The sequence below is a fragment of the Aeribacillus sp. FSL K6-8394 genome (assembly GCF_038008865.1).
GTDB classification, from domain to species: domain Bacteria; phylum Bacillota; class Bacilli; order Bacillales; family Aeribacillaceae; genus Aeribacillus; species Aeribacillus composti.
In genome coordinates this window covers 2,539,043-2,596,713 of record NZ_JBBPAA010000001.1, presented here as the reverse complement: position 1 = coordinate 2,596,713, position 57,671 = coordinate 2,539,043, and the positions used below count along the sequence as shown (strand labels likewise).

Annotated in this window: 58 protein-coding genes (1 of these 58 cut by a window edge); 37 read left to right on the top strand and 21 right to left on the bottom strand. The window is 40.7% G+C overall.

The window, feature by feature from the left end; genetic code table 11:
- Positions 1–432: the 3' portion of a TrmH family RNA methyltransferase gene (locus NSR00_RS12280; RefSeq protein WP_340789065.1), read on the top strand. It extends 270 nt beyond the left edge of the window; only the last 432 of its 702 coding nucleotides appear in the window; its start codon lies beyond the left edge, outside the window; it ends in the stop codon at positions 430–432.
- A 41-nt stretch (positions 433–473) separates the two neighbouring features.
- On the opposite strand, the gene NSR00_RS12275 is transcribed toward NSR00_RS12280, so the two are convergent.
- The gene (locus tag NSR00_RS12275; protein WP_339193624.1) at positions 474–755 is read right to left on the bottom strand and encodes a biotin/lipoyl-binding protein; all 282 of its coding nucleotides are present in this window, start codon (positions 753–755) and stop codon (positions 474–476) included.
- 295 nt (positions 756–1,050) lie between these two features.
- Between NSR00_RS12275 and NSR00_RS12270 the strand changes: the two genes are divergently transcribed.
- Complete coding sequence (locus NSR00_RS12270) at positions 1,051–1,881, top strand: glycerophosphodiester phosphodiesterase (RefSeq protein WP_339198053.1); 831 nt, start codon at positions 1,051–1,053, stop codon at positions 1,879–1,881.
- 310 nt (positions 1,882–2,191) lie between these two features.
- Positions 2,192–3,658: a nicotinate phosphoribosyltransferase gene (locus NSR00_RS12265; RefSeq protein ID WP_340789063.1), complete on the top strand. Its 1,467-nt coding sequence runs from the start codon at positions 2,192–2,194 to the stop codon at positions 3,656–3,658.
- Between the two features lie 61 nt (positions 3,659–3,719).
- On the opposite strand, the gene NSR00_RS12260 is transcribed toward NSR00_RS12265, so the two are convergent.
- Entirely contained in the window at positions 3,720–4,529 is an 810-nt protein-coding gene (locus tag NSR00_RS12260; protein ID WP_066251370.1) for a bifunctional hydroxymethylpyrimidine kinase/phosphomethylpyrimidine kinase, read from the bottom strand.
- A gap of 200 nt (positions 4,530–4,729) precedes the next feature.
- Between NSR00_RS12260 and NSR00_RS12255 the strand changes: the two genes are divergently transcribed.
- Entirely contained in the window at positions 4,730–5,302 is a 573-nt protein-coding gene (locus NSR00_RS12255) for a TetR/AcrR family transcriptional regulator (RefSeq protein ID WP_157727879.1), read from the top strand.
- Positions 5,303–5,384: 82 nt separating this feature from the next.
- Positions 5,385–6,332: an SDR family NAD(P)-dependent oxidoreductase gene (locus NSR00_RS12250; RefSeq protein ID WP_340789061.1), complete on the top strand. Its 948-nt coding sequence runs from the start codon at positions 5,385–5,387 to the stop codon at positions 6,330–6,332.
- Positions 6,333–6,469: 137 nt separating this feature from the next.
- Here the strand turns inward: NSR00_RS12250 and NSR00_RS12245 are convergent, their stop codons facing one another.
- Positions 6,470–7,105, bottom strand: a complete 636-nt coding sequence (locus NSR00_RS12245; RefSeq protein ID WP_340789060.1) for a L,D-transpeptidase — start codon at positions 7,103–7,105, stop codon at positions 6,470–6,472.
- Positions 7,106–7,855: 750 nt separating this feature from the next.
- On the opposite strand from NSR00_RS12245, the gene NSR00_RS12235 reads away from it, so the two are divergent.
- The 6 genes from NSR00_RS12235 (at position 7,856) to NSR00_RS12210 (ending at position 12,108) form a co-directional block, all read left to right on the top strand.
- The gene (locus NSR00_RS12235; RefSeq protein ID WP_340789057.1) at positions 7,856–8,539 is read left to right on the top strand and encodes a uracil-DNA glycosylase; all 684 of its coding nucleotides are present in this window, start codon (positions 7,856–7,858) and stop codon (positions 8,537–8,539) included.
- 523 nt (positions 8,540–9,062) lie between these two features.
- On the top strand, positions 9,063–9,326 hold the full coding sequence (locus NSR00_RS12230) for a hypothetical protein (protein WP_340789054.1): 264 nt from the start codon (positions 9,063–9,065) through the stop codon (positions 9,324–9,326).
- A 182-nt stretch (positions 9,327–9,508) separates the two neighbouring features.
- Positions 9,509–10,735: an IS110 family transposase gene (locus NSR00_RS12225; protein ID WP_044897903.1), complete on the top strand. Its 1,227-nt coding sequence runs from the start codon at positions 9,509–9,511 to the stop codon at positions 10,733–10,735.
- A 301-nt stretch (positions 10,736–11,036) separates the two neighbouring features.
- A complete protein-coding gene (locus NSR00_RS12220) occupies positions 11,037–11,210 on the top strand; it encodes a hypothetical protein (RefSeq protein ID WP_161939832.1) in 174 nt (57 codons plus the stop codon).
- A gap of 28 nt (positions 11,211–11,238) precedes the next feature.
- Positions 11,239–11,667 (top strand): hypothetical protein, encoded by a 429-nt coding sequence (locus tag NSR00_RS12215; RefSeq protein ID WP_340789051.1) that lies wholly within the window; start codon positions 11,239–11,241, stop codon positions 11,665–11,667.
- Positions 11,668–11,904: 237 nt separating this feature from the next.
- On the top strand, positions 11,905–12,108 hold the full coding sequence (locus NSR00_RS12210) for an IS3 family transposase (protein ID WP_340789047.1): 204 nt from the start codon (positions 11,905–11,907) through the stop codon (positions 12,106–12,108).
- A 149-nt stretch (positions 12,109–12,257) separates the two neighbouring features.
- Here the strand turns inward: NSR00_RS12210 and NSR00_RS12205 are convergent, their stop codons facing one another.
- From NSR00_RS12205 to speE (NSR00_RS12195), 3 genes are all read right to left on the bottom strand, one after another.
- The gene (locus NSR00_RS12205) at positions 12,258–13,721 is read right to left on the bottom strand and encodes a 6-phospho-beta-glucosidase (protein ID WP_340789045.1); all 1,464 of its coding nucleotides are present in this window, start codon (positions 13,719–13,721) and stop codon (positions 12,258–12,260) included.
- A gap of 64 nt (positions 13,722–13,785) precedes the next feature.
- Positions 13,786–15,618: a PTS beta-glucoside transporter subunit IIBCA gene (locus NSR00_RS12200; protein ID WP_340789042.1), complete on the bottom strand. Its 1,833-nt coding sequence runs from the start codon at positions 15,616–15,618 to the stop codon at positions 13,786–13,788.
- Between the two features lie 503 nt (positions 15,619–16,121).
- The gene (speE, locus tag NSR00_RS12195; protein WP_340789040.1) at positions 16,122–16,970 is read right to left on the bottom strand and encodes a polyamine aminopropyltransferase; all 849 of its coding nucleotides are present in this window, start codon (positions 16,968–16,970) and stop codon (positions 16,122–16,124) included.
- 151 nt (positions 16,971–17,121) lie between these two features.
- Between speE (NSR00_RS12195) and NSR00_RS12190 the strand changes: the two genes are divergently transcribed.
- The 5 genes from NSR00_RS12190 to NSR00_RS12170 all read left to right on the top strand — a co-directional run bounded on the left by NSR00_RS12190 (position 17,122) and on the right by NSR00_RS12170 (position 20,447).
- Entirely contained in the window at positions 17,122–17,427 is a 306-nt protein-coding gene (locus NSR00_RS12190) for a YwdI family protein (RefSeq protein WP_063389064.1), read from the top strand.
- An 80-nt stretch (positions 17,428–17,507) separates the two neighbouring features.
- Positions 17,508–17,879, top strand: coding sequence for a DUF423 domain-containing protein (locus NSR00_RS12185; protein ID WP_063389063.1), 372 nt, complete (start codon positions 17,508–17,510; stop codon positions 17,877–17,879).
- A 286-nt stretch (positions 17,880–18,165) separates the two neighbouring features.
- Positions 18,166–18,321: a cytochrome c oxidase subunit 2A gene (locus NSR00_RS12180; protein ID WP_117016867.1), complete on the top strand. Its 156-nt coding sequence runs from the start codon at positions 18,166–18,168 to the stop codon at positions 18,319–18,321.
- Between the two features lie 15 nt (positions 18,322–18,336).
- Positions 18,337–18,810, top strand: a complete 474-nt coding sequence (locus NSR00_RS12175) for a cytochrome c oxidase subunit II (protein WP_094244737.1) — start codon at positions 18,337–18,339, stop codon at positions 18,808–18,810.
- Positions 18,807–20,447, top strand: coding sequence for a b(o/a)3-type cytochrome-c oxidase subunit 1 (locus tag NSR00_RS12170; RefSeq protein ID WP_063389061.1), 1,641 nt, complete (start codon positions 18,807–18,809; stop codon positions 20,445–20,447). Before NSR00_RS12175 ends, NSR00_RS12170 begins: the two co-directional genes overlap by 4 nt.
- Positions 20,448–21,442: 995 nt before the next feature.
- Here the strand turns inward: NSR00_RS12170 and gerQ are convergent.
- The 4 genes from gerQ to hemQ all read right to left on the bottom strand — a co-directional run bounded on the left by gerQ (position 21,443) and on the right by hemQ (position 23,652).
- Positions 21,443–21,886, bottom strand: a complete 444-nt coding sequence (gerQ, locus tag NSR00_RS12165) for a spore coat protein GerQ (RefSeq protein ID WP_340789036.1) — start codon at positions 21,884–21,886, stop codon at positions 21,443–21,445.
- 10 nt (positions 21,887–21,896) lie between these two features.
- Positions 21,897–22,274: a cell wall hydrolase gene (locus tag NSR00_RS12160; protein WP_340789251.1), complete on the bottom strand. Its 378-nt coding sequence runs from the start codon at positions 22,272–22,274 to the stop codon at positions 21,897–21,899.
- 273 nt (positions 22,275–22,547) lie between these two features.
- Positions 22,548–22,892 (bottom strand): hypothetical protein, encoded by a 345-nt coding sequence (locus NSR00_RS12155; RefSeq protein ID WP_340789033.1) that lies wholly within the window; start codon positions 22,890–22,892, stop codon positions 22,548–22,550.
- Positions 22,885–23,652, bottom strand: a complete 768-nt coding sequence (gene hemQ / locus NSR00_RS12150) for a hydrogen peroxide-dependent heme synthase (RefSeq protein WP_063389059.1) — start codon at positions 23,650–23,652, stop codon at positions 22,885–22,887. The genes NSR00_RS12155 and hemQ overlap by 8 nt, the downstream gene beginning before the upstream one ends.
- A 232-nt stretch (positions 23,653–23,884) precedes the next feature.
- On the opposite strand from hemQ, the gene pta reads away from it, so the two are divergent.
- A complete protein-coding gene (pta, locus tag NSR00_RS12145; protein ID WP_340789028.1) occupies positions 23,885–24,859 on the top strand; it encodes a phosphate acetyltransferase in 975 nt (324 codons plus the stop codon).
- Positions 24,860–24,935: 76 nt separating this feature from the next.
- Here pta and NSR00_RS12140 read toward each other — a convergent pair whose 3' ends face one another.
- The 5 genes from NSR00_RS12140 to NSR00_RS12120 form a co-directional block, all read right to left on the bottom strand.
- Positions 24,936–25,442, bottom strand: a complete 507-nt coding sequence (locus NSR00_RS12140; RefSeq protein ID WP_063389058.1) for a YwhD family protein — start codon at positions 25,440–25,442, stop codon at positions 24,936–24,938.
- Between the two features lie 16 nt (positions 25,443–25,458).
- The gene (locus tag NSR00_RS12135) at positions 25,459–26,121 is read right to left on the bottom strand and encodes a site-2 protease family protein (RefSeq protein ID WP_144597598.1); all 663 of its coding nucleotides are present in this window, start codon (positions 26,119–26,121) and stop codon (positions 25,459–25,461) included.
- 100 nt (positions 26,122–26,221) lie between these two features.
- Positions 26,222–26,740, bottom strand: coding sequence for a YwgA family protein (locus NSR00_RS12130; protein WP_339210662.1), 519 nt, complete (start codon positions 26,738–26,740; stop codon positions 26,222–26,224).
- A 17-nt stretch (positions 26,741–26,757) separates the two neighbouring features.
- Positions 26,758–28,083, bottom strand: a complete 1,326-nt coding sequence (locus NSR00_RS12125) for an HD domain-containing protein (RefSeq protein WP_063389055.1) — start codon at positions 28,081–28,083, stop codon at positions 26,758–26,760.
- Between the two features lie 166 nt (positions 28,084–28,249).
- On the bottom strand, positions 28,250–28,474 hold the full coding sequence (locus NSR00_RS12120) for a DUF1450 domain-containing protein (protein WP_094244732.1): 225 nt from the start codon (positions 28,472–28,474) through the stop codon (positions 28,250–28,252).
- Positions 28,475–28,656: 182 nt separating this feature from the next.
- On the opposite strand from NSR00_RS12120, the gene NSR00_RS12115 reads away from it, so the two are divergent.
- The gene (locus NSR00_RS12115) at positions 28,657–29,334 is read left to right on the top strand and encodes an RsfA family transcriptional regulator (protein ID WP_066251351.1); all 678 of its coding nucleotides are present in this window, start codon (positions 28,657–28,659) and stop codon (positions 29,332–29,334) included.
- 231 nt (positions 29,335–29,565) lie between these two features.
- On the opposite strand, the gene NSR00_RS12110 is transcribed toward NSR00_RS12115, so the two are convergent.
- The 3 genes from NSR00_RS12110 to NSR00_RS12100 form a co-directional block, all read right to left on the bottom strand.
- The gene (locus NSR00_RS12110) at positions 29,566–30,180 is read right to left on the bottom strand and encodes a PH domain-containing protein (protein WP_340789026.1); all 615 of its coding nucleotides are present in this window, start codon (positions 30,178–30,180) and stop codon (positions 29,566–29,568) included.
- A 19-nt stretch (positions 30,181–30,199) separates the two neighbouring features.
- Positions 30,200–31,033, bottom strand: coding sequence for a lipoate--protein ligase family protein (locus tag NSR00_RS12105; protein ID WP_340789024.1), 834 nt, complete (start codon positions 31,031–31,033; stop codon positions 30,200–30,202).
- A gap of 285 nt (positions 31,034–31,318) precedes the next feature.
- Positions 31,319–33,379, bottom strand: a complete 2,061-nt coding sequence (locus NSR00_RS12100) for a transglycosylase domain-containing protein (protein WP_340789022.1) — start codon at positions 33,377–33,379, stop codon at positions 31,319–31,321.
- 197 nt (positions 33,380–33,576) lie between these two features.
- Here NSR00_RS12100 and speE (NSR00_RS12095) point away from each other — a divergent pair, with 197 nt between their 5' ends.
- The 4 genes from speE (NSR00_RS12095) (at position 33,577) to argS (ending at position 37,748) form a co-directional block, all read left to right on the top strand.
- The gene (gene speE, locus NSR00_RS12095) at positions 33,577–34,407 is read left to right on the top strand and encodes a polyamine aminopropyltransferase (protein ID WP_340789019.1); all 831 of its coding nucleotides are present in this window, start codon (positions 33,577–33,579) and stop codon (positions 34,405–34,407) included.
- A gap of 192 nt (positions 34,408–34,599) precedes the next feature.
- Positions 34,600–35,481, top strand: coding sequence for an agmatinase (speB, locus tag NSR00_RS12090; protein ID WP_063389049.1), 882 nt, complete (start codon positions 34,600–34,602; stop codon positions 35,479–35,481).
- 164 nt (positions 35,482–35,645) lie between these two features.
- Positions 35,646–36,071: a DUF1934 domain-containing protein gene (locus NSR00_RS12085; RefSeq protein WP_063389048.1), complete on the top strand. Its 426-nt coding sequence runs from the start codon at positions 35,646–35,648 to the stop codon at positions 36,069–36,071.
- Positions 36,072–37,748, top strand: coding sequence for an arginine--tRNA ligase (gene argS / locus NSR00_RS12080; protein WP_340789017.1), 1,677 nt, complete (start codon positions 36,072–36,074; stop codon positions 37,746–37,748). It begins immediately after the preceding gene.
- A gap of 517 nt (positions 37,749–38,265) precedes the next feature.
- Here the strand turns inward: argS and NSR00_RS12075 are convergent.
- The gene (locus NSR00_RS12075) at positions 38,266–38,790 is read right to left on the bottom strand and encodes an RNA polymerase sigma factor (protein ID WP_340789015.1); all 525 of its coding nucleotides are present in this window, start codon (positions 38,788–38,790) and stop codon (positions 38,266–38,268) included.
- A 222-nt stretch (positions 38,791–39,012) separates the two neighbouring features.
- Here NSR00_RS12075 and NSR00_RS12070 point away from each other — a divergent pair, with 222 nt between their 5' ends.
- The 3 genes from NSR00_RS12070 to NSR00_RS12060 all read left to right on the top strand — a co-directional run bounded on the left by NSR00_RS12070 (position 39,013) and on the right by NSR00_RS12060 (position 43,787).
- Positions 39,013–41,130: a (Fe-S)-binding protein gene (locus NSR00_RS12070; protein ID WP_340789012.1), complete on the top strand. Its 2,118-nt coding sequence runs from the start codon at positions 39,013–39,015 to the stop codon at positions 41,128–41,130.
- 294 nt (positions 41,131–41,424) lie between these two features.
- A complete protein-coding gene (gene rpoE / locus NSR00_RS12065) occupies positions 41,425–41,979 on the top strand; it encodes a DNA-directed RNA polymerase subunit delta (protein ID WP_117016863.1) in 555 nt (184 codons plus the stop codon).
- Between the two features lie 203 nt (positions 41,980–42,182).
- Positions 42,183–43,787, top strand: a complete 1,605-nt coding sequence (locus NSR00_RS12060) for a CTP synthase (RefSeq protein WP_063389043.1) — start codon at positions 42,183–42,185, stop codon at positions 43,785–43,787.
- A 531-nt stretch (positions 43,788–44,318) separates the two neighbouring features.
- On the opposite strand, the gene NSR00_RS12055 is transcribed toward NSR00_RS12060, so the two are convergent.
- On the bottom strand, positions 44,319–44,837 hold the full coding sequence (locus tag NSR00_RS12055) for a DUF2529 domain-containing protein (RefSeq protein ID WP_063389042.1): 519 nt from the start codon (positions 44,835–44,837) through the stop codon (positions 44,319–44,321).
- 255 nt (positions 44,838–45,092) lie between these two features.
- Here NSR00_RS12055 and NSR00_RS12050 point away from each other — a divergent pair, with 255 nt between their 5' ends.
- From NSR00_RS12050 to NSR00_RS12005, 10 genes are all read left to right on the top strand, one after another.
- A complete protein-coding gene (locus NSR00_RS12050; protein WP_340787309.1) occupies positions 45,093–46,274 on the top strand; it encodes an IS701 family transposase in 1,182 nt (393 codons plus the stop codon).
- Between the two features lie 354 nt (positions 46,275–46,628).
- Entirely contained in the window at positions 46,629–47,000 is a 372-nt protein-coding gene (locus NSR00_RS12045; RefSeq protein ID WP_063389041.1) for a response regulator, read from the top strand.
- Positions 47,001–47,177: 177 nt separating this feature from the next.
- Entirely contained in the window at positions 47,178–48,038 is an 861-nt protein-coding gene (locus tag NSR00_RS12040) for a class II fructose-bisphosphate aldolase (protein WP_063389040.1), read from the top strand.
- A 113-nt stretch (positions 48,039–48,151) separates the two neighbouring features.
- On the top strand, positions 48,152–48,793 hold the full coding sequence (fsa, locus tag NSR00_RS12035; RefSeq protein WP_066251329.1) for a fructose-6-phosphate aldolase: 642 nt from the start codon (positions 48,152–48,154) through the stop codon (positions 48,791–48,793).
- A gap of 285 nt (positions 48,794–49,078) precedes the next feature.
- Positions 49,079–50,368 carry a UDP-N-acetylglucosamine 1-carboxyvinyltransferase gene (locus NSR00_RS12030; RefSeq protein WP_063389038.1) on the top strand — a complete coding sequence of 430 codons (1,290 nt, stop codon included), beginning with the start codon at positions 49,079–49,081 and terminating at the stop codon, positions 50,366–50,368.
- A 48-nt stretch (positions 50,369–50,416) separates the two neighbouring features.
- Positions 50,417–51,382 carry a class II fructose-bisphosphatase gene (gene glpX / locus NSR00_RS12025; RefSeq protein WP_063389037.1) on the top strand — a complete coding sequence of 322 codons (966 nt, stop codon included), beginning with the start codon at positions 50,417–50,419 and terminating at the stop codon, positions 51,380–51,382.
- A 272-nt stretch (positions 51,383–51,654) separates the two neighbouring features.
- Complete coding sequence (gene rho / locus NSR00_RS12020) at positions 51,655–52,932, top strand: transcription termination factor Rho (protein WP_063389036.1); 1,278 nt, start codon at positions 51,655–51,657, stop codon at positions 52,930–52,932.
- A gap of 138 nt (positions 52,933–53,070) precedes the next feature.
- Positions 53,071–53,271 (top strand): 50S ribosomal protein L31, encoded by a 201-nt coding sequence (gene rpmE, locus NSR00_RS12015; protein ID WP_063389035.1) that lies wholly within the window; start codon positions 53,071–53,073, stop codon positions 53,269–53,271.
- A gap of 85 nt (positions 53,272–53,356) precedes the next feature.
- Complete coding sequence (locus tag NSR00_RS12010) at positions 53,357–53,929, top strand: thymidine kinase (RefSeq protein WP_063389034.1); 573 nt, start codon at positions 53,357–53,359, stop codon at positions 53,927–53,929.
- Positions 53,930–54,063: 134 nt separating this feature from the next.
- Entirely contained in the window at positions 54,064–54,495 is a 432-nt protein-coding gene (locus NSR00_RS12005; protein WP_340789005.1) for a hypothetical protein, read from the top strand.
- 88 nt (positions 54,496–54,583) lie between these two features.
- Here NSR00_RS12005 and NSR00_RS12000 read toward each other — a convergent pair whose 3' ends face one another.
- Positions 54,584–55,078, bottom strand: a complete 495-nt coding sequence (locus NSR00_RS12000; protein WP_340789002.1) for a MerR family transcriptional regulator — start codon at positions 55,076–55,078, stop codon at positions 54,584–54,586.
- A 562-nt stretch (positions 55,079–55,640) separates the two neighbouring features.
- Between NSR00_RS12000 and prfA the strand changes: the two genes are divergently transcribed.
- The gene (gene prfA, locus NSR00_RS11995; protein WP_340788999.1) at positions 55,641–56,711 is read left to right on the top strand and encodes a peptide chain release factor 1; all 1,071 of its coding nucleotides are present in this window, start codon (positions 55,641–55,643) and stop codon (positions 56,709–56,711) included.
- 3 nt (positions 56,712–56,714) lie between these two features.
- Positions 56,715–57,575 (top strand): peptide chain release factor N(5)-glutamine methyltransferase, encoded by an 861-nt coding sequence (gene prmC, locus NSR00_RS11990; RefSeq protein ID WP_130156429.1) that lies wholly within the window; start codon positions 56,715–56,717, stop codon positions 57,573–57,575.
- The last annotated feature ends 96 nt before the right edge of the window (positions 57,576–57,671 follow it).

Here is a 57,671-nt window from a genome sequence, read left to right as displayed (position 1 = left end):
TTGGTGACGAAAAGTGCAGACAAATGGCTGACAATTGATTATCAATCAGATATTAGTGTAGCCATCAGTCAATTAAAAAAGAAAGGATATCAAATATATGTTAGCCATTTGAGTGAACAGGCTGTTCCTCTTGAAAAGCTTGATGTAAGCAGACCGACTGTCCTTGTTTTTGGAAATGAACATAGCGGTGTTTCAAAAGAGGCGGTTGACATGGCTGACAGAACGTTTGTAATTCCTATGAAAGGATTTGTGCAAAGCTTAAACATTTCCGTTGCTGCTGCCTTGTCAATTAAACATATAACGGATCTTGCAAAGGGGAGAGCTGGCGCCGAGTATTATTTAACATTGGAAGAAAAACAGGAGATCTTTCGGGATTGGATGCTTAAGTCGTTAAATAACCGATTGAGAAAAATTGTTGCTCAATACAAGTAGCTATTACTGGACCCCTTTTTTCTTCTTAGGGGTCCTAATTCTTAATCGCTGCCAGTGACTATTAAATCTCCATCAATGTATGCTAAGACTGCTCCAGGAATAACCCGATCTCCCTCTTTGACGAACAGCTTGTCAATGATTCCTCCAATACCGACGCTGATTTGGACAAGAGTACCCTCATCCGTTTGAATGGTAAACAACGGTTCCCATTCATAAATCCGGTTTTTTGCTTCGGTCATAATTTTTTTTATGACACCATAAAACGGACTTGTCACAATTTCTTTATTTCCCCATGTTTTTGTCATCACGTCTTTTCTAATCATTCCATCACTCTCCTTGAACTTAAGATTTTTTGCATAGGACATAATCCGGGACAAAAGCGAAATGGGTGTTATGAAGAGGAGATTTGGCCAAAACTTCTCATCATGAGGTGCAGGCTGGAAACAATGGTGTGTTGTAAGATGCGCTAATTAAAAATTTTTTTATATTCTAAATACTATTCTATTCCAAAACGAAATATCCTGCAAAAGAAAAATAAAATTGTAAAAAAAAATGTTATAAATTAATGTAAGTGATTATTATTTAGTATAAATCCAAAAAAAACGGGGATGGTTATGCATGCTTGATTATGTTCGTTATTATGTTCACCGCTTTTTTTATAAAATATTTCATTTTCAAAAAGAGCCCAACAAAACAATTGCCGTCGCACATCGGGGAGCATCTGGATATGCTCCGGAAAACACATTTGCAGCTTTTGATCTCGCTATTGACATGAAGGCGGATTATTTAGAATTGGATGTACGGATGACGAAAGACGGGTTGCTCGCCGTTATTCATGATGAAACGATTGATCGTACAACAAACGGGTCAGGTTTAGTTAAAAATTTCACATATGAAGAACTAAAACAATTTGATGCTGGAGCCTGGTTTCATCGAAAATTTTCCGGAGAAAAAATACCGCTTTTATGCGATGTCCTTAAGAAATACAGGGGGAAGATCAATTTTTTAATAGAAGTTAAAGAACCGAAAAAGCAGTTCGGCATTGTAGAGAGGTTGGCAAAAGAACTGATCGAAAAAGGGGATCAGCAACTGAATGTGGTCGTTCAATCCTTTGATACCGCTTTTTTACAGGAATTCCACAGTGTCTTGCCGTCGATTTCTCTTGGAGTGCTCATCGGATATAGACATGGCGCTATTACGGAGGAGCATTTACAGCAATATGCAGCTTTTGCGACATATATCAATCCGAATAAAGCGCTTGTAACCCCTAAATTAGTTTATATGATTCATCAGAGCGGCATGAAAATTATGCCTTATACAGCTAGAGATATACACGATATTCAACATTTGATGGCCATGAATGTCGATGGAATTATTACGGATTATCCCGATTATTTGACAAATTTGCCAAAATCACCCTCTCATAGTAAAAGAAGCAGGATTAGGTAATTTCGGCTTTTAAAATGGACACTAATTTTGGCAAATATTGAATGACGGTATAGAAAGGAGTACAATACGGTTAGTGCTTTCATAATATAATGGAGATTCGTCCTTGAGATTTGTTTCAACGATTAAGCCCGTTAGAAAGATCTGATAGATTGCAAGGAAGCTTGAAGGGGATGCCCGCTCTGAAAGGTTTCAAATGTTTGCTGAACAGGCTTCATCCATCTATCATCGCCGCTAGACACAAATGGGCCTCTTGGACATTTCAACATTCCGTATGGAACAGACAGCGATTAAATATTATGGGGGTTTCATGATGATGAAAATGTATGATGATGATAGTTTGATGCTCCATACCGATTTATACCAAATCAACATGGTCGAATCGTATTGGAGGGATGACATCCACCAAAAAAAGGCAGTTTTTGAGTTGTTTTTTAGAAGACTTCCTTTTGGGAGCGGTTACGCTGTTTTTGCCGGCCTGGAACGAATTATTGATTATATACAAAATTTCCGCTTCACAGAAGAGGACCTTGCTTATTTAAGGGAAGAGCTGAATTACAAAGAAGATTTTATCCGTTACTTGGAGAACCTTCGTTTTACCGGCACGATTCGGTCCATGAAAGAAGGAGAGCTTGTATTTGGAAATGAACCGATTTTGCGTGTGGAAGCCCCTCTAGGGGAAGCGCAGCTTATTGAAACAGCTCTTTTAAATATTGTGAACTATCAAACGCTTATCGCAACAAAGGCTTCAAGAATTAAACAAATTATTGGAAATGAATCAGCGCTTGAATTTGGAACAAGAAGAGCCCATGAGATGGATGCAGCTATTTGGGGAACCCGTGCAGCTTATATTGCCGGCTTCGATGGGACAAGCAATGTCCGAGCAGGGAAGATTTTCGGAATTCCTGTTTCCGGAACCCATGCACATGCATTTGTTCAAACGTATCGTGATGAATATGTTGCATTTTGTAAATATGCAAGTACTCATAAAGACTGCGTTTTTTTGGTGGATACATATGATACGCTTCGCTCCGGTGTTCCGAATGCCATTCGGGTCGCAAAAGAATTTGGCGATAAAATTAATTTTATCGGTATTCGCCTTGACAGCGGGGATTTGGCTTATCTGTCCAAAAAAGCGAGAAAAATGCTTGATGATGCTGGTTTCCATAACGCAAAAATTATAGCTTCGAGCGATCTTGATGAACATACGATTGTCAATTTAAAAGCTGAAGGAGCGAAAATCGATGTGTGGGGGATTGGAACGAAGCTAATTACCGCCTACGACCAGCCTGCATTGGGAGCCGTGTACAAATTGGTTGCCATTGAAGGGGACGACGGCAAATTAGTCGATACAATAAAAATTTCATCAAACCCGGAAAAAGTGACAACACCAGGCTTGAAAAATGTATATCGAATTATCAACAACAAGGATAAGAGGGCTGAAGGAGATTATATTACATTGCATTTTGAACAGCCGCAAAAAGAAAAGCGGCTGAAAATGTTCCATCCTGTCCATACATTTATCAAAAAATATGTAACCGATTTTACGGCAAAGGATTTGCATCACGATATTTTTGTTGATGGCGAGCTTACGTATGAATGTCCTTCATTGGAAGAAATCCGGTCATATGTAAAAGAAAATTTGGAGCTGTTATGGGATGAATATAAACGCATTTTAAATCCTGCCGAATACCCTGTTGATCTGAGCGAATTGTGCTGGGAAAATAAAATGAGAAATATTGAGGAAGTAAAGCAAAAAGTTAAAAATATGGATTATTAACATGAAAAGAGCCGAACGAACAGCCACAATGGTCGTGAGCTAATCGATTCGGCTCTATTATTTATTCGTATAATCTTAATGCGGCATGACAAGTTGGGCCGACATATTGATTTAAAGGAAAGGAATGGCGGATGGCTGCTGTAATAAACTTTTTGGCGGAATAAACGGCTTCTTTAACCGTTTTGCCATTTGCTAGTTCAGCTGTAATCGCGCTTGAATATGTGCACCCAGCACCATGTGTATAGGTTGTGTCGATTCGTTCGCCTTCTAGGATTTCAAAATCCTTTCCGTCATATAAAACATCAACAGCATATTTATGTTCAAGCTTTCCGCCGCCTTTCACCAAAACATATTTTGCACCAAGATCATGAATAATGGCAGCTGCTTCTTTCATTTGGTCGACCGTTTGAATAGTACCTAACCCGCTCAATTGCCCTGCTTCAAAGAGATTTGGAGTAATAACCGTCGCGACTTTTGTCAGAGAATTGCGAATCGCTTCCGCATGGTCGGGATAAAGCACTTCATCTGCCCCTTTGCATACCATGACAGGGTCGATGACCGTGTTTTTTAAATTATATTTTTTAATTGTATCTGCTGCCAGCTCGACAATTTCTGCTGTCGGGAGCATTCCGGTTTTCATGGCATCTACACCGACTCCCTCTATAATCGTTGCGAGCTGGGCCTTTATGGTATCGATTTCAATAGGGAATACTTGATGCTGCCATCCGTTATGAGGATCCATTGCTACAATTGTAGTGACCGCAGTCATTCCATAAACTCCGTATTCTTGGAACGTTTTTAAATCCGCTTGTAAACCTGCTCCACCGCTGGAATCGGAACCTGCGATCGTCAATGCTTTTTTCATTGTCATTTTGTTACCTCCATCCAGCTGTAAAGATTTTATAACAACATTATAGCAGTTTGTACCATAAGAAGAGAAAAACATTTGCTTAAAAACGAAAAAAGGATTAAAATATAATTAACCATCGGTTAATAAATAAGAATGCAGCTAAATGCCAACACGCCAAAATCAGAGGCACGCTTGTTGTTGTTAAGAAAGGAATGGAACAATTGGCTCCTAGAAAAAAAGACACTGAATTAACGAAAGAAGCAATTATGAATGCTGCTAGAGAGCTTTTTGTCATAAAAGGATATGAACATGTTTCCATGCGAGAAATCGCCAAAGAATTGCACTGCACACATGGAGCGCTTTATTATCATTTCCAAAATAAAGCAGAGCTTTTTTATAAAATTGTGCAGACGGATTTCCAATTTTTAGACGGGCTGTTAGAAAAAGTGCTGCAAGCCTCGTATTCTTCTAAAGAAGAAGCTGTAAAAACGATCTTGTTAAAGTTTATTGAATTCGGGCTGACATATAAAAGTCATTATAAGCTGATGTTTTTAACACAAAATCTCGAGCTTGATATGCTGATGGAGCAAGAGCCGAATAAGTCATATGAACGTTTTGCGCAGGCTATTTTTCAGTTTGCTCCAGATAAAGCAAATCCAACAGTCATTTGGTGTTTGTTTCTTGCAGTAAGCGGTTTTGTAACGAAATATGTACAGACCGATGCTGAGTATAAAGATATGGAAGGACTTGCTGAACAATATGTTGCTTTTTTAATCAAAGGATTTTTAAGTTGAAAAAAGTAATAAGCACTTAAGCTTATTTACTTTTTTGCATATTATTGACCAATGGTTAATTTTAAGATCGGAGGTAAAAAGGATGAAAAAAGCGGTTATTTTAGGTGCATCAGGCGGAATGGGCTACAATTTAGTTCATGAATTGCTGAATAGAGAGAATATTGAGGTTGTCACCGTAGCCCGCAATACAGAAAAAATGAAAAAAATGTTTCACCGTTTGAACGATCGCATCAGCATTGTCGCTGGAGATGCCCTCCATCGATCCAGCATCTTGCAAGCATGCGAAGGTGCGGAATGGATTTTCCATGCCATTAACATACCGTATCCGCAGTGGGAGAGAGATCTATTGATCATCATGGAAAATGTGCTGGCGGCAGCAAAAAAAGAAAAAGCTAAGCTTGTTGTCGTTGATAATATTTATGCATATGGACGGTCAAATGGAAAAACAATGTCCGAGACTGATCCGAAAAATCCTCATACTAAAAAAGGAAAAATACGATTGCGGCTTGCTGAAATGGTGGAAAAGAGCGGAGTAGACTACTTGATCGCTCACTTCCCCGATTTTTACGGTCCATGTGGGGAAAAAACATTGTTGCATCATACGTTAAAAAAAGTTGTCCAAAATAAACGATCTCAATTTATCGGGGATTTAAATATACCGAGGGAATATATTTTTTTGCCGGACGGTGCCAAAGCTTTAGTTGAGCTTGCATTAAGGGACGATACCTATCATGAGCACTGGAATATACCGGGGGCGGGAGTTATTTCCGGACGGGAAATTATTCAAATCTTGAGGGAAAAGCTTCAATATGAAAAGAAAGTAAGTGTTGTCACGAAATCGATGATTTATTTTTTAGGGTTATTCAGCCCGATGATGAAGGAAATGGTTGAAATGATGTACTTAGTCGAAGAGCCTGTCGTATTATCGGGTGAAAAATTTGAAAAAAGAATCGGGCCGCTGCCAAAAACTCCTTACGAACAAGGCATCATCGCAACTGTTGATTTTATGAAACATCAAGAAGAAGCGTGATCACCCCGATGTTGCAACTGGCTTCGCATGGAACGGAGAGACTAAATGCTCAATACTTTCCCGATTTCGTCTAATTCAGCAAACCTTTTGAGTGGAACGGAGTAATTCAGCTGCTTGCTCCGTCTCCGCCCCATGGTTTATTGTTTAGCGAAAGCTCCCTGCGGTGAATACATATTTTCGGGTGATTTCGTTAACTGTTCCCTTGCAAACAGCACTCTTCCATTCCGAATAGTGACAGGAACCCCTTGTTCAGTATAATATCCGTGCTCTTTTGCAATAACGTCAAAGCTTTTATTGGATTTTAGAATAATGACTGGCGTATGCAGCTCAACATTTTCAAAGAGCCAGCGAATTTCGGCGTTATGCATGCGGACACATCCGCTGCTTGCATACGTTCCAATCGATCTTGGATTATTATTGCCGTGAATGGCAAAATTATTTCCATAATATCCTAAAGCATCAAGACCAAGCCAGCGATCACCCAATGGATTTCTCGGGTCTCCTCCTGGAATCTTTTCTTTAAAATAAGGGCGGTTTTTAATTTTTGTGACAATGGGGAAAATGCCTTCTGGAGTTAGCTGAGCATATTTTCCTGTTGCGACATGAAATACTCTTTGAAGAATTCCGTCTTCAAAAAATGCCAGTTTATTTACGCTCTTGTTTATTATGATCAGCTGACCATCAATCTTTTGTTCAGCTGCAACTGGTGATGAAAGAATAAAAAAGAAACAAGAAATAAATGCGATACCAATATAGATTTTCTTTATGCTCATATGTTTTTAAACCTGTCCTTTCTGTCCATTCTCTTTATAAAATTATGTGCTTATGCAAAGAACTATTCAAAAAAAGCTGCAATTACGAAAAAATTTGTAATCAAAAAGAAACATAAATAATTTTCATTGTGAACTTGAATAAAGGAGTAAGCAAAAACATTATTTCCGTCTTGTGTATCGACATCAAGCTCGAAACCTCTTCTAGCAAATGATTGGGATGAGGTGTGCCTCAGGATCATGATCCTCGCCTGAAATGCCTTCCTTATGGGCGTCTGCCACATTAAAGCATCGAGGGGGGCAGCATATTTGATGTCGTAGGCTTTGTCCGTCTGTTTCAGCATTTTTTCAATGACGAGCTTTGTCTCATTTAGGCTATTCGGTAATTGTTAAAAATGAACGGATATTCCGTTTACCTGCGAGTGTCTATCAGACGAAAATCAATAGAATCGTCAGAACATTTGCGTTATCTTGGAGCATTCCGGCGTGTTTAAACGTGATAAAAATGCGTCAAATGTTTTTCGTACATTTAGGGGATCAAGCTTCTCACTTTAAAATGGGAACGGCTAAAAAGTTGATATTTCAGTCTTTACTGCGATTTTTGCCCTCTTGCTTCTGTCGAAAGCCTTAATGTTTCATGTGGAACATTTTGCAAAATATTAGCGACATCTGTCACCCTTTGACAAAAAAAGCCGAATCATCATAACATTAAAAATAGTGATAGATCAGTAGAAGCTAAGAGGGTGGCAAACGTTGAAGCAGATTTTAAAAAATGATTGGTGGGAACTGCTGAAAGAAGAGTTTGAAAAGCCATACTACAAAGAGCTGCGGGAATTTTTGAAGCAGGAATATGCCCATCATACGATTTATCCGGATATGTACGACATTTTTAATGCTTTGCATTACACGCCTTATGAAGAAGTAAAGGTTGTCATTTTAGGCCAAGATCCGTATCATGGACCGAATCAAGCACATGGATTAAGCTTTTCCGTAAAGCCGGGGATTGCTCAGCCGCCGTCTCTGAAAAATATTTTCATCGAGCTTGAGAACGATCTCGGCTGCAAGCCTCCAAACCACGGTCATCTTGTCAAATGGGCGAAGCAAGGTGTTCTATTATTGAACACTGTGCTGACGGTAAGGCAGGGACTAGCCAATTCTCATAAAGGAAAAGGATGGGAACATTTTACCGATCGAGTGATTAGCTGTTTAAACGAGCGAGAGCGTCCAGTCGTCTTTATTTTATGGGGCAGGCATGCACAGGCGAAAAAAGAAATGATTAACATGACTAAGCATTTTGTCATTGAGTCGCCGCATCCATCGCCATTTTCGGCAAACAGAGGCTTTTTTGGCAGCAGGCCTTTTTCTAAAGCAAATCAATTTTTAAAGTCCATCGGATCAGAAGAAATTGACTGGTGCATCAGCGATAATGACATTTAATTGCTGCCTGCCGTTTGCGTGATAAGTGGAAACATGAAAAAGGGACTATCCAAAAATAAAACGGATGAAGAAACATCATAAAGTTTTTCTTCATCCGTCTTTTTATTTTTTTGGAGATTCTGTTGAAAGTGAATGACTTTCCGGACGCTTTCAATAGATTGTGTTCCATGGCTACAATTCCAACTCCGTTTGGACTTTCGAAAGCCCTCGAAAAGAAAATCTGCGGAACGAACGATTGCCTTTAATATGACGGGGCGCACTTTCTGCCTCGGTTTTTCTTCAAGAATAGATTTGTGCACCCTCGTCATTGCATTGGAATCTGTCATATTTGCTCATAAAAGGATTTTTTAGGAAATATTGAAACAATATAGACTTGTAAAACGTCTTTCAAATAGAAAGGAGGTTCGAAGCAAATGACCAATATCTCAAGACTACAAAAGCATCGCTTTGTTCTTTGCGGAGTAGAGGATTTGACAAAGTACGATCATTCCTAACAATTTTATTTATTACAAGGAGGAAAAATATGTTAAAAAAAGGTATCTTAATCTTAAGTTCTTCAGCAATACTATTAACAACATTCGTAGGATTTGAAGGTAATAAAACAAGTGCTGCGACAAATGAACCAACTACTGTATTACCAACTGAAAATGATTATGATGCTTTAAATAATGAGAAAAAAGAGTTAGTTCTCGACTATAATAGTTTTGCTAAAAATTATCAATTAGACCCCCATGCCGCAAAAGCGGCACCAGCAGATGATGAAAATAGTTCGTCCATGTATACTTAATCTTAGGCTGGCCAGCGAGGTCGTCTTACCTTGGTGCCATGAGCCCGTTAATTAGACAGACCCCGACGACCTGGTGCACCACAGACTGTTGCTCCCTGGGGAAGCACGCGGGATAGAATGACGTGTATGGTCGTTGCACCGCCAGCCTGTGTTTATTACATGTTAGGCATGGGGGAACGAACATGGACATTATCCATACTCATGTTTGTGGATTAGACGTTCATAAGAAGAACGTCGTCGCTTGTATTATTACTCCGGATCATCAAGAGATCCGCACGTTTTCTACCATGACTGAAGACTTGCTTATGCTTGTAGACTGGATCAAGGCGCATGGCGTCACTCACGTGGCCATGGAAAGTACAGGTTCCTACTGGAAGCCAATTTATAACCTGTTGGAGATGGAAGACATCAAGATTTTAGTGGTCAATGCCAAACATATCAAAAATGTGCCTGGTCGCAAAACAGATGTAAAGGATGCCGAGTGGATCGCTGGACTCTTACGCCATGGATTGCTACAAGGTAGTTACATCCCTGACCGCCAGCAACGGGAGTTGAGGGAACTCATCCGTTATCGTCGCAGCCTGATTGAAGAGCGGGCTCGCGAAATCAACCGCATCCAGAAGGTACTGGAAGGGGCTAACATCAAACTCTCCTCGGTGGCGACCAATGTGCTGGGCAAATCGGGTCGAGCCATGATCGAGGCTTTAATTAATGGTGAAACTGACCCCGATGTGCTATCCGAACTGGCTCAGCGCCGTCTCAAACGGAAGAAAGAGGAGTTGAAAAAGGCCCTGAAGGGCCTCATCGGCCCTCATCAACGCCTGATGCTTAAAACCCAGCTTGAGCATATTGATCACTTAGATGCCTTGATTGAAGAACTGGATGCTGAAATCAAGGAGCGGATGCGCCCTTTTGAAGATGACCTGGAGCGGTTAGATACGATCCCCGGCGTTGGTCGGCGCACAGCGGAGCATATTTTGGCTGAGATTGGCCCTGACATGACACAGTTTCCTTCGGCAGCTCACTTGTGTTCATGGGCAGGAGTCGCCCCAGGGAATAACGAAAGTGCCGGAAAACGAAAGTCAGGGAAAACCCGCAAGGGAAACCAGAAGCTTCGTAGCACCCTGGTGGAAGCCGCCCGTGCCGCTGCTAGGTCCAAACACACCTATCTATCCAGCCAGTACCACCGTATTGCTGCACGCCGGGGGGCCAATCGTGCAGCGGTTGCGGTCGCTCATAGCATCCTGACTATTGTCTACCATCTCCTCAAAAAGAAGCAGACTTACATCGAACTTGGTCCACATTACTACGAAGAACGCAAGCGCCATCAAGTCGCCAGACAAGCGATTCGGAAGTTGGAAACACTAGGGTTTAAGGTCATGGTAGAGCCGTCAAATCAAACAGCGTAGTTAACCGAAACAGTAACCATCAGGTGCATAAACATGACTTATTCCAGCAAATACCAATCTGCTGGTGTTAACACCCCCTGGATTTTTTGTGCTTTTTTCATGGACTTAAATTTTCGGGATAGATAGACCAGGTTCTATTACAGTAACTGACCCAGTTAGACCTGGCGGCGTTCAAACAAACTCTGTTCCTAGCTATGCAGTTAAAAAAGCTTTAAAATGGGCGATTAATAACACTACTACCATAACTAATTTTGTAGGTAAAACTTTAGGGAAAGACGCAGCTGTTAAAGTAGGAAATTTAATGCATACTTACGTTAAACCTGCTTTAAGAAAATTAGAAAGTGTGGAAAATTTAACCTATGGTAAGATAGAAGATGCTGTTTATCAAGCATTAAAAAAACCTCTAGGAAAAACCACAGCTAGAATTGTAGCCTCCGTAATTAGAGAAGCTATTGAATTTTTGGCTCCAGTGTAAGACACATAGGTAGGGAGGGGAAGTATGAATGAAAGAATTAGAGGATAGAATTAAACATATTGAAGAAGAAATTGAACAAATTAACAGACTTGATAAAGAAACATATCAATTAACACAAAAACTGGGTAAAGTAATGAAACTATTGGTTGAACTTGTTGAAACAAACAAACATATTGATAAAAATGATATAGACTATGTTCTTTTAAAATTAAATATTGATGCAACTAAGTATCATGAATTACCCTTATTAGTCAGTAAAACAGAAAGAATGTATAGAAAAACTGGTGAATTTCCAAATCTTCAGGAGTTTCATCAGTATGTCATTGAAACACTTTCTCTCACTGATGAAGACAAACAAAGTTTTCCAATTGAAGTTACTGAAAACCTATTAAAAAAATTTGCAAAAGATGAAGATAACCTTTTTCCAGTATGCAAAAAGATTCTTTCAACAAAATAATAAAAGAGCACACTCGTCCGAGTCGAATTTTGGTTAACTAAAACTGTTTTCCGAGCAATAATTAAAGGTGGAATTTCAAATGGAGCGACATACTTATGTTCTTTGTTTGGTGGAATTGGTGGAGCAGTTGCAGGAGCTATCGTAGGGGCTATTTTATCTGAATATGTAACTGGCGTCCCAGTATAGAAAGTATAAATATAGTAAATATTCTATAATCTTGCCCCAATTGGGGGAGAAATGATTATACTGGATCAAGTCCGGATGACACAGAGTATGACGAGAGTGGACAAATGGGTGGATAACGGACCTATGGTGTCCTTTTGGGGAGCACTGAAATGTGAGAAGTATTATTTACACGAGTACGAAACGTTTGAAGAACTATCCCAGGCGATCGATGAGTACATCCATTTTATAATCATCATCGTTATCAAAAACGATTAAACGGCCTAGCCCTATGGAATATAGAGCTAAAGCCGTTTAGATCATGTTTTATTATTTCCACTGTCTACTTGACAGGGGGCAGTTCACTTCTTGAGACTATCCTCTTCTTTGACCTATTCGATGACTGATCGTGCTCGCGGAGCGAAAATCTATGAACGATATACGGTTGAAGTGGAAGAAGAAGGTAAGCCTAAATCTTCTCCGTTTGTTGCAATTACATTTTTGTACCAGAAGAACGATTTTTTTCTCCTGCGTTCAAGTGTCCCTGAACCATCGTTATGTCTATCAACGTAGATAAAACCGTAGCGTTTTTTCATCTCACCGGTTGACGCACTGACAATATCGATCGGTCCCCAGGAAGTATACCCGATAATCTCTACTCCGTCTTTGATTGCTTCTTTCAGCTCAGCAATATGACGTCTTAAATAATCGATGCGATAATCATCGTTAATTTCGCCGTTTTCATCCGGAACATCGTTAGCTCCTAGACCATTTTCTACGACGAACAGTGGTTTTTGATAGCGGTCATAGAGTTGGTTGGCTGTGATGCGCAAACCTTTAGGATCGATTGTCCACCCCCACTCTGATTTTGCGACATATGGATTTGAAACACTTCCGAACACGTTTCCGCTTGTCATATTTTTAACTACTTCAGGATCGGTGCTTGTTGTGCGGCTTGAATAATAGCTGAATCCAATATAATCAACCGTTCCTTCTTTCAGGATCTCCTCATCTCCCGGCTCCATTTGGATTTTCAGACCGTTGTCTTCGAAGAAACGTTTGGCATAGCCAGGATATGCTCCGCGGGACTGCACGTCGATGAAAAAGAAGGACTCTCTGTCTTTTTTCATTGCCTGGAATACGTCCTCTGGATTGCATGTGTAAGGATAAAACGTTCCAGCAGCCAGCATGCATCCGATTTTAAATTCCGGGTTGATTTCATGGCCGGCTTTAACAGCTAACGCGCTGGCAAGCAATTGATGGTGTGCCGCTTGGTATTTTATTTGTTCGATGTTATCTCCTTCTCTAAATACAAGACCGGCTCCTAAAAACGGAAGGTGCAGTAGCATATTAATCTCATTGAACGTTATCCAGTATTTTACCTTGTTTTTGTATCGATTAAATACGGTTTTCGCGTATTTTTCAAACAGTGTTACAAGTTTCCGATTACGCCAAGAACCGTACTTTTCAATCAGTGCAACTGGCACATCAAAATGTGCAAGTGTTACGACCGGCTCTATGTTATGTTTTATGAGTTCGTCAAATAAATTGTCATAAAATTGAAGTCCTTTTTCGTTCGGCGTTTCTTCTTCCCCAGTTGGGAAAATCCGGCTCCATGCAATTGATAAACGAAAAGCTTTGAATCCCATTTCTGCAAAAAGGGCGATGTCCTCTTTGTATCGATGATAAAAATCAATCGCTTCGTGGGATGGGTAAAATTCCCCTTCAAGTGGTTTTAATGACGGAACGTTCCCTTTCATAATGTCTCTTCTTTTGGCGCCTATCGGTAATAGGTCGACGTTTGTCAGCCCTTTTCCATCTTCAAGATAGGCTCCTTCTGCTTGGTTAGCCGCAATCGCTCCACCCCATAAAAAACCTTTCGGAAACGTCATAAACTATTCCTCCTCATTTGAATGAGATATGGTTTCGAGTTTAAATCGAAACCATATCTATGGATTAGACTACTAGAGTTAAAACGGTTTCGCTTTGCTTGACTGTTTCTTTTGTTACTGGTATTACTTCTTTGTAATTTGTTATATTTGTAACAATCACAGGTGTTACAACTTGGTAACCAGCTTCTTTAATTTTATCAATGTCAAATTCAATAAGTAAGTCGCCCACTTTCACCCTATCACCTTGTTTGACGTGACAAGTGAAGAATTGACCATCCAGTTTAACGGTATCAATTCCGACATGGATTAGGATTTCCGCCCCAGAATCGGATACTAGACCAATCGCATGTTTTGTATTAAAAACGGCTGTTACTGTTCCGTTTACAGGTGATACCACACGTCCTATTGTCGGCTCAATCGCAATTCCTTTACCCATCGCTTCTGAAGTGAATACCACATCGGGTACGTCTTTTAATTGAACCACTTTACCTTCCAGCGGACTTGCAATTTCTTCATTTTTTACTTGCTCTATCTCCTCTACTGGATCTTCAAATCCTAAAATGTAAGTCAATACAGCTGATAGTACGAATGTTACAGTAACAGCTGCTAATAATCCGTAGAACGCTTTCATGTCTTCACCAATGAATACCGGAAGGGTTAAAAGTCCAGGTGCACCAGGTGCTACCGCTACGCTTCCAAAGTATCCAATCATACCACCGCCCACTGCAGCTGAGATAACCGCAGCGATAAATGGACGCTTAAAACGCAGTGTTACACCGTATACAGCAGGCTCTGTAATGCCGAATAAAGCAGTTACAGTAGTGGAAGCTGCTAATGCACGCAATTTTTTATTTTTTGTTTTTAGCATTACACCAAGGGAAGCTCCCGCCTGTGAGAAAACAGATGGTGCTGTAGCTGGCTTAATATAGTCAATTCCTTTTGTTGCGATATTATTGATAAAGATCGGAACAATGCCCCAGTGTATTCCCAATATAACAAGAACTTGCCAGGAAGCACCAATAACTGCTCCTGCGATAATTGGATTTAAATTCAATAATGCTAAGATAAGATCAGCTGCTTTTTCTCCTGCTATTACACCAAGCGGACCGATTACAATTAGTGTAAGCGGAACGATTAAAACTAGACTAAGCAATGGTGTTAAGAAATTTTTAACGCTTTCATGAATCACTTTGTTGAAGAATTTTTCTACATAACTCATAAGCCATACTGCTACAATGATCGGAATAACAGTGGATGAATAGCTCATTAATGTAAATGGAATTCCGAAGAATTCGATTCCGCCTTCAGGCGGTGTTGTTCTCATTGTTACAATTGTTGGATAAATTAGTGCTCCAGCTGCAGTCATTGCAACAAAAGGATTTGACCCAAATTTACGAGCGGATGTTACTGCAAGCAACAATGGCAAGAAGTAGAACAAACTGTCAGCAATTGCGTCTAAAATAATATAAGTGCTCTCTGTAGGAACTAACCATCCAACTTTTGTTACAATGGCTAGCAATCCTTTTAAAATACCTGCTCCTGCCATGACCCCAAGAAGCGGTGCAAAAATACTCGAAATTACATCGACTAGTCGACTAAAAATATTTCCTTTCCTTTCTCCAGTATTCGTTACCTTTTGGGCATCACTCGTTAAATTGGAGATTTTTCCGATTTCTGCATAAACTTCAGGGACCGTATTTCCAATAACGACTTGAAACTGCCCTCCGCTTTCTTTCACTGTAATAACTCCTGGTGTGTTCTCTAATTTTTCTTTGTTTGCTTTTGCGTTGTCTTTTAAGACAAAACGTAGTCTTGTCGCGCAGTGTACAAGGGATACAACGTTTTCTTCACCACCAACAAGCTCTAAAATTTCTTTTGCTAATTTTTCATGGCTCATAGCCGACACCTCCCTAAATGTTGGATATTGCAATTAAATGTTAATTATTGTAAAAATCTTGTCCTCCACAATGGGCGTTTTTCGTTTCTTCTCAACACGTATCGACACGCCTTATACAAATTATTTAGGAAGCGGTCTCAAATAAGCGTGTTTTATTAGCGACTCCCCCCTTATGTTCATGAATGAAATAAAAAAACCTAAATTGCCCGCCATAAGCGCAGAAAGACTGCGGCATACGGCAGACAATTTAGGTTTTGCCTGCATGACCAGTAACAATCCTAATTGTCCGATTTGTATTCATTTTCTGACACCATTCTAGCATCCGCTTTCATACCTTGTCAATCTAAAATGGATAATGAAATTAATGGCGCCGAATTTTGCAGCACACAGTTCTTTCTTTATTGTTCGTTTGACGCTTGCATTTTTACTAGAAAGTATGTTTTTTTGTCAAAACAAATAGAGGCCCAAAAAGCCAACTTTCAATGACTTTTGGGCCAGCTCCATTATTTCAATGCTTGCTGCAAAAACTCAGGAAGCTTAAAGCACCCTTCGAGAATGGCTTGATTTACATATTTTGTATCTTTCGAAAAATTGTTCGACTTTACATCTTCATATTTTTTCGATCCGATTGTAAAGCTCCATAGTCCTCCCGGATATGTAGGAACAACAGCTGTGTATAGTTTTGTAATCGGGAATAAAGATTGAATATGGCTATAAGACCGTTTTAAAACATCCAAGTGGAAAACAGGCGATTGACTTTGGCATACCATGAGGCCATCGTCTTTTAACGCTTTATATAGGTTGGTATAAAAATCTTTTGAAAACAGCTGTTCTGCCGGTCCAATCGGGTCAGAAGAGTCAACAATGATCACATCGTATTCATTTTGTTTGTTTTCTACATATTTCACGCCGTCAATAAATAAGAAATTTACGCGCGGGTCGCTTAAGTTTCCTGACACTTCAGGCAGATGCTCCTTGCATGCGGAAACGACAAGCTCGTCAATTTCCACCATATCGATTTCCTTCACTGAATCATATTTGCATACTTCTCTGGCAACACCGCAGTCTCCGCCGCCGATGATCAGCACTTTTTCCGGATTTGGGTGGAGATTGAGCGGGATATGGGAAATCATTTCATTATATATATGCCCATCAATAGAAGTGGTTTGCACAACACCATCTAGCACTAGCATGCGGCCAAAATCATACGAATCCAATACCATAACATGTTGAAAAGGGGATTGCTTTGAAAAAAGCACTTCTTTGATTCTATAGCTGATTTTTAAATTTTCTCTTTCATCTTCTGTTAACCATAAATCGCCGTTTATTGTTTGCAAATATTGATTGTCCATCTGCAGGCCCTCCTTGTGCTCAAAAATTCCTTACTTATTGTAACAAGTTTGTTATGAAAAGTGAATGAAGCAGACAAGTTTGTCAATAAGGAAAAAATCAAATATGATAAAAAAAGCAAGATCATTATCTTTCAATAAGGAGCGATAGGAGTTGAATATACCGGTCTCAAGCATAATAGGCAAAATGGAGGAGGAACTGAAAAAGGCAAAGGCAGCAGGAACACCTCATGATCTAAAAGCCCGGCTTCTTGTCATCCGTTCTTTATGTGATGTTATTTTGGATCAACAAGAGGAAAATTATGATTTTTCAGCTATTCAAGAGCCAAAAAGCGAAAGTGAAATAACTCCATTAGAGCTGGAAAAAATGATCGGAAATGCAAACAGCAAAACGCTGACAATGAAAGAACGTTTGTTGGTCGAAGACGATGCAAATGGAGAATCTATTTTTGATTTCTAACAAAATCTTGTCATCTGTAAAATCTTCATTTAAAAAAAATGGACGATAAGGTAAGATGAAGGGAAAAAGGGGTGAAGATGATGAAAATATTTTTCATTCTTGGAGCCGTCGGTGCTTTTTTGTCTGTAGCTTTAGGAGCATTCGGCGCCCATGGTTTGGAAGGGAAAATTCCGCAAAAATATTTGGAGACATGGCAAACAGGTGTACAATATCAAATGTTCCATTCGATTGGCCTTTTTGTCACGGCTCTGTTTTTGCAGCAGCATCCGCAGGCAGGCTATGCAAATTGGGCCGGGTGGCTTATGCTCATCGGTATTCTCCTGTTTTCCGGAAGCCTGTATATATTAAGTGTGACGCAGATCAAAGTGTTAGGTGCAATTACGCCGCTTGGAGGCATTTCATTTTTAATTGCGTGGGTTCTTCTTGCTGTTGCTGCAGTTAAATATATGTAAATATAAACGTCTGTCTACTATATCGGGACAGGCGTTTTTTTTGTGCAAAGAAATGAAAGGGTGACCTTCTTAACCGATTCAAAGGTCATAGCCAGAGCTTCATCCAAAAATGTGTCCCGTTCATTTTGGCTCCTAGCTTCCTAATGATAGAAGATTCAGTGTGAATGCAATGTTTTTTGTTCAACATACTGTCAAAAAGTACTATGGAAAATGTGATTTTTTTCACAGATTGACTAACGTAAGCTAAACTACAATTTTTTTAAAAGAAGAAAAGGTGGTGTTATGGGTGGCAAAAGAATTCATCTCCGATAAAAAAGAGCAGGAAATTGCTCAAAAGAAAGAATATTCGTTATTTGGCACTTTTTTATCTGTTCTTATGCTGGCTCTTTTTTTAATACTTTCTTGGTTTGGAGTTTACTACTTATTTATTCAACGATTATAAAGGAGGGGGATCATCTTGCATTTGCACAAACTTGAAAAGGTTTGGCTATTAATAGGTATAGGTACGCTTGTGATGTTTTTAACAATCGTGGGCATCAGTGCATTTGCACAAGGTCATCATCCGCCGAGTGATCTGACCACATTGGATCCGCAAAAAGTAGACACCACAGAGCCGTTTAATCAACCAGGCTTAAAGAAAATTGGAGACAACGAATACGAACTTGTTATAGTTTCTCAAGCTTTTGCCTTTATGCCGAATGACATAAAAATACCGGAGGGAGCAAAAGTTCATATTATCGTGACAAGCAAAGATGTTGTTCATGGCCTTGAAATCGTTGGCACAAATGTCAACATGATGGTGACCCCGGGACATGTGAATTCGCTTACACATACATTCCATAAACCCGGCAGCTATTTAATAATTTGCAACGAATATTGCGGTACTGGGCACCAAATGATGAGCACGAAAATTGAGGTGACAAAAGCATGAAAAATACAGCGCTTCACCCAAACGATGGAAAGCTGGCGCTCGCCCATATTGCAGTTGGTTATATTGCATTGTTTTTAGGAGCGATTGCCGGGTTATTGCAGGCTTTTGTTAGAAGCGGAACGCTTGAGCTTCCGGCAGGGATCGGGTATTATCAGCTTTTGACTGCTCATGGCGTTTTGTTGGCACTTGTTTTTACAACATTTTTTATCATTGGTTTTTTATATGCTTCCATGAGTCGGACGACAGGTGATTTAACTCCGTTTGCCAAAAAGTCGGCTTGGATCGGCTTTTGGCTTATGACGATTGGAACAGCGATTACAACGGTTATGATCTTATTAAATAAAGCGACCGTTCTATACACTTTTTATGCACCACTTAAAGCATCGCCATGGTTTTATATCGGTCTGACGCTTGTTGTAGTCGGCAGCTGGGTAAGCGGAGCTGGCATGTTTAGCCAATACGCTGTCTGGAAAAAGAAAAATGAAGGAAAACCGTCTCCTCTATTAAGCTTTATGGCAGTTGCCACAATGATTTTATGGATCATAGCAACATTGGGCGTAGCAGTAACGGTATTATTCCAGTTTATTCCTTGGTCCTTCGGGTTAGTCGATAAAATCAATGTGCTGTTAAGCAGAACACTTTTTTGGTATTTTGGCCATCCATTAGTGTATTTCTGGTTATTGCCTGCCTATATGTGCTGGTACGTCATCATTCCAAAAATAATAGGCGGGAAAATTTTCAGCGATTCGCTTGCAAGACTGGCGTTTGTACTGTTTGTTCTTTTTTCCATCCCAGTCGGCTTCCATCATCAAATACTAGAGTCTGGGATCACTCCGTTTTGGAAGTTTTTGCAAATTGTGTTGACGTTTATGGTCATTGTTCCATCTTTAATGACAGCTTTCGCTTTGTTTGCAACATTTGAAATAAGCGGAAGAGAAAAAGGGGCCAGCGGACTGTTTGGCTGGGTGAAAAAACTTCCGTGGACAGATGTTCGCTTTTTTGCACCGTTTATGGGAATGCTCGTTTTTATTCCTGGCGGAGCAGGCGGAATCATTAATGCAAGTAACCAAATGAACCAAGTCGTTCATAACACTTTATGGGTAACAGGACATTTCCATTTAACAGTGGCCACCACTGTAGCGTTGACGTTTTTTGGTATTTCTTATTGGTTGGTTCCTCATTTAACAGGCAGAACGTTAACACCGCGATTAAATAAATTAGGGATCATTCAAACCGTTTTCTGGTGCATCGGTATGTTCCTAATGTCAGGAGCCATGCATACAGTTGGTTTGTTTGGAGCTCCTCGGCGGACCGCTTATACAACATATGGAGACCATCCGCAGGCGTTGGAATGGATGTCTTATCAAACTATCATGGCAGTTGGTGGAGCCATCTTATTCGTTGCCATTTTGATGATTCTTTATATTGTTATAAATTTGGCAGTGGCTGCTCCAAAAGGAACGGAAGAATTTCCAGTTGGTGAAGTTCATGAAGATGCGGAAAAAACGCCATTGCTTCTAGAAAATTGGAAAATTTGGATCGGCCTGTCTGTTGTGCTAATTGTAATCGCTTATACAGTACCGGTCATCGATATCATTGAAAATGCACCAAGTTCACCGGGATTTAAATTCTGGTAGAAGAAACTGGGCGTGGAATTTTCACGCCCGGTTTTTTTTATGTGCGCCCGGCATGTACATGAACTATAGGGTGTAAGTCCCGAACCCCGAAGACAGAAGTAGAGGTTAGCTCAACGAAAGGGTGTCCGTGGTGACGCGGAATCTGAAGGAAGCTGGAGGCAAAACACCGGTCCGAGGAACACGAACCTCATATAAGGCTAGGTATGATTGAGTGAGTTTGCATAACAAAACAAAGCTCTTTCTGTCGAAGGTCATATCGAGTAAATGAGGCGGATAGATGGTGTGAAAGTGCATGTACTTACCCGGGGAGGTCTGGCGGATATGTGAAGTACTCTTCATAACCTACTTAGTGATAAGTAGCTGAACCGTCAGAAGTCAGCAGAGGTCATAGTATTAGTTGGTCTAGAACAACTAAGAAGGACCGAACAATTAAGAGAGAATAGCCCTTGGCATTCAGTGAGTCATGATGAACACAGAAAACGTAGTACCTCACTTGAGGGAGGAAGCGGTGAATCCCGTGGGAGACCTCTTGGAGGGTGGAGTGACCACTGGCATAAAGAGAACAGCTATTCACGGAAGTTATAAAGACTTGCGTCAATTATCTTAATTGAACCACCGTATACGGAACCGTACGTACGGTGGTGTGAGAGGACGGGAGTTAATCGCTCCCTCCTACTCGATTGCTATGGATGCGGAAAATGCCCTAGATGAAATGGGGGAGGTAATCGGAGCTTTTTTCAGAATCTCGATTATGCGTTTTAAGTCGAAGGGAAAATAAAAAAGCTTAATTGGTCGTTTTTGAAAGTTTTCTAGTTAAGATCAAAATGAAAATAAAAGCTCATAGAAAAGCTGAACAACCTTGCTTCATTAAAGAAGCAAGGATGCTTAGACTTTTGTCTATTTGACAAGAACTAGACAAGAGGGCAGGGTATTGATCAAGAAATTGTAAGCGTCTTGCAGCATTCCTACCGGCCTCTCTCTGTCTAGCGTTTTTCTTATCTTGGTGGATAAGAAGCGAGACTTTGAGGGGATGTATATACGATTTCCTCATCGAAAGTGACGTAATTCAAAAAAACCATCAGCAATAAATATCGCCTTCCTGTTTGCGGGTCCCTTAAAATGAGATGATCTCTTCCGGCAGCTTCAATGACGCCGCGAAATACTTTCGCCGGCCATTCAGGATTGTTTTCAAAGGTCATGTATACGGTGGCCAATTTCCCTTTATTTAAGCGCAAAATGTTTTCGACATAGGATTCTTCAAGCGGAAGCATTCCGGGTACAGCTTGACCGCTGGTGCCGCTTGGTTGAGCTGAGGGAGGGGCGCCGATAACAGACCCGCTGGGCGCGTAAAATCCGTACGGATAGGTTGGCTGTACAGGAGTAACTGCAGGAACTGGATACCCCTGCTGCTGCCGTTGGTTCTGTTTTTTATTGCTCATGTTCAACCTCCTAAAATCTATATACGCTTGGGCAAACAGATTGTGCAGGACTATAAAAACAATGGGATTTATATCGTCCTGAGTTATATTGGTTATACCATGTAGCAGGGCAATCGCCATATGGCTTAAAAAACCACAAAGCATGTTCTGCAGGACTGTAGCGGTTTCCTTTCAAAACTTTTCTTGCTAAGTTTATTTCATTTTGCCTTGCAGCCTGATAAAAATATCCTTTCTGTGTGGCTTCGAAGCCTCCGGGGCTTTGAAACACCATACTGCGAACGGTGCGTATATCCTTAAAGTCTAAACAATCTGCAAGGACACGGTTGACACCGACATTGCCTACAAGAAGCATGCCTAAATCTCCGTCTCCTTCTGCTTCAGCTCTCATCAATCTGGCCAATAGCTTTACATCTTCTTCAGTATGTGGGAATTACAGCCATTTTTTCACCTGCCTTTTTTTAAAAGACATTGCCTAAATAGTAATCTTTCATTCCAATGTATGACGACGAAGTCTTTTTTATGACATTCGGAAAAAAATCTCATTCCGACATCATTTGTTCTGTAAAAGAAAAAAAGAAGCTTATAAAGTATGAGGGGCTGTCTAATAAGTCGATTTTCCGGCTTATAGACTCCCCTTTAATGTTTTAGAAACACTGATATATCAATGCTTATGATGTTTTATTTTCAGTGGATTTTGACTGGACAGCCCCATATTTTGAGAAGTGGCATGAATGGCAGCATATGTATTCATCCATGACGCTTGGCATGGTGCATGGTGTTGGGAAAAGTCACCCTCTCGCCCATTCTTTCCATTGAAATTTTTCTTCAAATCTCCCGTACTTTTATTTTTTGCATGTGAAGAAAGAGATAAATCGTGATTTATTACACTTCCTGTATAGTATGACATTTTTTCTTGCACATTAAGCATGCAGCTAGATTGCTTGCTTACTATTGGTAGGTCTTCAGCAGAAAAAACCAGTACTGAAAGCAGTACTGGTTTATACATGTAAAAATGCTGCAATTTTTTCAGGATGCAAAATGTTGCCGACAAAGAAAGAGCCAAATTCGCCGTATCTGGCGCTTACTTCATCAAAACGCATTTCATATACGAGCTTTTTAAACTGCAAAACATCATCAGAGAAGAGCGTGACGCCCCATTCCCAGTCATCAAATCCGACAGAACCGGTAATAATTTGTTTTACTTTATCTCCGTACTTGCGGCCGATAAGTCCGTGGCTTCTCATGAGGCTCCGGCGCTCTTCCATCGGCAGCATATACCAATTGTCATTGCCTTGACGGCGTTTATCCATCGGATAGAAGCAAACATATTTTGATTTCGGCAAAATAGGATATAGTCTAGATCGGATATATGGATTTTGATACGGATCTTCATCATTTCCGCCGCCTACGTAGCTGCTCAATTCCACAACGGAAACATATGAATAGGCAGGGCTTGTATATTCAGCCAGTTTTGTTTTATTAAATTCCGTTTCAATCTCATTCAATTCTTCCATCGTTGGCCGGAGAATCATGATCATCAAATCTGCTTTTTGTCCAACGATCGTATATAAAGCGTGGCTGCCTTGTTGGTCTTTTTCCACTGCACTCCATTTTTCTAACAAATTCAGAAATTCATGAATAGCTTCCTGGCGTTCATCGCTAGATAAAGTTTTCCAAGCGCTCCAATCGATCGAGCGGAAATCGTGCAAACAATACCAACCATCGAGCGTTTCAACGGCTTCATTTGAACGAACTTCTTCACTCATTTTCGTCACCTCTCATATTGGCTATGTACAAGTTTACTATACCACAGTTTAGGGGAGAATATCCGGGTAAAACAGTATGACAATTATGTGACAGAATAAAAAAAGTGCCGTTGAAAGCGCTATGACGAAATATTTCAATTTTAAATTTAAGAGCAAGTGGGGTATGCTAAAAGTAAATGGAACAATTCATGATAAACAAGAATGTTTTAAATTTAAGGAGGCTGACTTTGTTTTGGCAGACATTTTTGCAGCATTGAAAAATAAAATATCGGGAAAAAATATTAAAATTGTTTTTCCTGAAGGATTGGATGAGCGAATTTTAACAGCAGTTTCCCGATTAACAGGGGAAAATTTGTTACAGCCCATTTTAATTGGGGATGAAACAGAAATTGAAGAAAAAGCAAAGAGTTTAAATATTTCTGTTGCAGGTGCAAAAATATATAATCCTGCCAATTACAGTGGAATAGAAGAGCTTGTTCAAAGCTTTGTTGAACGCCGTAATGGAAAGGTGACAGAAGAAGAAGCACGGAAGCTTCTTTTGGATGAAAATTATTTTGGCACGATGCTTGTTTATAAAGGGGAAGCGGACGGGCTTGTGAGCGGTGCGGCACATTCAACTGCAGATACAGTGCGGCCGGCTCTTCAAATCATTAAAACGAAACAAAACGTGAAAAAAACATCAGGCGTATTCGTCATGGTTCGTGGTGAGGAAAAATATATATTTGCTGATTGCGCGATCAACATCGCTCCAACCAGTCAGGAGTTAGCAGAGATCGCTATTGAAAGCGCGAAAACGGCAAAAATGTTTGATATCGACCCTCGCGTTGCTATGCTCAGCTTCTCGACAAAAGGTTCAGCAACATCCCCAGAAACAGAAAAAGTGGCAAAAGCAGTTGAATTGGCAAAAGAAATGGCTCCGGACTTAATATTGGACGGAGAGTTTCAATTTGATGCAGCTTTCGTCCCGTCTGTTGCGGAAAAGAAAGCGCCGGGATCTGTAATTAAAGGCGATGCCAATGTATTTATATTCCCGAGCCTTGAAGCTGGAAACATCGGCTATAAAATTGCACAGAGACTTGGAAACTTTGAAGCGATCGGACCGATTCTCCAAGGATTGAATTCTCCAGTGAACGATCTATCTCGCGGCTGCAACGCTGAAGATGTATATAAATTAGCGATAATCACAGCCCTTCAGGCGCTTGCATAAACAAAAAGCAGGGAATTTTCCATCAAAAATTCCCTGCTTTTCACATTTTTTGTTGAATCAACAACACCTTCCGCTTCTAAACAGAAAGGCTTTGCTTTAATTCATCGCTTGAGCGCTCCCACATGCCTTCATCATGGTTTCGAAGAAAATCGGAAAGAACTTTTTTCGAGCTTTCATCCATGTGGTCGACAATGATGTTCCGTTTTAGCGATTTATCCATGCGGTTTACGTGTTCAGGCAATGATTTATAACCTCGTCTTGCCTCGCGATCAACAGTCATATAACAGGCAGCAACCCCGGCATAATATGGCCCATCTTCTTTTCTGTCAATTGTTACCCATACAAGCCAATACGGTTTTCCGTTCGGAACGTCTTCTTTCACATGAGTAAATTTAATGCCGCGTTCTACCTGGCTTCTTGCATGCATTGCGCCGATATCTACAAATGCCGTTTTTTCCTCGATGTCAATGAAGACAGGGGAAACATTTTCCAGGCTAAGGGTGCCTGCTCCAAAGCCGCGATGGCCGTCAGTTGGATCGTTTTTAATAATTTGGAACTCGACCTTTTTCTTTTTTTCTGTCATGTAAACATCCCTCCCTTTAAAAGAACGGTTGTAAAACGAAATGAAAAAGAGTGATAACGGCTCGGCTTCCCCAATTAAATATCGGATGAATAATATATTGATCCAAAGGGGTGATAACAATAATTAAAAAAATAAGCACTCCGTAATTTTCATATTGAGTAAGCTTGGCGCGGATGTCCGGCGGGGCTAAATCTTCAATGATGCGATAACCGTCAAGCGGCGGAAACGGCAATAAATTAAAGATAAACAACATAATATTTAATGATATAAGAATATTAAAAAATTGTTCAACCATTCTGGCTCCATCATAAGATAAGCCAGCAAATAATCCAAACGAAAAGAAAAAGTTCAGCAGCAAAAAAGCGAGAAAGGCAATGAATAAATTGCTCAATGGACCAGCTACAGATACTAATACCCCGGATAAGCGGGGATTTTTAAAATAGAAACGATTCACCGGAACGGGTTTTGCCCAACCAAACCCTGCCAAAAATATTAAAAGAGTACCGATCGGATCTAAATGGGAGATCGGATTAAGGGTCAGCCTCCCTTGATTTTTCGCTGTCGGATCTCCGAACTTATAGGCAACAAATGCATGTGAAAATTCATGGATAGTGAAGCCGACGATCAAAGCAATAATGACAAACGGTATAACTTCCAAATCGTAATATAAAAACGGCAAAAATGCGCCCTCCTATTCTAACAATTTCCTTTGCTTACAGTATACTATAAAAAGGTTGAAATACATAAAAAGGATTTTCTTCATTTTTTCAGGGGAAAATTCAGCTGATTTTTGCACTGAATTTGCGATCTTGCAATCGTTGAATAAATTGATAAGCTTCCTCCACTTCCTCATCCGTATAACGCTGCTTTTTTTTGAGCGTGAATACTTTTTCCTTCACTTCTTCCTTGTCCAAATGATCAAAATATAAAATGGTTGATACAAGTTCTAAAAAACGTGCTGATTGGGCGTTTAATTCATTTATGCAATTCTGCAGTTCGGGCATGTCCAAATCGTAATGGCTTAAAAATTCCTGCCCCGACTTTGTAAGGGAATATTTGTATTGATAATAGCCGCCTTTTTTTTCTTTTACTTCATTGATAAAGCCCATGTTGCAAAGCTCTTCAATGCGAAGCGTCAGCTCTTCTGAATACGGCCCGTAAAAATGGAATTCGTATTTTTCATAAAAGGGATAATTAAGTTTTTTTGCTATAAATATAATTTTTTGCAGTTTTTTTCGTCCGATGATCTCTTTCGAAGCGGACAGCACTTTCATTAATTTTGCGTGTTCGGTTAACACACCCTTCATCTCCTCACCTACAGAATAAATCCATCTTTGTCAGTTAGCTGCAAAATTTCTAAAATTTGTTTTTTCAAGTTTCGTTTCTCCGAGAAATCTTTTAAAAAATCAAGAGGAAAATATAATTTATGATCCGTTCTCCGCTTTCCGGTAATGGCGTCCACAATTTCCGACTCTCTTGAAAGCTCCCGTATTTCCCCGTTTGGCATGAGCAAATGGATCGGCAGCCGTTCTTCTTCCTCGCCCGGTCGGTAAAAATCGTACGGAAGATCTGAAGACGAGTCGACAACAAGATAATATTCCGGATCAATGCCTGCTTTTTTGAACAAATTCGTTAGTTCAATCAGCTTCATCAATTGTTCATTGGACGGTTGAAACTCCACATATTTAAACAGGCGCCTGTTTATAAATCTGTTGCACAGATCGCTTAAAATCGGATCCTTTTCCTTTTGCCATTCTTGGAAATAATAAAGGATGATGGATTCGTCTAATTTTAAATAATCTTCGACTGTAACATCTCCTTTGAAAATCGAATAAAAATGGACTGGATCTGCTTGGAATGAATAATTATTTTCATACAGAGCTTTTGCTCGATGGAGAATTTTGGACAAAATGACTTCAGCGCTTCTCGTTACGGGATGAAAATATACTTGCCAGTACATTTGATATCGGCTCATAATATAATCTTCGACAGCATGCATGCCGCTGTATTTAATGACGACTTGATCCTCTCTCGGCCTCATCACGCGCAAAATGCGTTCCATGTCAAAATGACCGTACTGAACGCCTGTGTAAAAAGCATCTCGTTGCAAATAATCCATTCGGTCGGCGTCAATTTGGCTGGAAATTAAGCTGATAACCTGCTTATTTTTGTATGTTTTCGCAATGACCTCTGCCACTTTTTTCGGGAATTCCGCCCCTGCATTTGAGAGAACACGGTTTATTTCTGTATTTCCTAAAATAATGGCTTGGGTAAAATCTTCGTGATCCAGATGGAAGACCTTTTCAAACGAATGAGAAAAGGGACCGTGTCCGACATCGTGCAAAAGGGCAGCGCATAAGCTTAGCAGCCTCTCATCTTCGTTCCATTCCGGTCTCCCGCGAAATACGTCATCAACAATTCGGCGGACGATCTCATAAACGCCTAAAGAGTGGTTGAATCGGCTATGCTCCGCACCGTGAAAAGTTAAAAAAGTTGTCCCGAGCTGGCGGATGCGGCGCAGCCGTTGAAATTCTTTTGTCCCGATCAAATCCCAAATGATTTTATCGCGAACGTGGATGTAACGGTGAACCGGGTCTTTAAAAACTTTTTCTTCTGGCAGCTTTTCACTTGCATAGGTCATTTTCTTCCCTCTTCCGTTTTGACATGATTATATTATAACTTGTTTAAATTCAGGTGAACACCTCGTTTTTCAAAGTGCGGCTCTAAACAGACACAAAGGAATGTCGTTCAACAACCTTAAATAAAAAACCGCCTCAGGAAGCAATCATTCCTTAAAAGGCGGTTTCTTATTTTTTAAGCTTTGCTTTCACTTTTTCTATTAACTCTTCTTCCGTTAACGCAGCGACCGGACGGTTGTTCACAAATACAAACGTTTTCTTTCTTCCGGGCCCGCAGTACGATTGGCAGCCGATTTCAATTTTGCAATCGGGATCCAAATTCTTTAATTTCGGAATAAGCGATTTTAAATTTGGCGCTTTACAATCGTCGCATACACGGAACTCATTTGCCATCCTTTTGAACAATCCTTTCTTTATGAATAAGCACTATCGGGTAGTATACCTTGTCTTTTTTTTGAAATCAAGTACAGCGCTTTTCTGTAAAAATCTACTATCCTTGTATATATTTTTAATCTTTTGGGAAAAATGATGCTAGAACAAATAGTATTATTCAAGAATAAGGGAGTTGAGAGTGAATGAAAACAAGACAGGATGCTTGGACAGAAGAAAACGATCTGCTATTAGCAGAAACCGTTTTGCGGCATGTCCGTGAAGGAAGCACGCAATTAAACGCTTTTGAAGAAGTTGGTGATAAGCTGAACCGCACGTCGGCCGCCTGTGGCTTCCGCTGGAACGCCGTTGTGCGCCATAAGTATGAAAAAGCTTTGCAGCTTGCAAAAAAACAGAGAAAGCAGAAAATGAGAGCGCTTGGGAAAGGCCAGACTGCAAAGAAGCGATTGCTTTATACGCCGCCTGAAGCGTCGCCTGGTGATTTTACTGAAGTAAATGCGGTGCAAAATTCAAAGAATTATAATCATCCAGAGCTCGCAGCCAATTCAAAAGTGGAGCTGACAATGGATAGTGTAATTGAATTTTTAAGAACTTACCAAGGGAACAGTGAACATATCGAGGCTTTGCAGCAAGAAAACGAGCGTTTGAAAAAAGAAAATGAAGAACTGATTAAGAAAAACGAAGAGTTGGAGAAGAAGGTTGCCAAGCTTGAGGAAGAATCGAAAACAGTTCAAGAAGACTATGAAACACTTATGAAGATTATGAACCGCGCTCGAAAGCTAGTTCTCTTTGAGGAAGAAGAACGTCCGACAACAACGTTTAAAATGGATCGAAACGGCAATCTGGAAAAAATGGCGGAATAGCGGAAGACGCTCCGCCTGCGTCTTTTAAAGGACAAAGGGCGGCAGCCTGATCTTATTCAATATTATTTTGAATAATAGCCATACAAAAAATAAAAAGGGATTGCGGCATTAGCCGCAACGTCCGAAAGTAGCAGGCATTCGCCGGCTACTTTCAAACAAACATACGAAATCAAGTAGAGAAACGGTTTATTTTTCTCTGCTTGATTTATTTTTTAGGCACTTATTTAGTGTTTATTGTTGGATAAAAAGGTCAAACACAAACCCGTAATCTTTTAAATTGTATTGCTTTTTCGCATTCATCAGCCAATTGAACGCAATATCGTTAATTTCTTTAAATTGCTCGGAAATATTGCTTTCATTAATGCGGTTGTTGGTGAATACAGAGGCGGCCATTTGCAGGCTTTGTTTTGCATACTCCATATAATTGTCATGATCGTTTGAAATTTCTTCTATTTTAATCAACGCTTTATACAAATCTTTTAGCTCTTCTAGATGTTTTTTATGAACATCAATGGAAAAAGACGTGTTTCCGATTTGGAATTTGATTTCTACATCTAAATCAATAGTCCCTGCCGTTTCAAGCACAACGTTTGAAATGCGGTGGGCATAGTAGTCATACCGCTTTAAAGTGCGTTTTTTGCTGACAGCGCTAGTGCCGTCAACGTGGATTAACGCTTTGTTTGTGAAACAATACTCGTCGGTTTTCGACTTAATGAGGAAGTAGATTTTTTCCCCATCCTCATGCATGACATAATCATCCGCGTCCACTTTATCATAATCCTCCGGCTTGATCACCGTGCCGATATCACTTAATCCTAAAACATCAGAAGCTACTTTTTTAAACATAACATTCTCCCTTCCCGATTTACATATTAGGCAAAAATTTTTCATTCCGCTCTATCATTCTTATGAAGTTTGCTTCATACAATTCCAGTTCAAAGTCGGTTAAATTGGAGGAATAAATGCGGCCGCTCAAATGTTGTAAAGCTGCAAAAAGGTGGTGCACCACATCCTGGACGGTTAACTTCACCTTTAATAATTCATGTAAAGACGCCATCGTGCTCGGATTTACGTTTGGGTACTTGAAATGTTCGGCTTCTCCTTTTGCTGCCTTGTCATAAAACTGTTTAATCACGTTTGCGCGCGCTGCTCCGCTTCCTGTGATGCATAAATAAATTTGAACCGCTACGCCTCTCTTAAGACGGCGCTGAGAAATGCCGGCAAATTTTTTGCCGTGAATGCTGAGGTCGTAGCTCCCGGGACAATATGAACCGACAATTTCTCCTGCTTCGACTTCTGCACCATACGGTTTCAAGATGAAACAGATTAAATCCTTCATTGCATCATAACCACGGTTAATGTCAATTCCTTTTTCCTTTTCCGGTAAAATGATCGATACGTTTAAAATCCCTTCATCCAAAACAACAGCCAACCCGCCGGAATTTCGAACGATGACTTTATATCCTTGTTTTTTTAAAAAATCTACTCCATCTTTTAAAAACGGGGCTCTTGTATCTTGAATGCCGAGAACAATCGTATCATGATGCACCCAAGTGCGGACTGTCGCGGGGGACATGCCACTCCCGACTGTCGTGCACAACGTATCATCGTAAGCGAATGATTGCTTGGCATCAAAAAAGAGTCCTAAGCTTGAATGATCGATGATTCTCCATTCCGGCTGTTTTAATAATTCGTTCATTGCTGTGATAATCCTTTCAGTCGTGTGTTTTTAAGCATGAAAAGGATAGTAGAAATCGGCTATTTCGTTTATGTTTCCTCAGATTCTTCGCTGAAGTTTTCGAAAAATATAAGAGCTGTAACATATATGTAATCGGTCGATTTCTACAAGGACTGGTCTCTTGTTATGACATCTGAAATATATATCGTCCTTTTTTATAGTATATCACAGGAGCTGCATCTTCTTTGAAAAATAAATAAGGGCTTGCGTCAAGACTATGCGCAAACCCTTATTTTGCCTATATGTCTAAAACCACGGCATGAGCCTTCTCCATAATGGTTCATCCTTTTTTTTCCGCCCGCTGTTTTTCGGCTCTTCCATATTGTCGAGGTGCTCCATGCAATATTTTGTTGGTTCCGTGCCTTTCACATAATACGCAAGGCGGGAGACGGGACATTCTTTCGTCGCTAAAAGCCCGTTTTCCGGATTGACATAAACGCCGACAACTCCTTCAGGCGGCTTAAATTGTTTTACAGGTTCATGTTTCAACGCTTCTTCCATAAAGCCGGCCCAAATTTTTTTCGAATAGGCGCGTTCCTCGACCATGTCAATCGTCTTTCCTTTGTCATAACCTGTCCATACACCTGCTACGAGCTGCGGGGCAAATCCGATCATCCAGCTGTCAGTCTTTGTCGTCCCGGATTTCCCAGCAAAAGGCCTTGATAGTTGATCGATAATGTTTTCCCCTGTAACAGTTGTATAACTGTTTAGCTTTCGATCAAACATGCCGGTCATTAAATGTGCGGTGATAAAGGCTGTTTGTTCATTTAGAATTTGTTCCTTTTCAACATTTGCCTCATATAAGACTTTTCCATTTTTATCAATGATTTTACGGACAAATATCGGTTTTATTTTTTGACCGCCGTTCGCTAAAATGCCGTAAGCGTTCATGAGATCGAGCGGCCTTACGGGAGAAGTTCCTAAAGCTAGCGACGGAACCATTTTAAAATTTTCTCCGATTCCAAAAAGCTTTCCCATTTTTATTAATTGATCCATACCGATAAACATATGGGTTTTAACAGCATAAATATTGTCGGACAAAGCAAGGGCTTCTATTAATGTAATTTCATCATTTGCGTAGTAGCCATTGTAGTTGCCTGGGGAATACGTGTTTGTTCCATTTTGAAAATGGAACGTTGTCGGCTCGCTTTTCAGCGTTGTGGACGGCGTAAATCCATTTTCCAAGGCTGCATAATATAGAAACGGCTTAATCGTTGAACCAGGCTGACGTTTTGCCTGAGTCATGCGGTTAAAAGGGCTCTCTTTATAATTCCGTCCGCCGATTAGAGCTTTTACCTCGCCTGTTTTCGGATCGATTGCCGAGAAGGCAACTTGGATATCCGAGTCTTTCCTCATGACTTTTTCTACGGTCGATTCAGCAATTTTTTGCAGATTTGGATCAAGAGTAGTAAAAATTTTCAGACCGGCTGTTTCAATTAATTGGTGGTCCTGCAATATTTCTTTTACTTCTTTCATAACCTCATCTTGAAAATAGGGGGCAAACTCTTCTGTTTTGGTGTTTTCGTTCGTTTTGAACGTTAATTTTTCCTTTGCAGCCAGTTCACTTTCTTTTTTTGTAATTAACCCTTGTTTGACCATTGTCTGCAAAATCATCTCTTGTCTTTTTTTTGATAGATCATAGTTCACCATCGGTGAATAGGAGTACGGTCCTTTCGGAATGCCGGCAAGTAGAGCGGCTTCGGCGAGCGTCAAGTCCTTTGCCTTTTTGTCGAAGTAATAACGGGAGGCCGCCTCGACCCCGTAGGCTCCGTGTCCATAATATATTGTATTTAAATAGCCTTCTAAAATTTTTTCTTTCGAGTAGTTCATCTCGAGCCGAATGGTATAAAAAGCTTCTGTCATTTTCCGAGCCCACGTTTTTTCAAATCCAAGATATAAATTTCTTGCGTATTGCTGGGTGATTGTGCTGGCTCCCTGCACCTTTGCCATCGCTTTGAGATCGGCAACGGCAGCACCTGCTATTCGTTTAAAATCAAAACCGTGATGATCATAAAAATTTTTGTCCTCAATAGCGATTGTCGCATTGATTAAATAGGGTGAAATTTCATCAAGTTCCACCCAAAAACGGCGGCCGCCGTGATGCTCCTCACCGATTTTCGTTCCGTTGCTTGCGTACAATACAGATGATTGCGGCACAACAATGGAAGGAGCGCCTTGTACTTTAGCCGCAATCAAAACAACCGCAATACAAATAGCTGCCGCAGCAAAAACAAAAAAATGAATAAAAAATAATGCCCGGATTGTTTTGATGGTAAGACGAATGCCTTTTGGCGTCATCGCTTCCATTTCCATCACCTCTTAAGCCCGTTCGTTTTGTTATTCAGTATGAGGTGATTCGCAAGTTTTTAAACTTCCACCTATGAAAAATGAAATTTATTCTTTGCAATTTTGATAGATTCCACTATACTTTTTTTGAGGTTTACGTGTTGTCTGTTCAAATTAGGGAAAGATATTGGAAAAACATATGAAAGGAAGATTAAATCTTGGGAGGACTTTGGTATACAGAAAAACAGACAGAACATTTCGGGATTACGATGAAAATTAAACGCACTTTACATACAGAACAGACCGAATTCCAAAAATTGGAGGTAGTGGAGACAGAAGAATTCGGTAACATGCTTTTCTTGGATGGAATGGTAATGACATCGCAAAAAGACGAATTTGTCTACCATGAAATGATGGCCCATGTACCGTTGTTTACTCATCCGAAGCCAGAATATGTGCTAGTTGTCGGAGGAGGAGACGGAGGCGTTATCCGTGAAGTGCTGAAGCATCCAAGTGTAAAAAAAGTAACACTTGCAGAAATTGACGGCAAAGTGATCGAGTATTCAAAAAAATACTTGCCGGAAATTGCCGGAAAACTAGATGATCCACGCGTTGAAGTGAAAGTTGGCGACGGCTTTATGCACATTGCAAAAAGCGAAAATCAATATGACTGCATTATGGTTGATTCAACCGAGCCTGTCGGTCCTGCGGTCAATCTCTTTACAAAAGGGTTTTATGCAGGAATATCCAAAGCTTTGAAGGAGGACGGCGTTTTTGTCGCGCAAACGGATAATCCTTGGTTTAAGGCAGATTTGATAAAAAATGTCTATCATGATGTGAAAGAGATTTTCCCGATTACAAGGCTATATACTGCAAACATCCCGACATATCCTAGCGGGCTGTGGACGTTCACGATCGGATCGAAGAAATATGATCCAATTGAGGTAAGTGACGATCGTTTCTTTGACTTGGATTCTAAATATTACACGAAAGAAATTCATAAAGCTGCATTCGCTTTACCGAAGTTTGTTTCCGAAATAATTAAATAGCCTTTAGGAAAACTGAACAAAAAGCGAATAGCATGATACAGTTTAGGGGCTGTCCAGAAAGGCAAATCCCCATTGAAAACAAAAAATCATAAACACCGATATATCAACGTTTCTAAAACATTCATGGGGGCGTCAATAAGCCGTAAAAATCACTTATTAGACACTCCCTTTTCAGACAGGAGGGTGATGTCCATGCGATTTGATGAAGCTTATTCAGGAAATGTTTTTATTAGAAGCCATCCAAGCTTTGAGGAAAGTGAAGCAGTCATTTATGGAATGCCGATGGATTGGACAGTCAGCTACCGGCCAGGCTCCCGTTTCGGTCCGGCCCGCATTCGGGAGGTTTCCATCGGATTGGAAGAATACAGTCCTTATTTAGATCGTGAGCTTGGGGACGTAAAATATTTTGATGCAGGCGATATTCCTCTTCCGTTTGGAAATGCAAAGCGGAGCATTGAGTTGATTGAAGAGTTTGTGGACAAAATTTTAAAAGCGGATAAATTTCCTCTCGGAATTGGAGGAGAGCACCTTGTAACATGGCCTGTCATTAAAGCGATGCATAAAAAATATCCAAATTTAGCGGTCATTCATATCGATGCGCATACAGATTTGCGCGAGCATTATGAAGGCGAGCCTCTGTCTCATGCCACTCCGATCCGGAAAGCAAGCGATTTGATTGGCCCGGAAAATATTTTTTCATTCGGCATCCGATCTGGGATGAAGGAGGAGTTTGAATGGGCGAAAGAGGCTGGACTTTACATTGCCAAATTTGAAGTGCTCGAGCCGCTCAAAAAGATTCTTCCGAAACTTTCACAAAGACCTGTATATGTTACGATTGACATCGATGTGCTGGATCCTGCTCACGCGCCGGGAACCGGAACAGTCGATGCTGGCGGCATTACATCAAAAGAGCTGCTTGCTTCTATACATGAAATTGCCCGTTCTGATGTGAAAGTTGTCGGCGCTGATTTAGTTGAAGTCGCACCTGTATATGACCATTCAGAACAAACAGCGAATACAGCGAGCAAATTGATTCGCGAAATGTTATTAGGCTGGGTGGCAAAAAGAAAGTAAAGTCATTTTTCTGCCATAGTGCTTCTGCTATGGCTTTTTATTATTCAAAAGCTGAACAGCTTGGATCGAGCGTCAAGCGGCAGGCAGGCCAATATAAAGCTTTTAACAGCAAATGACTTCCACTAAAATATAGAATAAATCCCTAAAAAGGACGATATAAAGACATGCGCGTACCTGTTCAAATTTATGTTCAAAACAAGATTTTTCAAAATCAAACAGAAGAAGAGCGGATTGAATTTTATACAACCGGGGAATTTTTCAAAAAGCAGCACACTTTTTATTTGGTTTATGATGAGATTCAAGATGATGAAACCGTTAAGACGTTAATCAAAATCAGCGAAAAGGAAACGACTCTCATACGTTCCGGAGGCATTCGCTTAAGACAGCGCTTCAAGCAGGGACAAAAAACGTATGCCAATTATGAAACACCGTACGGGACGCTGAAGCTCGCAGCAGAGACAAAATCGCTTATCTGGCATACAGATGAAGAAAAACATGGTACACTTAGCATAGAATATTTGCTCGAAATAAATGGAGATACCCCTCGTTTACACAGTTTAAGCATTCAATTTAAGAAGGAGGAGCATTGAATGAACATTGTAGATGAAGTAAAGGAGCAGCTGAAACAAGAAATAAAAAATGCTGTATTGAAAGCAAACATCGCAGAAGAGGAGCAAATTCCGGAAGTTATTTTAGAGGTGCCGAAAGAAAAAGCACACGGCGATTACTCAACAAACATGGCCATGCAGCTTGCTCGCATAGCTAAAAAAGCGCCTCGGGCGATTGCAGAGGAAATTGTTCAACATTTTGATCGAGCGAAAGCATCCATTGAAAAAATTGATATTGCTGGTCCGGGCTTTATTAATTTTTTCATGAATAATGAATATTTAACTAAGTTGATTCCAGCCATTATTCATGCGGGTGACAAATACGGCGAATCAAATGTTGGGGAAGGTAAAAAAATCCAAGTGGAGTTCGTTTCTGCAAACCCGACGGGAGATCTTCACTTGGGGCATGCGCGCGGAGCAGCATTCGGCGACTCTCTTTGCAACATTTTAGAAAAAGCGGGGTATGATGTAACCCGGGAATATTATATTAATGACGCTGGAAATCAGATTCACAATTTAGCTCTGTCCGTAGAGGCAAGATATTTAGAAGCGCTTGGAAAAGAAGCGGAAATGCCTGAAGACGGATACTATGGACAAGATATTATGGAAATCGGAAAAAAAATTGCTGATGAATATGGCGACAGTCTGCTTGAAAAAAGCGAAGAAGAACGGCTGCAATTTTTCCGTGACCTCGGTCTGAAATATGAGCTTGAGAAAATTAGAAAAGACCTCGAAGAATTTCGCGTTTCCTTCGATGTTTGGTATTCTGAGACATCCCTATACAAAAGCGGCAAAATTGATGAGGCGCTCGACATGCTTCGGAAAAACGGCCACATTTATGAACAGGACGGGGCAACATGGTTCCGCTCTACTGCATTTGGCGATGATAAAGATAGAGTGTTGATTAAGAAGGATGGGTCTTATACGTATTTAACACCAGATATTGCTTATCATAAAGATAAATTGGATCGCGGCTTTGATAAGCTGATAAACATTTGGGGCGCGGATCATCATGGCTATATACCGAGAATGAAAGCAGCCATTCAGGCGCTGGGGTATGATCAAAATATTCTTGAAGTGGAAATTATGCAAATGGTCAGCCTCTTTAAAAACGGCGAAAAAGTGAAAATGTCAAAACGTACTGGCAAGGCTGTCACGATGAGAGAATTGATCGAAGAAGTCGGCTTGGATGCCGTTCGTTACTTTTTTGCTATGAGAAGCGGCGACTCGCATATGGATTTTGACTTGGATTTGGCTGTATCGGAATCAAATGAAAATCCTGTCTATTACGCACAATACGCTCATGCGCGTGTATGCAGCATTCTCCGCCAAGGAAACGAGCAAGGCCTGTCTTACAATGCAAACGAAAGCGATCTTTTGAATGAAATTCAATCTGAGAAAGAAATAGAGCTGTTAAAAAAGCTTGGTGAATTCCCTGGCGTTGTCGCTGAAGCCGCAGAGAAAAGAATTCCGCATCGGATTACGAATTACATTTTTGAGCTGGCATCTGTGCTACACAGCTTCTACAATGCAGAAAAGGTGCTTGATGCAAGCAATGAAATGAAATCTAAGGCGCGGCTTGCTCTTATGAAAGCAACGCAAATCACGCTGAAAAATGCCCTTACCTTAATTGGCGTTTCCGCTCCTGAAAAAATGTAACGAATTTAGATGTGGGAAATGATTCGAGTAAAAGGGAATAGGAACGCTTTCCGATTTCAACCTAATCGCACCTCTTTTTCTAGGATGTTAAAACGAAGAGAGCAGAAAAAGCCTTTTTTCAACAAGTTATTGTGTGAAAAAGGGCTTTTTGCTTTTTTGTTTGCATATATTTGAAGGAGACATGCTATTTATTTTCCGACAGCTGTGCTGTTTGTTGAGTTATAACCCCTTTTGTATTTTGTTTATGATAGGGAAGAGCTTATTCATTTTTTGCTGTATTAAACAGGATCCATCATACTGCTTTTTGAAATGAGGCTGAACCAGCTGAGACTATGGAAAAGCAGACAATGAAAAAAGCGAAAAACAAAAAGCGCGATCCAAAAGTAAATTGCAGGCTCTATTGCTAGGTCAAGAGAGTTTTCCACAGCGATGTGAACGCTGTTTGAGTTGTTCAGCAAACGCCCGGCAGTCGTTGCAGAGATTATTGGTCGCTTAGTTATATTGAAAACTAACATCCTCATAAATCATTTTGAAAAACCCCGTTCTTTTGCAGAAATGTCATTAACTGTTTTCGGCCGCGGAAAATTTTTGTTTTCACCGTATTTTTAGGCAAATTCATCTGCTGGGCAATTTCTGTATAGGATAATCCCTGCTGCCGCAATAGAATAATCTTTTTTGTATTAGGATCCATTTCGTTTAATGCATTTTGCACGTATTCAATCATTTGTTTTAATAAGGCCTCGGATTCGGGATTCCATTCTGAGAAGTTGTGAAAAATTGCTTCTTGCTGCAGATGGTTTAGCAAATGATTGTTTCGTTGAATTTTTCGAAGATGGTCGGTGGCTGTATTTTTTGAGACAGTCGTAATCCAAGCGCTGATATTGGTAGGCATATCATTCGTTTGAAAATATATATATATTTTAATACAAACTTCTTGGACGATATCATCAACAAGAGATTCGTTTTTCACAGTCCTTTTGACAGTTTTTTTTATTTGATGATGGTGTTGTTTAATGAGCCCGACAATGTCAGTCGTATCCATTTTTCCGGCACTCCTCTAGCAAAATGAACAAATAAATTTTGGAATTTGTTCAATATTTTAGAAATCAATAACTGTCATTATATACGAAACAAAGGAAAAATGGTTCCGATTTTCAACGATTTGGTGAATTGACTGAACGTTCATTCATTATATAATATAATTAAGAAACGTCCGAAATTTCAGTCAAATACAACAGGGGGATTTTATGAATGGGGGAGAATAATGAATACACTATTATGGATTAATTTTTTTGCGTTTTTACTTGTAACCGTTTACGCGGTGTATTTGTTTATTTATTTAATTCAAACTAGAATTGCTTATATCAAACTTGGAAAAAAAGAAAAATTCGACGGGAAGGTAAAAGAACGTTTCGAACGGATTTGGGTCAATGTGTTCGGACAGAAAAAACTATTAAAAGACAAGAAAATGGGCTGGGTTCATGTTATTTTTTTCTACGGCTTTATTCTTGTCCAATTCGGTGCGATTGATTTCATTTTAAAAGGGCTGATTCCGGGGAGCCATTTGCCTTTCGGACCGTTGTACCCGATTTTCACCTTTTTCCAAGAAATTGTTACCCTCCTTATTTTAGTAGCGGTAGTTGCTGCTTTTTACCGGCGATACATTGAAAAGCTTGTCCGTTTAAAACGAGGGTTTAAATCCGGACTTGTCCTTATTTTTATCAGCGGATTAATGCTGTCTGTACTGCTTGGAAACGGTATGTACATGATTTGGAGGGGATATGAACGAAGCTTTAGTGAACCTGTTGCCTCATCGGCTGCTTTCCTGCTGGGCTTTGTCGGTGAAACAGGCGCCGCTGTTATTTTTTACGTTTTTTGGTGGGTGCACCTGCTCATTTTGCTCACATTTTTAGTGTATGTCCCTCAGTCTAAACATGCCCATTTAATTGCAGGACCTGCCAATGTTTTTTTAAGTCGTTTGTCAAATCCAGGGAAGTTGGAGAAAATTGATTTTGAAGACGAAACTCAAACATCATATGGAGTCGGAAAAATTGAAGATTTCCGGCAAACGCAGCTTCTCGATTTGTACGCCTGTGTTGAATGCGGACGGTGTACAAATATGTGTCCGGCGACTGGTACTGGAAAAATGCTTTCGCCGATGGATTTAATCATAAAGCTTCGGGATCATTTAACAAATAAAGGGGCTGCCATCACTTCCAAGTCCCCTTGGGTGCCTGCCTTTGCATTTCAAAATACGATAGGAAATCAGCTGGCTCTTCAGTCGCTGCAAAAGGGAACAGGTGAAGCGGCGGCGGCTCTCGACTACAATCCAAGCCTCATCGGGGAGGTCATTTCAGAGGAAGAAATATGGGCATGTACGACGTGCCGGAATTGTGAAGACCAATGTCCAGTAATGAACGAACATGTCGATAAAATCATTGACCTGCGCCGCTACCTTGTATTAACAGAAGGAAAAATGAATCCGGATGCGCAGCGGGCGATGCAAAACATTGAGCGGCAAGGAAATCCGTGGGGCCTAAACCGCAAAGATAAGGAAAATTGGCGCAAATCACAAGAAGATGTCTACGTGCCAACGGTGAAGGAATTGAAAAAGCAAGGCGAGGAGTTTGAATATTTATTCTGGGTCGGTTCCATGGGATCATTTGATAATCGCAGCCAAAAAATCGCTTTATCGTTTGCTAAACTTTTGAACGAAGCAGGTGTGAAATTTGCTATATTAGGAAATAAAGAGAAAAATTCAGGTGACACACCGAGGCGCCTTGGCAATGAGTTTTTATTTCAAGAGCTTGCTGCAAGCAACATAGCCGAATTTGAAAAATATAATGTGAAGAAAATTGTTACAATCGACCCGCATGCTTACAACATATTTAAAAATGAATATCCGGATTTCGGTTTTGAAGCCGAAGTGTACCATCATACAGAACTTTTAGCAAAACTGTTGAAAGAAAAGAAGCTCGTTCCGAAATATGAAGTGAATGAAACGATTACTTTCCACGATTCTTGTTACCTTGGAAGATACAACGAAATTTATGATCCGCCCCGTGAAATTTTGGCATCCATTCCAGGTGTAAAAGTTGTTGAAATGGAACGGAATCGGGAAACGGGCATGTGCTGTGGAGCCGGCGGCGGTCTTATGTGGATGGAGGAAGACACGGGAGTGCGCATCAATGTTGCGCGCACCGAACAAGCATTAGCTGTCAATCCAAGCGTGATCAGCTCCGGATGTCCATATTGTCTAACAATGCTGACAGATGGAACGAAAGCAAAAGAGGTTGAAAATAAAGTGAAAACGTACGATGTAGCGGAGCTGCTGGAAAAAGCTGTTTTTGGCGAATCGAAGGAGCAAGAGCTCATTTCATAAAGATATGATTAGCATAGAAAGCAATTTTTAAAAGGCGCCTCAAGGGCGCCTTAAGATTTTAAAAAATAGAAAGATAGACAATGGAATTTGACGAAAAAATTTAAAATCAAGACACAATACGGTAGCATAAAGTTGTAAAATTTGTTTATAATGAATGGTATGCAAACGTATCATATGGTACATCACTGAAAGGGCGGCATTTCATCATTCGGAATTATATCATGCTTTATTCTATTTTCGTTGCCCTTTCATTTAATAAAGATAGATGAAAGACGAGAAAGGGAGTGCCTGACCTTGAGCTTAACGCAATACTCGCAGGAGCAGCTGAAAGAAATGTCGATGGTGGATATCGCTTACCTTATTCTTTCCGAAAAAAGGCAAGCTATACCGTTTGAAGAATTAATGAAAGAAGTTAGCAGTTTATTAGGGCTTTCGGAGGAAGAAGCGACCGAACGCATTGCACAGTTTTATACGGATTTAAATATAGATGGAAAATTTATTTGCATTGGGGAAAATAGCTGGGGCATTAAGAGCTGGTATCCGCTCGATCAAATTGAAGAAGAAACCCAGCCGACGGTTAAAACGAAGAAGAAAAAAGCGAAGATTGCATACGATGAAGAAGATCTTGACGATTATGAAGACTTGGTTGAAGACGATCTTGACTATGACGATCTTGACGATTATGTGGATGAAGAAGAGCTTGATCTTGATGAAGAAGACGATGATTTTGAGGACGAAGAAGATGATGAAAGCTTTGATGATGAACTAATTGACGATGATTACGATGTAGAAGATGACGAGTTGGATGCTGATTTCGATCTCGATGAGGAAGAATTGGACGAACAATAATGTCCTAAATTTAAGGGTTGACTTTCATAGTTTTCCTCGCTAATATTTTAATTGGGCTTTAAAAGTACGGAAAACAAATTACAATATGAAAGCTCCCTTTCCGAAAAGGAAGGGAGCTTTCATATTTTTTTGTTGATGCCTTCTGACGATTTATTTTGTGCAAATTAACAAAAGGATAGATTGCAACTGGAGGGAATTTTTGCATGACCAAGTATATTTTTGTAACCGGTGGCGTTGTTTCATCTTTAGGGAAAGGAATTACTGCCGCATCTCTTGGCAGACTTCTAAAAAACCGCGGGTTGAATGTGACGATTCAAAAATTCGATCCATATATCAATGTTGATCCGGGAACAATGAGTCCGTATCAGCACGGCGAAGTGTTCGTGACGGATGACGGCGCTGAGACTGACCTCGATTTAGGCCATTACGAGCGCTTTATTGATATTAATTTAAATAAGTACAGCAATGTCACAACAGGAAAAATTTATTCGGCCGTCATTAAAAAAGAACGGAGAGGCGATTATTTAGGCGGAACCGTTCAAGTCATCCCCCATATTACGAATGAAATTAAAGACCGCGTTTTTCGCGCTGGCAGAGAAACAAATGCTGATGTCGTTATTACCGAAATCGGCGGTACCGTCGGAGATATTGAATCATTGCCGTTTTTGGAAGCCATCCGCCAAATGAAAAATGAAGCAGGCCGCAAAAACGTCATGTACATTCATTGTACTCTTGTGCCATATATTAAAGCAGCAGGAGAAATGAAAACAAAGCCGACACAGCATAGTGTGAAAGAATTGCGCTCATTGGGAATACAGCCAAATGTGATTGTAGTGCGCACAGAAATGCCGATTTCCCAAGAGATGAAAGATAAAATTGCTTTGTTCTGCGACATTGAACCGAAAGCTGTCATTGAATGCCGTGATGCTGATATTCTTTACAGCGTCCCTTTAGCATTGCAAGAACAAAACCTTGATCAAATTGTTTGCGATTATTTGGATCTTCAATGCGGACAAGCTGATATGACGGAATGGATCGAGCTTGTCAATAAAGTCCGCAATTTATCAAAAACAGTCAAAATCGCCTTAGTCGGCAAATATGTCGAGCTTCAGGACGCCTATATTTCCGTTGTGGAAGCTTTGAAGCATGCCGGATATTATTATGATGCCGATGTGGAAATTGATTGGATCAATGCGGAGCATGTTACGAAAGAGAATGTAGCAGACTTGCTTCAGGGAGCTGAAGGTATATTAGTTCCTGGCGGATTTGGAGACAGGGGAGTGGAAGGGAAAATAATCGCGACTCAATACGCCCGCGAACAAAAAATTCCTTTCCTTGGCATCTGTCTTGGCATGCAGGTAGCTTCGATCGAGTTTGCCCGCAACGTTCTAGGATTAAAAGGTGCGAATTCATCTGAAATTGATCCAAACACTCCATATCCGATTATTGACTTGCTTCCGGAGCAAAAAGAAGTAGAGGATTTAGGAGGAACGCTCCGTCTTGGTTTATATCCTTGCAAATTGAAAGAAGGAACAAAGGCCTATGAAGCCTACAACGATGAAGTAATTTATGAACGTCATCGCCATCGGTACGAATTTAACAATGAGTTCCGTCAGCAAATGGAAGAGGCCGGATTTGTATTCTCCGGAACAAGTCCAGATGGACGGTTAGTAGAAATCATTGAATTACAAGACCACCCTTGGTTTGTTGCGTCCCAATTCCATCCGGAGTTTACATCACGGCCAACTAGACCGCAGCCTCTTTTCCGGGAGTTCATTCACGCTTCTCTAAACAAGAAAAATCAATAAGAAGTGAAAGAAAAGGTTGTCTGAACGATTGGTTAGACAGCCTTTTTTTTGCTCGTAATACAAATTTTTTTATTTCGACAATAGCAAAAAATCGCCTCTTTCACTGTTTTCCAAAAGCAGCGGCTTTGTTTTTCATTTTGAAGAAAGAATCGGCCGGGAAATCGACGCTGTTCTAAATTTAAAAACCATCCCTATAAACGGCGTCGCTTTTTTTCATAAAATTTTATTAGAGTATCGTAAAAATGACTAATACGCGATTTTTCATAAAAACGCATTGTAAATCATGAAACAGGTCATCAGCCTCTCTGCACTACAAAATGTATTTGATAAAGGTCTAAAGTCTGTATAAGAGAGGACTAAATTTCAATAGGTTTCTATGCTAATTCATAAGAAGGGGCTGTCCAGAAAATCCACTGAAAACGAAGCATCATAAGCATTGATATATCAACGTTTCTAAAACATTAAAGGGGCGTCTATAAGCCGGAAAATCGACTTATTAGACAGCCCCTTCGCATTTCTTGCATGTAAAGTTTATTCTTCATGTTCCTCCAATATTTCTTTCACAGTCAAAAATAAGCAGTAGTAAACATATAATGAAGTCATGAGCACAGGGAAGCCGATTCGTTCATTATGTTCAGTGGGAATAATGGGTTTTGTTAATTTGGAATCTACATGTATATCGACAAATTGCTGTAAGCTTTTTTCGCCGTTAACAGCTGCGGAAACCCCAACGGTTGGAATCCCTTTTTCGGCCAATTGCTGCGCAGTATCAATCGCATCAAGATCAGTCGAAAACGGAGTGAAAAGGAGAACGCGGTCTGCTGCGGTTACGTTATCCACATCAGGCAAAGGCTTGCATGCCGGAAAGGATTCTCCTTTTTCAACTTGGGCATAAATTCCTTCAAGAATTCCCCATCCTTTTACATAAATGGCGCCTTCTCCGATTGCAGCTTGCGCCAGAAGACGTGCGGCATCTTCTATTTGGCTGTTTTCTTTCTCTTGAATTCTTTGGAAAAACCCTGTTAATTGTGTCGTAAAAATTTTTAACATTCAATCATCAGCCACCTTTATACAAAGTTCTCTGCTTATATAATAAGAAAAAGCGGCGAAGAATCAAAATATGAATAATTTGTGAACCGGTTGGCAGGAAATTGTAATTTAATCGAGAATACATAACTAAATAACTGTAGATGAGCAAATCCGCTAACATAAATTTACAACCAAACAAAAAAGAAGACATGAACCCGATTCCTTGGTTAGAATAGATGTGCCAAAAAACCATTCAAACAAGGAGGTTCATGTCTCATGAATAGACTAGCACATCATCAAGGAATTCACAAGTTTTTCACGATGTTAGGATTGGCGCTTTATTTCTCGAAACCTGTTATGAAGCATCTTGTTCATATCGTGGATGCCATGATCACCAAGGGCTTTTCGGGAACACTAACCGATTTACATCATGGGAGTTTTCATCCGAACCATCGAACGACACTCAGCCATTTTTTCACGAAAAGCCCGTGGGAGGAAGAGACATTGCTTCGCAAACTCCAGCAATGGATGCTTCATCGTGTCGAACGGATCGCCAAACAGAAAAATCAACCCCTTTTTGTTTCGATCGATGATACGATTTGCCAAAAAACAAAGCCTTCGTCACGGGCCACGCACGCCATTCAAGGGTGTGATTGGCACTATTCTCACACAGAGAAAAAGTCGATCTGGGGACATTCTCTTGTTTGGCTCATGGTTCATACGATGACCCAGGCTTTTCCCTTTGCGTTCCGCCTCTACGACAAGGCGGCTGGGAAAAGCAAGGGGGAACTCGCGATCGAGATGCTTTCTTCTTTGGATGTACGCCGTCCCGTTTATGTGCTGATGGATTCGTGGTATCCATCGCAAGCGCTCGTGGAAGCCTGTCTGAAAAAAGGATTTCACGTCATCGCGATGCTCAAAACGAACCGGATTCTCTATCCGAAAGGCATCGCCATCCAAGCCAAACAGTTTGCCCGCTATATCGAACCGAACGACACCCATCTCGTCACGGTGGGAGAAGAGCGTTATCGCGTGTATCGCTACGAGGGATCGCTGAAAGGTCTCGATGATGCCGTTGTGTTGTTGGCTTGGAAAGCCGATCAGCCGATGACACCCGAACATCTTCACTGCGTCTTGAGCACCGACCGGGAGCTAAGCGATGAAGAGATCTTGCGCTACTATGCCCAACGTTGGTCGATCGAATGCTTTTTTCGACAAGCGAAAGACCAGCTGAAGCTCGATGGGTACCGCGTTCGCGGGCGTCGGGCGGTGAAACGGTATTGGATCTTGGTGCAACTCGCTTATGTGTACAGTATGGTCGAGTCCAACCGGGATTTCCCTACTGGGCTTGATCTTCTCCGAACGAAGAAAGGGCATAGTCTTGTCGAGTTCATTTACCATGCAGCGAAGCAAGATATTCCCATTGATGTTGTCAAAAAACAGCTCCATGTGGCATAAGGGGTACCCTGTTTGTCTCTTTTTACATGGTAATTATTGTAATTAAAATTGCTCAACTACAGTAAATAAAATTTTAACGGATTTCCGAAAGAAGTCTCCCATCCTCAAGGAATGTGCAGGGCGTAGCCCAATGAGTAGGTGGGAGATGAATTTCGGTTGGCGTTAGCCAACGAATAGGATAGAATATGGGTAGAACGGACACCTTCGGAACGAAGGGAAGCGTAAAGGGTTCTTGTGTGTGGCTTACCGTTCAGCGAACACACACAAGTCGCTTGAAGCCCCAACCTCTAAGCGAAGCGTAGGTGGTGGGTAGTTCACAAAGTATTGCATTTGTTTAAGTTAAGAGGTGTAAAAATGGATGGAAAAATTTTAATTGTCGACGATCAATACGGAATTCGGATTTTGCTGAATGAAGTGTTCAATAAAGAGGGTTATCAAACTTTTCAAGCTGCTAACGGTTTTCAGGCATTAGAAATAGCCGAAAACCATTCCCCTGATCTCGTTTTATTAGACATGAAAATTCCAGGGATGGACGGGATTGAAATTTTAAAAAGGCTAAAAAAGGTTAACCCTGATATACGAGTCATTATCATGACCGCGTATGGAGAACTGGATATGATTCAGGAAGCGAAAGATTTAGGGGCATTAACACACTTCGCCAAGCCGTTTGACATTGACGAGCTGCGGGATACAGTGAGAAAATATTTGCCTTCCCGAGCGAAATAAAGTGTATAATCCATGAATTTATCGGGATAAAGTTGCCGAAATCCTCATAAGTTGGTATTCTATTTAGTAAGAAAAGATGATTGGCATCATACATACATTTTTCTTGCTCAGGTCATGCTAGATTTGAGCTTTTCGCTAATCGCAACATAGGCTACTTAATTTAAGGAGGATTTTTCGATGCCCTTAGTTTCAATGACTGAAATGTTAAATCGTGCAAAAGAAAACGGCTATGCTGTAGGACAGTTTAATTTAAACAATCTCGAGTTCACACAAGCAATTCTGCAAGCAGCAGAAGAAGAAAAATCACCGGTTATTTTAGGCGTTTCTGAAGGCGCTGGTCGCTATATGGGCGGTTTTAAAACGGTTGTGAACATGGTAAAAGGTTTGATGGAAGATTATAAAATTACCGTTCCAGTTGCCATCCATTTAGATCACGGCTCAAGCTTTGAATCATGTGCAAAAGCTATTCATGCCGGCTTTACTTCTGTTATGATCGATGCCTCTCATCATCCTTTTGAAGAGAATGTCGCTTTAACTTCCAAAGTAGTGGAGCTTGCTCATCTACATGGTGTATCTGTTGAAGCGGAATTAGGTGTTGTCGGCGGACAGGAAGATGACGTAGTAGGAGAAGGAATTATTTACGCTGATCCAAATGAATGTGAAGAGCTTGTAAAACGGACAGGTATTGATTGCCTAGCTCCTGCATTGGGATCTGTTCACGGTCCGTATAAAGGAGAGCCGAACCTAGGCTTTAAAGAAATGGAGGAAATCAGCAACCGGACTGGCGTTCCATTGGTACTGCACGGGGGAACAGGAATTCCGACAAAGGATATTCAAAGAGCAATTTCTTTAGGAACTGCGAAAATTAACGTTAATACAGAAAACCAAATAGCATCTGCTAAACGCGTACGCGAAGTTTTGGCAGAAAATCCGGATATGTATGATCCGCGCAAATATTTAGGTCCTGCCCGGGAAGCCATTAAAGAAACAGTTAAAGGCAAAATGCGCGAATTCGGTTCATCCGGAAAAGCAGAATAAATAGATAAGGTTTCATATTTCTTTATGCAATTAACGGCCGCCTTTCTTTTATGAAGTATGGCGGTTTCGTTTCTTGTTTTTGCGAAAGCGATCACATAAGGGAGGTACCAGGCATGTTATTTTTTATTGATACAGCAAATATCGAAGAAATTAAGGAAGCTCAATCACTAGGCGTTTTGTCAGGAGTAACAACTAACCCTAGCTTGGTTGCAAAAGAAAAAGGCGTAACGTTTGAAGAAAGATTGAAAGAAATTACATCCATTGTTTCCGGATCTGTCAGCGCGGAAGTCATCTCAACTAAAGCGGAAGAAATGATTAAGGAAGGTCAAGAATTAGCTAAAATTGCACCAAATATTACGATAAAAGTTCCTATGACCCCTGATGGTCTAAAAGCAGTCAAAAAATTCTCGGAATTAGGAATTCATACAAACGTGACGCTTATTTTTAACGCCAATCAAGCGCTACTAGCTGCAAGAGCAGGTGCTACATATGTTTCTCCTTTTTTAGGTCGGTTAGATGACATCGGTCATAATGGATTGAATCTCATTTCAGAAATCTCCCAAATATTTGATATTCATGGCATTGATACGAAAATTATTGCTGCTTCCATCCGTCATCCGCAGCATGTAACTGAGGCAGCATTGCGCGGAGCTCATATTGCCACGATTCCTTATAAAGTGTTGATGCAGCTGTTCAAACATCCGCTGACTGATCAAGGTATTGAGAAATTTTTAGCAGACTGGAACAATCGATAAATGATAAAACGGGGGATTTCCCCCGTTTGAAAAATCTTTTGCCGCAGAATCCGGTCTTTTGACTTGCTGTAACGCCTGAAGGAGTAGAATCTGCTCGTTTTTCTGGTGAACGTTTTGTCATGCCCTATCTATTTGTGTACAATAAAATTGCCGCCTTTTCGTATGTATTTTTCAACAAATGGTAATCAATGTGTAAAGAGGGCTTTTCATCATGACAGTTTGTTAAAGAAAATCTGGATCCCGTTTTCTTTAGCAAACTGTTAGGTCACAAGAAGGGAGACTGCTATGGAAAAGTTAAAAGTTGCAGGCGGGCAGAAGTTGAAAGGTACGGTGAAGGTAAGCGGTGCCAAAAATAGCGCAGTAGCATTGATTCCAGCAACAATTTTAGCAAGCTCATCCGTTACGATTGAAGGGCTTCCAGATATATCTGATGTACATATTTTGGGCGATTTATTGGAGGAAATAGGGGGCAAAGTTTCGTTTCATCAAAACGATATTACAGTCGATCCGACAAGCATGCTTTCAATGCCGCTTCCAAACGGAAAAGTGAAAAAGCTGAGAGCCTCTTATTATTTAATGGGAGCGATGCTTGGCCGGTTTAAAAAAGCGGTGATCGGGCTTCCCGGCGGCTGTCATTTAGGCCCGAGACCAATCGACCAGCACATAAAAGGGTTTGAAGCTTTAGGTGCTTCTGTAACAAATGAGCATGGTGCCATTTATTTGCGTGCGGATGAGCTTAGAGGAGCTCGGATTTTTCTTGATGTTGTAAGCGTGGGTGCCACCATAAACATCATGCTTGCAGCGGTCTTGGCAAAAGGGCGGACAATTATTGAAAATGCTGCAAAAGAACCCGAAATTATTGATGTTGCAACTTTATTATCCAGCATGGGTGCAAAAATAAAAGGGGCCGGAACGGACGTCATCCGGATCGATGGGGTTGAAAAGCTGCATGGCTGCCGCCATTCGATTATTCCGGATCGAATTGAAGCAGGAACGTATATGATTATCGGTGCCGGCATTGCAGAAGAGCTCATCGTTGACAATGTCATACCTCTTCATCTCGAATCCCTTATTGCGAAGCTTCGGGAAATGGGGGTCCATGTAGAAACGAGCGATGATCAAGTTTATATCGCCCGTCGAAATAAAGAATTAAAGCCTGTCGATATAAAAACTCTCGTTTACCCGGGATTTCCAACCGATTTGCAGCAGCCTATGACAACGCTTTTGACACAGGCGAACGGAACGAGCATGGTGACGGATACCATTTACTCTTCAAGATTCAAGCATATTGATGAATTAAGAAGGATGGGTGCTCAAATCAAAGTGGAGGGTCGGTCTGCGATCATAACAGGTCCGTCAACTCTTCAAGGTGCAAAAGTAAAAGCGAGCGATCTTCGGGCAGGGGCATCGCTTGTAGCAGCGGGTTTAATGGCCGATGGAATAACAGAGGTAACCGGCATCGACCATATTGATCGCGGATACAGCCATTTGGAAGAAAAACTTGCCGGGATTGGCGCCAAAATATGGAGGGAGAAATTAACTGACCAAGAAATTCAGCAATTGCAAAATTCATAAGAATCACCAATTTTGCATGAAATGACATCAAAGGGGGAGGAACACAAAATGGAAAGAAGTTTATCAATGGAACTTGTACGTGTGACAGAAGCAGCTGCCCTTGCGTCTGCACGTTGGATGGGCCGCGGCAAAAAAGATGAGGCGGATGATGCCGCGACCTCAGCAATGCGAACCGTTCTAGATACGATCCCGATGAAAGGAACAGTCGTGATTGGAGAAGGAGAAATGGACGAGGCTCCGATGCTGTATATTGGGGAGAAGCTTGGCAACGGCTACGGCCCGCGTGTCGATGTCGCCGTAGATCCATTGGAAGGAACCAATATTGTGGCGTCAGGCGGCTGGAATGCACTTGCAGTTATAGCGGTAGCCGACCATGGGAACATGCTCCATGCGCCAGATATGTATATGGACAAAATTGCAGTAGGGCCTGAAGCTGTCGGGTGCATAGATATTGATGCTCCGATTATCGACAATTTAAAAGCTGTTGCAAAGGCGAAAAATAAAGATATCGAAGATGTTGTAGCAACTGTTTTAAATCGAAAAAGACATGAGCATATTATTCAAACCCTTCGAGAAGCGGGTGTTCGCATTAAACTGATCAATGACGGCGATGTCGCTGCGGCAATTAATACCGCCTTTGACCATACGGGCGTTGATATTTTGTTCGGATCTGGAGGGGCTCCTGAAGGAGTGTTGGCAGCAGTTGCTTTAAAATGTTTAGGAGGAGAAATACAAGGAAAGCTGCTGCCGCAAAATGACCAGGAGCTGGAACGATGTAAAAAAATGGGGATTGATGTCAACAAAACTCTTCGAATGGAAGACTTAGTAAAAGGCGATGATGCGATTTTTGCTGCAACAGGTGTAACGGATGGCGAGCTGTTAAAAGGTGTGCAATTCAAAAGCTCTATTGCAACGACTCATTCTGTTGTGATGCGTGCGAAATCCGGAACAGTTCGCTTTATCGATGGCCGCCATTCTTTGAATAAAAAACCGAATTTAGTTATTCGATCTTAGTGAGAGGAGACGAATAGATCTCCTCTGCTTTTTAAAAATATACCCTTCAAAATACTTTCCGCTGTTTTTTTAGCTTGAAATGTATTGCGAAAAGTAAAAAAATAAGGTAAAAATAAAGAGGTTGTTATAAAAAGATTTCTGCTTTTAAGCTTCCTACCTTCCTGCCTCCTTCTCAATCCATTTGCCCTTACGTTTTCAAACAACAAATTTTAATGGATGGAAGAACGAAACGTGAAATATTTTGAATATGGTAAGAAAAGCGTGGTGTAAGTATGAGCGAGATTTCCATTTCAACTCTTGAAAATATGAAATTAAAAGAGTTGTATGAACTAGCACGGCAATTTAAAATTTCATATTACAGCAAATTAACAAAAAAGGAATTAATTTTTGCAATATTAAAAGCAAATGCGGAGAAAGAAGATTTGCTATTTATGGAAGGCGTCTTAGAAATCATTCCTTCTGAAGGATTTGGTTTTCTGCGTCCAATTAACTATTCTCCCAGCGCAGAGGATATTTATATTTCAGCCTCGCAAATCCGCCGTTTTGATTTAAGAAACGGCGATAAAGTATCTGGAAAAGTCCGCCCGCCAAAAGAAAATGAACGATATTACGGATTGCTGCACGTTGAAGCGGTAAATGGCGACGACCCCGAATCTGCGAAAGAACGCGTCCATTTCCCGGGCCTTACTCCTCTTTATCCAAATAGACAAATGAAATTGGAAACCGAACCTAAAAATTTATCAACAAGAATTATGGATTTAATTACACCAGTCGGCTTTGGACAGCGCGGTTTAATTGTGGCACCCCCTAAGGCAGGAAAAACAATGCTTTTAAAAGAAATTGCCAATGCCATTACGACGAACCATCCTGAGGCTGAACTGATTGTGCTGCTTATTGATGAACGTCCTGAAGAGGTAACCGATATTGAACGTTCTGTAAAAGGGGATGTCGTAAGCTCAACTTTCGATGAGGTGCCGGAGAATCATATTAAAGTCGCTGAACTCGTTCTTGAACGAGCGATGCGTCTTGTGGAGCATAAACGGGATGTCATTATTTTAATGGACAGCATAACTCGGCTGGCCCGCGCATATAACTTAGTAATTCCGCCAAGCGGCCGGACGCTGTCAGGAGGGATTGACCCTGCCGCATTTCACCGTCCAAAGCGGTTTTTTGGGGCGGCGCGGAACATTGAGGAAGGCGGCAGCTTGACGATATTGGCAACTGCGCTTGTAGATACGGGATCGCGAATGGATGATGTCATTTACGAAGAATTTAAAGGAACGGGAAATATGGAGCTTCATCTTGATCGTTCATTAGCGGAAAGGAGAATATTCCCTGCCATTGATATTCGCCGTTCCGGTACACGAAAAGAAGAATTGTTAATTCCGAAAGAGCATTTAGAAATGTTATGGGCGATTCGAAAATCTATGTCGGATCAGATGGATTTTGCTGAACGCTTCTTAAAGAAAATGCGCCAAACGAAATCAAATGAGGAATTTTTTGAGATGCTAAAAGAAGAATGGAAAACAACTGGCATAAAAAGTTTCTAACTATGTTGCATTTCTTGTAAACCCTTGTTATAATTTTTTTATGTGTGTTTAAGAATGTTGAAGCGTGAAATAATTGCACGTTTCCGAATAGATAAACTCTGTTTCGAAATGATTCAGGGCGTAAAGGAGTTGAAAACTATGAAACCGGGAATTCATCCAAATTATAAAAGAGTACTCGTAAAATGTGCATGCGGAAACGAATTTGAAAGCGGTTCTGTTAAAGATGAGGTGCGCGTTGAAATTTGTTCTGAATGCCATCCGTTCTATACAGGCCGTCAAAAATTTGCAACTGCAGCCGGACGTGTAGACAAATTTAACAAAAAATACGGTCTTAAATAATTATGTAAAACAGGCAGTCTTTTCATTCTGCCTGTTTTTTCACTTATTTGACATGTTTTTATAAAACGGGGAGAGATTTTTAAATATGGCGCAATTGTTTTTTAAATACGGGGCGATGAACAGCGGCAAATCCATCGAAATTTTAAAGGTTGCTCATAACTATGAGGAACAAAACAAATCGGTGCTGATTTTCACGTCTGCCATTGATACTCGTGATGAAGTTGGATATGTATCAAGCAGAATTGGCTTCAGACGAAAAGCGATACCGATCTACGATGATACGAATATTTTCCAAATTGTGAAGGAGTATCAGCCTAAGCCGTACTGTGTGCTAGTGGATGAGGCACAATTTTTAAAGAAAAAGCATGTACTTGAGCTTGCGGATATTGTTGACAAATTGAATATTCCCGCAATGGCGTTTGGATTGAAAAACGATTTTCAAAATGAGCTTTTCGAAGGAAGCAAATATTTGCTGCTTTTTGCGGATAAAATTGAGGAAATGAAAACGATTTGCTGGTTCTGCGAAAGGAAAGCAACAATGAATTTACGGATTGACGACAACGGCAAACCGGTATATTCGGGCGAGCAAATCCAAATCGGAGGAAATGACAAGTACTATCCTGTCTGCCGAAAGTGCCACGCGAATCCGCCGTTATGAATCATTGCTTATTTGCATTAGATGGGAAGAAACGTTGTCGGCAAGGTGTGATGAAGAGAATCTTACGATAAGGAAATATTTTCATTTAAAAGAGCTGATCCTTTTGGGCACCTTAAGAACAGGAGGTGCTTTTTATGCGAATATTGATACCATTCATTTTGGCAGCAATATATTTACTGTCAGGGTGTGGAACGGCGGATAAAATATCAGATAATCGCTCATTAAATCTCGATCAGAATGGATCCAACCTGATGACGAGGGACGTTAAGCCTGAAAATACAGGAGATGTGGTCGACCAGCAAACACAAAATCCAAACATAAATATTGCGAACAGCCCCTTGACGATCAGGGAAGCAAAAGAACAAATCGTCCGTACACTGGAAACTGAAAAAGGTTTAGAGCTCGATTCTTTTTGGACAAATGGGGACGATGCTTGGGCGGTTATTTATACATCACAAAAATTGACGGAACAACAACGCGAAAACCGGCAAAAGGAGCTGTATGACAAGTTGCAGCGTGCACTGCCCCGATACAACTTGCATGTTCAGTTAATCAATAAAAAATAAAACTCGTTCACCGATTGAGCGAGTTTTATAAAGAACTTATAAATCGAAAATTGATTTCGTGTATCGAGTGTGTGTCATGAAGACGGGCTTATAAACCGAAAATGGAGCTGAGCAGCGTTTTATATACTGCCTTCTTTTTTCGGGGTTTATCAATCGAAGACATTTGAAGTTCAGGCATATTTTTTTTGCTTTCAAGCTCTTTTATTTTTCTTTCGAGCGTCTCGATCCTTCCTGTCAGCTCTTCAATTTCCTTTCTTTGCACTAAAAGCTGATATGACACGACATCGTCAGCTTTTGAATAGATCATTTGCTCCAGATCCGCTATTTTTTTCAACAATTCGTTCGAAACCGTTCCACCAGCACTTTTAGCCGATTCTTTTCTTTTCGCTTTTACTATTACTTGTTGCATTGGAACTCCTTGTTTTATTTGATTGTGAACTTCTTTGAGCAAGGTGATATCCTCGTCAGAAAACATATAATGTCCAAGTTCGTTCCGTTCCATTGGAAGATTAAGCTGTTTGATCCAGCGCTGAACTGTTTTCGGAGAAACACCGATTTTTTTGGCAGCATCGGTTGTATTCATCGAACCTCCCCTTTCAAACGATCATAATATACATATTCAGCTTTTTATAGGAGAACCCTTCCTGTTTGACAAAACAAGCGGTCATCCGGCAAAAGTTCTAGAATATCGACAGAGGAGCCGGCAATTATCCGAACGTTTGAAACTGCGAGAGCTTCAAAAAATATATTCTGTTCCATTCGGCCGCTGATTCTATTTCATGGCAGAATCATTCGTCCGCATACATCTGGTTTTGTCTGTCAGCCGACTTGATTTTGTCCTGCACTCTAGATCAAAAACGAAAAATTTTAAAAGGTTGCTAGTTTGGTACAAATGATGGCAGCATATTGGATTGATTCATCGCTTTTTAACAAAACCTTGATGTGATTATAAAAGCCGTCCGAACCTGTAAAATCGACTTTGCAGCATCGCATATCGAAAAAAGCTTTTTTGCTTCCCAATTGTTAAAAACGGTTGTTTTTGACTGGTACAGTTTCCTATACTATAATTTAGAAAGTTACAAACGGTGCACCACATAGGAGTTTCCCTATGAGTGGGCTATGATTAAAAATAGAGGTGAAATTCCGTGTTAGAACGTTTGCAAGCGGTTGAAGACCGATATGAAAAATTGAATGAGCTTTTAATGGATCCGGAGGTTGTCAACGATCCGAAAAAGCTGCGCGAATATTCGAAAGAACAATCTGATCTTCAAGAAACGGTTGAAGTTTACCGTGAATATAAAAAGGTAAAAGAGCAGCTAGAAGATGCAAAAAGCATGCTTGAAGAAAAGCTTGATCCAGAAATGCGGGCAATGGTAAAAGAGGAACTGGCAGAGCTTGAAGCGCGGGAAAGCGAACTGATTGAGCAATTAAAAATTTTATTGCTTCCAAAAGATCCAAACGATGAAAAGAACGTTATCATGGAGATCCGCGGTGCAGCAGGCGGAGAGGAAGCAGCGCTTTTTGCTGCAGACCTTTACCGCATGTATACTAGGTATGCGGAAGATAAAGGCTGGAAAATAGAAGTAATGGAAGCAAACACGACCGGGACTGGCGGCTATAAAGAGATCATTTTTATGATTACAGGAAAAGGAGCCTATTCCAAATTAAAATTTGAAAACGGTGCCCATCGCGTGCAGCGGGTACCGGAGACGGAATCTGGAGGCAGAATTCATACGTCAACTGCAACAGTCGCCTGTTTGCCGGAAGCGGAAGAGGTAGAAGTAGAAATTAACGAGAAAGATATCCGTGTTGATACATTCGCATCAAGCGGTCCTGGAGGACAAAGCGTTAACACTACGATGTCAGCTGTACGTTTAACACACATTCCAACCGGAATTGTCGTATCCTGCCAGGATGAAAAATCACAAATAAAAAATAAAGAGAAAGCCATGAAGGTTTTGCGTGCCCGCATTTTAGATAAATACCGCCAAGAAGCGCAAGCGGAATACGATCAAAACCGAAAGCTTGCTGTTGGAACCGGTGATCGATCGGAACGCATTCGTACGTACAACTTCCCGCAAAACAGAGTTACAGACCATCGTATCGGTCTCACATTACAAAAGCTTGATCTCATCCTAGAAGGAAAATTGGATGAAATTATCGATGCCCTCATTTTAGAAGATCAAGCGAAAAAACTGCAATCCCAAGGGGAGTAAACCATGCCGAAAGTTTTCGAAGCCCTCAAATGGGCTTCTTCTTTTTTAAAACAAGCGGGAAGAGATGAGAATGCGGGAGAATTGCTGCTTTTGCATCATATGAAGAAAAGTCGGGCGGGCTTGCTTGCCGATTTAAGAATGGATATTGACAAACAAGTATGGGAAATCTTTCAGCAGGACGTGCAAAAACATGCTCAAGGGATGCCTGTGCAATATATTATCGGCTGCGAACAATTTTACGGCCGCCCTTTTAAGGTGAACGAGCATGTATTGATTCCGAGACCGGAAACGGAAGAGCTAGTTCAAGGCGTGCTGCTCCACTCTGAACGTTTATTTTCTGAAAGGGAGCAAATCGATGTTGTAGATATTGGCACGGGGAGCGGTGCTATTGCCGTCACATTGGCTCTTGAAAATAAAAAAATGCGCGTGTCTGCCACCGATATTTCCGAAAAAGCGCTTGCAGTGGCAAAAGAAAATAGCGAAAAGCTTTGTGCTAATGTGCATTTTTATCAAGGCGATTTGCTGAACCCTATTATAAATGCAAAGCAAAAAGCGGATGTTGTTGTGTCCAATCCGCCGTATATTCCGGATGAAGAAATCATGGAGCTGTCAACGGTTGTAAAGGACTGGGAGCCGACATTAGCGCTTTCAGGAGGAGCGGACGGCCTTTTGTATTATCGAAAAATTGTGGAGCAGCTTCCAGATGTGATCCGCTACCCTGGATTAATCGCATTTGAAATCGGGCACGGACAAGGAAAAGATGTGAAAAGCATGCTAGAGAATAGGTTTCCAAAAGCAGAGGTACAAATTGAATACGATATGAATGGAAAAGAACGGAAAGTATTTGCTGTCCTTTCGTTATAATAAGCTTTTCGAGCCATTCCCTCCTTTTCTAGCAAACTTTAAATCTGAACCAATTTTATGTTTAAGATCTCTCTCTTCTGTCGATAATGACGTACT

Coding starts and splice junctions, on each gene's coding strand:
- NSR00_RS12275 (WP_339193624.1), bottom strand. CDS start 755: ATGATTAGAAAAGACGTGATGACAAAAACATGGGGAAATAAAGAAATT.
- NSR00_RS12270 (WP_339198053.1), top strand. CDS start 1,051: ATGCTTGATTATGTTCGTTATTATGTTCACCGCTTTTTTTATAAAATA.
- NSR00_RS12265 (WP_340789063.1), top strand. CDS start 2,192: ATGATGAAAATGTATGATGATGATAGTTTGATGCTCCATACCGATTTA.
- NSR00_RS12260 (WP_066251370.1), bottom strand. CDS start 4,529: ATGACAATGAAAAAAGCATTGACGATCGCAGGTTCCGATTCCAGCGGT.
- NSR00_RS12250 (WP_340789061.1), top strand. CDS start 5,385: ATGAAAAAAGCGGTTATTTTAGGTGCATCAGGCGGAATGGGCTACAAT.
- NSR00_RS12245 (WP_340789060.1), bottom strand. CDS start 7,105: ATGAGCATAAAGAAAATCTATATTGGTATCGCATTTATTTCTTGTTTC.
- NSR00_RS12230 (WP_340789054.1), top strand. CDS start 9,063: ATGTTAAAAAAAGGTATCTTAATCTTAAGTTCTTCAGCAATACTATTA.
- NSR00_RS12225 (WP_044897903.1), top strand. CDS start 9,509: ATGGACATTATCCATACTCATGTTTGTGGATTAGACGTTCATAAGAAG.
- NSR00_RS12220 (WP_161939832.1), top strand. CDS start 11,037: ATGCATACTTACGTTAAACCTGCTTTAAGAAAATTAGAAAGTGTGGAA.
- NSR00_RS12215 (WP_340789051.1), top strand. CDS start 11,239: ATGAAAGAATTAGAGGATAGAATTAAACATATTGAAGAAGAAATTGAA.
- NSR00_RS12210 (WP_340789047.1), top strand. CDS start 11,905: ATGATTATACTGGATCAAGTCCGGATGACACAGAGTATGACGAGAGTG.
- NSR00_RS12205 (WP_340789045.1), bottom strand. CDS start 13,721: ATGACGTTTCCGAAAGGTTTTTTATGGGGTGGAGCGATTGCGGCTAAC.
- NSR00_RS12200 (WP_340789042.1), bottom strand. CDS start 15,618: ATGAGCCATGAAAAATTAGCAAAAGAAATTTTAGAGCTTGTTGGTGGT.
- speE (WP_340789040.1), bottom strand. CDS start 16,970: ATGGACAATCAATATTTGCAAACAATAAACGGCGATTTATGGTTAACA.
- NSR00_RS12185 (WP_063389063.1), top strand. CDS start 17,508: ATGAAAATATTTTTCATTCTTGGAGCCGTCGGTGCTTTTTTGTCTGTA.
- NSR00_RS12170 (WP_063389061.1), top strand. CDS start 18,807: ATGAAAAATACAGCGCTTCACCCAAACGATGGAAAGCTGGCGCTCGCC.
- gerQ (WP_340789036.1), bottom strand. CDS start 21,886: ATGAGCAATAAAAAACAGAACCAACGGCAGCAGCAGGGGTATCCAGTT.
- NSR00_RS12160 (WP_340789251.1), bottom strand. CDS start 22,274: ATGAGAGCTGAAGCAGAAGGAGACGGAGATTTAGGCATGCTTCTTGTA.
- NSR00_RS12155 (WP_340789033.1), bottom strand. CDS start 22,892: ATGTATAAACCAGTACTGCTTTCAGTACTGGTTTTTTCTGCTGAAGAC.
- hemQ (WP_063389059.1), bottom strand. CDS start 23,652: ATGAGTGAAGAAGTTCGTTCAAATGAAGCCGTTGAAACGCTCGATGGT.
- NSR00_RS12140 (WP_063389058.1), bottom strand. CDS start 25,442: ATGACAGAAAAAAAGAAAAAGGTCGAGTTCCAAATTATTAAAAACGAT.
- NSR00_RS12125 (WP_063389055.1), bottom strand. CDS start 28,083: ATGACCTATGCAAGTGAAAAGCTGCCAGAAGAAAAAGTTTTTAAAGAC.
- NSR00_RS12120 (WP_094244732.1), bottom strand. CDS start 28,474: ATGGCAAATGAGTTCCGTGTATGCGACGATTGTAAAGCGCCAAATTTA.
- NSR00_RS12115 (WP_066251351.1), top strand. CDS start 28,657: ATGAAAACAAGACAGGATGCTTGGACAGAAGAAAACGATCTGCTATTA.
- NSR00_RS12110 (WP_340789026.1), bottom strand. CDS start 30,180: ATGTTTAAAAAAGTAGCTTCTGATGTTTTAGGATTAAGTGATATCGGC.
- NSR00_RS12105 (WP_340789024.1), bottom strand. CDS start 31,033: ATGAACGAATTATTAAAACAGCCGGAATGGAGAATCATCGATCATTCA.
- NSR00_RS12100 (WP_340789022.1), bottom strand. CDS start 33,379: ATGGAAGCGATGACGCCAAAAGGCATTCGTCTTACCATCAAAACAATC.
- speB (WP_063389049.1), top strand. CDS start 34,600: ATGCGATTTGATGAAGCTTATTCAGGAAATGTTTTTATTAGAAGCCAT.
- NSR00_RS12085 (WP_063389048.1), top strand. CDS start 35,646: ATGCGCGTACCTGTTCAAATTTATGTTCAAAACAAGATTTTTCAAAAT.
- argS (WP_340789017.1), top strand. CDS start 36,072: ATGAACATTGTAGATGAAGTAAAGGAGCAGCTGAAACAAGAAATAAAA.
- NSR00_RS12075 (WP_340789015.1), bottom strand. CDS start 38,790: ATGGATACGACTGACATTGTCGGGCTCATTAAACAACACCATCATCAA.
- NSR00_RS12070 (WP_340789012.1), top strand. CDS start 39,013: ATGAATACACTATTATGGATTAATTTTTTTGCGTTTTTACTTGTAACC.
- NSR00_RS12060 (WP_063389043.1), top strand. CDS start 42,183: ATGACCAAGTATATTTTTGTAACCGGTGGCGTTGTTTCATCTTTAGGG.
- NSR00_RS12055 (WP_063389042.1), bottom strand. CDS start 44,837: ATGTTAAAAATTTTTACGACACAATTAACAGGGTTTTTCCAAAGAATT.
- NSR00_RS12050 (WP_340787309.1), top strand. CDS start 45,093: ATGAATAGACTAGCACATCATCAAGGAATTCACAAGTTTTTCACGATG.
- NSR00_RS12045 (WP_063389041.1), top strand. CDS start 46,629: ATGGATGGAAAAATTTTAATTGTCGACGATCAATACGGAATTCGGATT.
- NSR00_RS12040 (WP_063389040.1), top strand. CDS start 47,178: ATGCCCTTAGTTTCAATGACTGAAATGTTAAATCGTGCAAAAGAAAAC.
- fsa (WP_066251329.1), top strand. CDS start 48,152: ATGTTATTTTTTATTGATACAGCAAATATCGAAGAAATTAAGGAAGCT.
- NSR00_RS12030 (WP_063389038.1), top strand. CDS start 49,079: ATGGAAAAGTTAAAAGTTGCAGGCGGGCAGAAGTTGAAAGGTACGGTG.
- glpX (WP_063389037.1), top strand. CDS start 50,417: ATGGAAAGAAGTTTATCAATGGAACTTGTACGTGTGACAGAAGCAGCT.
- rho (WP_063389036.1), top strand. CDS start 51,655: ATGAGCGAGATTTCCATTTCAACTCTTGAAAATATGAAATTAAAAGAG.
- rpmE (WP_063389035.1), top strand. CDS start 53,071: ATGAAACCGGGAATTCATCCAAATTATAAAAGAGTACTCGTAAAATGT.
- NSR00_RS12010 (WP_063389034.1), top strand. CDS start 53,357: ATGGCGCAATTGTTTTTTAAATACGGGGCGATGAACAGCGGCAAATCC.
- NSR00_RS12005 (WP_340789005.1), top strand. CDS start 54,064: ATGCGAATATTGATACCATTCATTTTGGCAGCAATATATTTACTGTCA.
- NSR00_RS12000 (WP_340789002.1), bottom strand. CDS start 55,078: ATGAATACAACCGATGCTGCCAAAAAAATCGGTGTTTCTCCGAAAACA.
- prmC (WP_130156429.1), top strand. CDS start 56,715: ATGCCGAAAGTTTTCGAAGCCCTCAAATGGGCTTCTTCTTTTTTAAAA.